This window comes from Cytobacillus sp. Hz8 (assembly GCF_042263505.1).
Lineage (GTDB): Bacteria > Bacillota > Bacilli > Bacillales > Cytobacillaceae > Bacillus_BE.
The window spans coordinates 1-57,671 of sequence record NZ_JBHKFI010000020.1; the positions used below are offsets into that span (position 1 = coordinate 1).

Annotated in this window: 55 protein-coding genes, 4 pseudogenes and 1 CRISPR repeat array; of the genes and pseudogenes, 49 read left to right on the top strand and 10 right to left on the bottom strand. The window is 35.6% G+C overall.

From position 1 onward, the window contains the following. Window positions 1-134: 134 nt before the first annotated feature. Window positions 135-828: direct repeats of the CRISPR family, unit length 32 nt; unit sequence GTCGCACTCTTTATGAGTGCGTGGATTGAAAT. 365 nt (window positions 829-1,193) lie between these two features. The 6 genes from ACE38V_RS18990 to ACE38V_RS19015 all read left to right on the top strand — a co-directional run bounded on the left by ACE38V_RS18990 (window position 1,194) and on the right by ACE38V_RS19015 (window position 5,635). Further along, the gene (locus tag ACE38V_RS18990) at window positions 1,194-1,526 is read left to right on the top strand and encodes a nucleotide pyrophosphohydrolase (RefSeq protein ID WP_375843861.1); all 333 of its coding nucleotides are present in this window, start codon (window positions 1,194-1,196) and stop codon (window positions 1,524-1,526) included. A 127-nt stretch (window positions 1,527-1,653) separates the two neighbouring features. Next, entirely contained in the window at window positions 1,654-3,600 is a 1,947-nt protein-coding gene (locus tag ACE38V_RS18995) for a DNA/RNA helicase domain-containing protein (protein ID WP_375843725.1), read from the top strand. Between the two features lie 270 nt (window positions 3,601-3,870). Further along, the gene (locus tag ACE38V_RS19000; RefSeq protein ID WP_375843863.1) at window positions 3,871-4,101 is read left to right on the top strand and encodes a DUF6946 family protein; all 231 of its coding nucleotides are present in this window, start codon (window positions 3,871-3,873) and stop codon (window positions 4,099-4,101) included. 393 nt (window positions 4,102-4,494) lie between these two features. Continuing rightward, on the top strand, window positions 4,495-4,734 hold the full coding sequence (locus ACE38V_RS19005; protein ID WP_375843727.1) for a hypothetical protein: 240 nt from the start codon (window positions 4,495-4,497) through the stop codon (window positions 4,732-4,734). Window positions 4,735-4,752: 18 nt separating this feature from the next. Beyond that, window positions 4,753-5,067 carry a hypothetical protein gene (locus tag ACE38V_RS19010; protein WP_375843730.1) on the top strand — a complete coding sequence of 105 codons (315 nt, stop codon included), beginning with the start codon at window positions 4,753-4,755 and terminating at the stop codon, window positions 5,065-5,067. Between the two features lie 19 nt (window positions 5,068-5,086). Further along, entirely contained in the window at window positions 5,087-5,635 is a 549-nt protein-coding gene (locus tag ACE38V_RS19015; protein ID WP_375843732.1) for a hypothetical protein, read from the top strand. Between the two features lie 1,278 nt (window positions 5,636-6,913). Here ACE38V_RS19015 and ACE38V_RS19020 read toward each other — a convergent pair. Beyond that, window positions 6,914-7,600: a Dph6-related ATP pyrophosphatase gene (locus ACE38V_RS19020; RefSeq protein WP_375843734.1), complete on the bottom strand. Its 687-nt coding sequence runs from the start codon at window positions 7,598-7,600 to the stop codon at window positions 6,914-6,916. A 1,071-nt stretch (window positions 7,601-8,671) separates the two neighbouring features. Between ACE38V_RS19020 and ACE38V_RS19025 the strand changes: the two are divergent. Beyond that, window positions 8,672-9,529 (top strand): annotated as a pseudogene (locus ACE38V_RS19025) (Rossmann-fold NAD(P)-binding domain-containing protein); the annotation flags it as partial. A gap of 276 nt (window positions 9,530-9,805) precedes the next feature. Here the strand turns inward: ACE38V_RS19025 and dapB are convergent. After that, window positions 9,806-10,564 carry a 4-hydroxy-tetrahydrodipicolinate reductase gene (gene dapB, locus ACE38V_RS19030; protein WP_483863919.1) on the bottom strand — a complete coding sequence of 253 codons (759 nt, stop codon included), beginning with the start codon at window positions 10,562-10,564 and terminating at the stop codon, window positions 9,806-9,808. Window positions 10,565-11,290: 726 nt separating this feature from the next. Here dapB and ACE38V_RS19035 point away from each other — a divergent pair. Beyond that, entirely contained in the window at window positions 11,291-11,830 is a 540-nt protein-coding gene (locus tag ACE38V_RS19035; RefSeq protein WP_375843738.1) for an RNA polymerase sigma factor, read from the top strand. After that, a complete protein-coding gene (gene spoIIP / locus ACE38V_RS19040) occupies window positions 11,820-12,746 on the top strand; it encodes a stage II sporulation protein P (RefSeq protein WP_375843740.1) in 927 nt (308 codons plus the stop codon). The genes ACE38V_RS19035 and spoIIP overlap by 11 nt, the downstream gene beginning before the upstream one ends. Window positions 12,747-13,216: 470 nt before the next feature. Here spoIIP and ACE38V_RS19045 read toward each other — a convergent pair whose 3' ends face one another. Beyond that, complete coding sequence (locus ACE38V_RS19045; protein ID WP_375843865.1) at window positions 13,217-13,300, bottom strand: restriction endonuclease; 84 nt, start codon at window positions 13,298-13,300, stop codon at window positions 13,217-13,219. Window positions 13,301-13,634: 334 nt separating this feature from the next. Here ACE38V_RS19045 and ACE38V_RS19050 point away from each other — a divergent pair, with 334 nt between their 5' ends. The 3 genes from ACE38V_RS19050 to ACE38V_RS19060 are packed head-to-tail and all read left to right on the top strand — an operon-like array spanning window position 13,635 to window position 15,449. Beyond that, complete coding sequence (locus ACE38V_RS19050) at window positions 13,635-14,129, top strand: sigma-70 family RNA polymerase sigma factor (RefSeq protein ID WP_375843742.1); 495 nt, start codon at window positions 13,635-13,637, stop codon at window positions 14,127-14,129. After that, the gene (locus ACE38V_RS19055) at window positions 14,122-15,147 is read left to right on the top strand and encodes an anti-sigma factor (RefSeq protein WP_375843744.1); all 1,026 of its coding nucleotides are present in this window, start codon (window positions 14,122-14,124) and stop codon (window positions 15,145-15,147) included. The genes ACE38V_RS19050 and ACE38V_RS19055 overlap by 8 nt, the downstream gene beginning before the upstream one ends. Next, the gene (locus ACE38V_RS19060; protein WP_375843745.1) at window positions 15,132-15,449 is read left to right on the top strand and encodes a hypothetical protein; all 318 of its coding nucleotides are present in this window, start codon (window positions 15,132-15,134) and stop codon (window positions 15,447-15,449) included. The genes ACE38V_RS19055 and ACE38V_RS19060 overlap by 16 nt, the downstream gene beginning before the upstream one ends. A 261-nt stretch (window positions 15,450-15,710) precedes the next feature. Here the strand turns inward: ACE38V_RS19060 and ACE38V_RS19065 are convergent, their stop codons facing one another. Beyond that, window positions 15,711-15,920: a helix-turn-helix transcriptional regulator gene (locus ACE38V_RS19065; RefSeq protein WP_375843866.1), complete on the bottom strand. Its 210-nt coding sequence runs from the start codon at window positions 15,918-15,920 to the stop codon at window positions 15,711-15,713. Between the two features lie 189 nt (window positions 15,921-16,109). On the opposite strand from ACE38V_RS19065, the gene ACE38V_RS19070 reads away from it, so the two are divergent. The 15 genes and pseudogenes from ACE38V_RS19070 (at window position 16,110) to ACE38V_RS19140 (ending at window position 27,837) form a co-directional block, all read left to right on the top strand. Further along, on the top strand, window positions 16,110-16,286 hold the full coding sequence (locus tag ACE38V_RS19070; protein WP_375843748.1) for a hypothetical protein: 177 nt from the start codon (window positions 16,110-16,112) through the stop codon (window positions 16,284-16,286). Then, window positions 16,277-16,813 carry a hypothetical protein gene (locus tag ACE38V_RS19075; RefSeq protein ID WP_375843750.1) on the top strand — a complete coding sequence of 179 codons (537 nt, stop codon included), beginning with the start codon at window positions 16,277-16,279 and terminating at the stop codon, window positions 16,811-16,813. The genes ACE38V_RS19070 and ACE38V_RS19075 overlap by 10 nt, the downstream gene beginning before the upstream one ends. Window positions 16,814-17,455: 642 nt before the next feature. After that, window positions 17,456-19,150, top strand: coding sequence for a hypothetical protein (locus ACE38V_RS19080; RefSeq protein ID WP_375843752.1), 1,695 nt, complete (start codon window positions 17,456-17,458; stop codon window positions 19,148-19,150). Window positions 19,151-19,158: 8 nt separating this feature from the next. Further along, a complete protein-coding gene (locus ACE38V_RS19085; RefSeq protein WP_375843754.1) occupies window positions 19,159-19,593 on the top strand; it encodes an SMI1/KNR4 family protein in 435 nt (144 codons plus the stop codon). A gap of 369 nt (window positions 19,594-19,962) precedes the next feature. Then, complete coding sequence (locus ACE38V_RS19090) at window positions 19,963-20,316, top strand: hypothetical protein (protein WP_375843756.1); 354 nt, start codon at window positions 19,963-19,965, stop codon at window positions 20,314-20,316. 326 nt (window positions 20,317-20,642) lie between these two features. Further along, a complete protein-coding gene (locus ACE38V_RS19095) occupies window positions 20,643-21,047 on the top strand; it encodes a hypothetical protein (RefSeq protein WP_375843758.1) in 405 nt (134 codons plus the stop codon). Between the two features lie 2 nt (window positions 21,048-21,049). Beyond that, on the top strand, window positions 21,050-21,448 hold the full coding sequence (locus ACE38V_RS19100; protein WP_375843760.1) for a hypothetical protein: 399 nt from the start codon (window positions 21,050-21,052) through the stop codon (window positions 21,446-21,448). Window positions 21,449-21,751: 303 nt separating this feature from the next. After that, window positions 21,752-22,243 carry a hypothetical protein gene (locus ACE38V_RS19105; protein WP_375843763.1) on the top strand — a complete coding sequence of 164 codons (492 nt, stop codon included), beginning with the start codon at window positions 21,752-21,754 and terminating at the stop codon, window positions 22,241-22,243. A 481-nt stretch (window positions 22,244-22,724) separates the two neighbouring features. Next, on the top strand, window positions 22,725-24,395 hold the full coding sequence (locus tag ACE38V_RS19110; RefSeq protein ID WP_375843765.1) for an HNH/ENDO VII family nuclease: 1,671 nt from the start codon (window positions 22,725-22,727) through the stop codon (window positions 24,393-24,395). A 15-nt stretch (window positions 24,396-24,410) separates the two neighbouring features. Then, complete coding sequence (locus ACE38V_RS19115) at window positions 24,411-24,860, top strand: SMI1/KNR4 family protein (protein WP_375843767.1); 450 nt, start codon at window positions 24,411-24,413, stop codon at window positions 24,858-24,860. 285 nt (window positions 24,861-25,145) lie between these two features. After that, window positions 25,146-25,709 (top strand): DNA/RNA non-specific endonuclease, encoded by a 564-nt coding sequence (locus ACE38V_RS19120; RefSeq protein ID WP_375843769.1) that lies wholly within the window; start codon window positions 25,146-25,148, stop codon window positions 25,707-25,709. Then, window positions 25,702-26,172, top strand: a complete 471-nt coding sequence (locus tag ACE38V_RS19125) for an antitoxin YezG family protein (RefSeq protein ID WP_375843771.1) — start codon at window positions 25,702-25,704, stop codon at window positions 26,170-26,172. Before ACE38V_RS19120 ends, ACE38V_RS19125 begins: the two co-directional genes overlap by 8 nt. A gap of 185 nt (window positions 26,173-26,357) precedes the next feature. Continuing rightward, a pseudogene (locus ACE38V_RS19130) lies at window positions 26,358-26,626 on the top strand (hypothetical protein). 237 nt (window positions 26,627-26,863) lie between these two features. Continuing rightward, the gene (locus ACE38V_RS19135) at window positions 26,864-27,652 is read left to right on the top strand and encodes an SDR family oxidoreductase (RefSeq protein ID WP_375843773.1); all 789 of its coding nucleotides are present in this window, start codon (window positions 26,864-26,866) and stop codon (window positions 27,650-27,652) included. Window positions 27,653-27,672: 20 nt separating this feature from the next. Beyond that, window positions 27,673-27,837: a hypothetical protein gene (locus tag ACE38V_RS19140; protein WP_375843775.1), complete on the top strand. Its 165-nt coding sequence runs from the start codon at window positions 27,673-27,675 to the stop codon at window positions 27,835-27,837. A gap of 261 nt (window positions 27,838-28,098) precedes the next feature. On the opposite strand, the pseudogene ACE38V_RS19145 reads toward ACE38V_RS19140, so the two are convergent. Then, window positions 28,099-28,377, bottom strand: a pseudogene (locus ACE38V_RS19145) (IS5/IS1182 family transposase); the annotation flags it as partial. 120 nt (window positions 28,378-28,497) lie between these two features. On the opposite strand from ACE38V_RS19145, the gene ACE38V_RS19150 reads away from it, so the two are divergent. The 5 genes from ACE38V_RS19150 to ACE38V_RS19170 all read left to right on the top strand — a co-directional run bounded on the left by ACE38V_RS19150 (window position 28,498) and on the right by ACE38V_RS19170 (window position 30,557). Continuing rightward, window positions 28,498-28,698 carry a hypothetical protein gene (locus tag ACE38V_RS19150; protein WP_375843777.1) on the top strand — a complete coding sequence of 67 codons (201 nt, stop codon included), beginning with the start codon at window positions 28,498-28,500 and terminating at the stop codon, window positions 28,696-28,698. A gap of 2 nt (window positions 28,699-28,700) precedes the next feature. Further along, the gene (locus tag ACE38V_RS19155; RefSeq protein ID WP_375843779.1) at window positions 28,701-28,874 is read left to right on the top strand and encodes a hypothetical protein; all 174 of its coding nucleotides are present in this window, start codon (window positions 28,701-28,703) and stop codon (window positions 28,872-28,874) included. 627 nt (window positions 28,875-29,501) lie between these two features. After that, the gene (locus ACE38V_RS19160; protein WP_375843781.1) at window positions 29,502-29,633 is read left to right on the top strand and encodes a hypothetical protein; all 132 of its coding nucleotides are present in this window, start codon (window positions 29,502-29,504) and stop codon (window positions 29,631-29,633) included. A gap of 414 nt (window positions 29,634-30,047) precedes the next feature. Continuing rightward, window positions 30,048-30,326, top strand: a complete 279-nt coding sequence (locus ACE38V_RS19165; protein WP_375843783.1) for a 2TM domain-containing protein — start codon at window positions 30,048-30,050, stop codon at window positions 30,324-30,326. 39 nt (window positions 30,327-30,365) lie between these two features. Next, window positions 30,366-30,557, top strand: coding sequence for a hypothetical protein (locus ACE38V_RS19170; protein WP_375843785.1), 192 nt, complete (start codon window positions 30,366-30,368; stop codon window positions 30,555-30,557). 561 nt (window positions 30,558-31,118) lie between these two features. Here ACE38V_RS19170 and ACE38V_RS19175 read toward each other — a convergent pair. Together ACE38V_RS19175 and ACE38V_RS19180 are read right to left on the bottom strand one after the other, a co-directional pair. Continuing rightward, window positions 31,119-31,541 carry an SRPBCC family protein gene (locus ACE38V_RS19175; protein WP_375843787.1) on the bottom strand — a complete coding sequence of 141 codons (423 nt, stop codon included), beginning with the start codon at window positions 31,539-31,541 and terminating at the stop codon, window positions 31,119-31,121. A 113-nt stretch (window positions 31,542-31,654) separates the two neighbouring features. After that, a complete protein-coding gene (locus ACE38V_RS19180) occupies window positions 31,655-32,242 on the bottom strand; it encodes a TetR/AcrR family transcriptional regulator (protein ID WP_375843789.1) in 588 nt (195 codons plus the stop codon). A gap of 1,062 nt (window positions 32,243-33,304) precedes the next feature. On the opposite strand from ACE38V_RS19180, the gene ACE38V_RS19185 reads away from it, so the two are divergent. The 3 genes from ACE38V_RS19185 (at window position 33,305) to ACE38V_RS19195 (ending at window position 37,458) form a co-directional block, all read left to right on the top strand. Next, window positions 33,305-34,132, top strand: coding sequence for a glycerophosphodiester phosphodiesterase (locus ACE38V_RS19185; protein ID WP_375843791.1), 828 nt, complete (start codon window positions 33,305-33,307; stop codon window positions 34,130-34,132). A gap of 217 nt (window positions 34,133-34,349) precedes the next feature. Further along, window positions 34,350-35,942 (top strand): acyl-CoA dehydrogenase family protein, encoded by a 1,593-nt coding sequence (locus ACE38V_RS19190; protein ID WP_375843793.1) that lies wholly within the window; start codon window positions 34,350-34,352, stop codon window positions 35,940-35,942. 16 nt (window positions 35,943-35,958) lie between these two features. Next, window positions 35,959-37,458: a class I adenylate-forming enzyme family protein gene (locus tag ACE38V_RS19195; RefSeq protein WP_375843795.1), complete on the top strand. Its 1,500-nt coding sequence runs from the start codon at window positions 35,959-35,961 to the stop codon at window positions 37,456-37,458. A gap of 153 nt (window positions 37,459-37,611) precedes the next feature. Here the strand turns inward: ACE38V_RS19195 and ACE38V_RS19200 are convergent, their stop codons facing one another. Then, window positions 37,612-38,166 carry a TetR/AcrR family transcriptional regulator gene (locus ACE38V_RS19200; RefSeq protein ID WP_375843797.1) on the bottom strand — a complete coding sequence of 185 codons (555 nt, stop codon included), beginning with the start codon at window positions 38,164-38,166 and terminating at the stop codon, window positions 37,612-37,614. A 400-nt stretch (window positions 38,167-38,566) separates the two neighbouring features. On the opposite strand from ACE38V_RS19200, the gene ACE38V_RS19205 reads away from it, so the two are divergent. From ACE38V_RS19205 to ACE38V_RS19225, 5 genes are all read left to right on the top strand, one after another. Then, window positions 38,567-39,082, top strand: coding sequence for an undecaprenyl-diphosphatase (locus ACE38V_RS19205; RefSeq protein WP_375843799.1), 516 nt, complete (start codon window positions 38,567-38,569; stop codon window positions 39,080-39,082). A 372-nt stretch (window positions 39,083-39,454) separates the two neighbouring features. After that, window positions 39,455-39,721, top strand: coding sequence for a YesK family protein (locus tag ACE38V_RS19210; RefSeq protein WP_375843801.1), 267 nt, complete (start codon window positions 39,455-39,457; stop codon window positions 39,719-39,721). Between the two features lie 384 nt (window positions 39,722-40,105). Then, a complete protein-coding gene (locus ACE38V_RS19215) occupies window positions 40,106-40,675 on the top strand; it encodes a dihydrofolate reductase family protein (protein WP_375843803.1) in 570 nt (189 codons plus the stop codon). A gap of 260 nt (window positions 40,676-40,935) precedes the next feature. Next, window positions 40,936-41,484, top strand: a complete 549-nt coding sequence (locus ACE38V_RS19220; RefSeq protein WP_375843804.1) for a helix-turn-helix domain-containing protein — start codon at window positions 40,936-40,938, stop codon at window positions 41,482-41,484. Continuing rightward, the gene (locus ACE38V_RS19225) at window positions 41,477-42,145 is read left to right on the top strand and encodes a YczE/YyaS/YitT family protein (protein ID WP_483863920.1); all 669 of its coding nucleotides are present in this window, start codon (window positions 41,477-41,479) and stop codon (window positions 42,143-42,145) included. The genes ACE38V_RS19220 and ACE38V_RS19225 overlap by 8 nt, the downstream gene beginning before the upstream one ends. A gap of 96 nt (window positions 42,146-42,241) precedes the next feature. On the opposite strand, the pseudogene ACE38V_RS19230 reads toward ACE38V_RS19225, so the two are convergent. Further along, window positions 42,242-42,357, bottom strand: a pseudogene (locus ACE38V_RS19230) (IS1595 family transposase); the annotation flags it as partial. 75 nt (window positions 42,358-42,432) lie between these two features. Then, window positions 42,433-45,477, bottom strand: a complete 3,045-nt coding sequence (locus tag ACE38V_RS19235; protein ID WP_375843808.1) for an efflux RND transporter permease subunit — start codon at window positions 45,475-45,477, stop codon at window positions 42,433-42,435. A gap of 1,055 nt (window positions 45,478-46,532) precedes the next feature. On the opposite strand from ACE38V_RS19235, the gene ACE38V_RS19240 reads away from it, so the two are divergent. The 9 genes from ACE38V_RS19240 to pflB all read left to right on the top strand — a co-directional run bounded on the left by ACE38V_RS19240 (window position 46,533) and on the right by pflB (window position 57,529). Continuing rightward, window positions 46,533-46,946, top strand: a complete 414-nt coding sequence (locus ACE38V_RS19240; protein ID WP_375843810.1) for a DUF6892 domain-containing protein — start codon at window positions 46,533-46,535, stop codon at window positions 46,944-46,946. A 71-nt stretch (window positions 46,947-47,017) separates the two neighbouring features. Continuing rightward, window positions 47,018-47,329 carry a hypothetical protein gene (locus ACE38V_RS19245; protein ID WP_375843812.1) on the top strand — a complete coding sequence of 104 codons (312 nt, stop codon included), beginning with the start codon at window positions 47,018-47,020 and terminating at the stop codon, window positions 47,327-47,329. 208 nt (window positions 47,330-47,537) lie between these two features. Further along, a complete protein-coding gene (locus tag ACE38V_RS19250; protein ID WP_375843813.1) occupies window positions 47,538-48,065 on the top strand; it encodes a GNAT family N-acetyltransferase in 528 nt (175 codons plus the stop codon). 566 nt (window positions 48,066-48,631) lie between these two features. Next, a complete protein-coding gene (locus ACE38V_RS19255; RefSeq protein ID WP_375843814.1) occupies window positions 48,632-49,462 on the top strand; it encodes a hypothetical protein in 831 nt (276 codons plus the stop codon). Between the two features lie 315 nt (window positions 49,463-49,777). Next, on the top strand, window positions 49,778-50,692 hold the full coding sequence (locus ACE38V_RS19260; protein WP_375843816.1) for a VOC family protein: 915 nt from the start codon (window positions 49,778-49,780) through the stop codon (window positions 50,690-50,692). Window positions 50,693-50,907: 215 nt separating this feature from the next. After that, window positions 50,908-51,183, top strand: a complete 276-nt coding sequence (locus ACE38V_RS19265; protein ID WP_375843818.1) for a hypothetical protein — start codon at window positions 50,908-50,910, stop codon at window positions 51,181-51,183. A 641-nt stretch (window positions 51,184-51,824) separates the two neighbouring features. Further along, a complete protein-coding gene (locus tag ACE38V_RS19270) occupies window positions 51,825-52,052 on the top strand; it encodes a hypothetical protein (protein ID WP_375843819.1) in 228 nt (75 codons plus the stop codon). A gap of 581 nt (window positions 52,053-52,633) precedes the next feature. Continuing rightward, a complete protein-coding gene (gene adhE, locus ACE38V_RS19275; protein ID WP_375843821.1) occupies window positions 52,634-55,228 on the top strand; it encodes a bifunctional acetaldehyde-CoA/alcohol dehydrogenase in 2,595 nt (864 codons plus the stop codon). A 75-nt stretch (window positions 55,229-55,303) separates the two neighbouring features. Next, window positions 55,304-57,529 (top strand): formate C-acetyltransferase, encoded by a 2,226-nt coding sequence (gene pflB, locus ACE38V_RS19280; RefSeq protein WP_375843823.1) that lies wholly within the window; start codon window positions 55,304-55,306, stop codon window positions 57,527-57,529. The last annotated feature ends 142 nt before the right edge of the window (window positions 57,530-57,671 follow it).

The window sequence follows — 57,671 nt, forward strand, 5'->3', positions numbered from 1 at the left end:
AAATTCTGTAGCCTGATTTTACCTTCATAAAAAAGTTTAAATCGCTCTTCATTTAAACTTTTTTATGAAGGCCACCAAGCGCAAGCGCGGTAGAAAAATCTGTGTCTATTTTCTTGACGTAGTATCAGAATGATGTCGCACTCTTTATGAGTGCGTGGATTGAAATACAAGAGAAATATTTTTTGAATGTGTTTCCGTTTGTCGCACTCTTTATGAGTGCGTGGATTGAAATCCACTTGTTTCCGTTAGGTCTGGTCAAGGTGTAGTCGCACTCTTTATGAGTGCGTGGATTGAAATTCTATTTTTATTGAAACGGAGTGATTTTGAATGGGTCGCACTCTTTATGAGTGCGTGGATTGAAATATAGCGAAGTAAGCGAGGCGTTAGAAGCCGATCGTAGTCGCACTCTTTATGAGTGCGTGGATTGAAATTCCGTTCCAAATTCAACTGTCCCTTTTTTATAGGGTCGCACTCTTTATGAGTGCGTGGATTGAAATCTCGGGATCCGGACGAGGCAAAAGATATTCTCGTCGCACTCTTTATGAGTGCGTGGATTGAAATGTCAAGTACATTTGCAAAACGGATTGTTGCCCCGATGTCGCACTCTTTATGAGTGCGTGGATTGAAATCATTGCACAATATCTTCCTTTGTGATGTATAAAGTGTCGCACTCTTTATGAGTGCGTGGATTGAAATAGGATGCATGGTACGACGATTGTGCTTGATATTGTCACACTCTTTATAAGTGTGTGGATTGAAATTTCTCCAAATATCTCATTCTTAATGCGTTGCTTTTGTCGCACTCTTCATGAGTGCACGCATTTAAATACAAGCTCTACACTAAATCGTACTAGAGTTTGTGGAAATAAGAAGGTTACAGAAAAAAATGATTATCATTAAATTAATACTATTATTTTTAAGATTAAACCAATACATGTTTGAGCAAGTAAAAAGGGGAGTTGACAATGGAATATTTGGATTCATTTAAAGACAGTAAAAGAATGGATAAAATAATAGTAGAACTAAAAGAAAAATATCCTGAAATTGATTGGCAAGCACGGAGGAATGACAATGAGGATAAAAAGGGCAATCCAATAAGTTATATTTCCTTGATTGTCCCATCTTCCCAATATGAAGAGGCAAAACAAATTTACCAAAAATTAAGGGATGAAGGATTTGATTTTGAATCATCAATCTTTGATCTATTAATAAAGGAAATTGTAGACTTCCGAGACGAAAGAGATTGGAAGCAATTTCATAATCCAAAGGATTTAGCTATATCTCTTTCTTTGGAAGCAAGTGAGTTATTGGAAAACTTTCAGTGGAAAACGAGTGAAGAAGCTATAGACAAAAATATTGATAATATTAAGGATGAAATAGCAGATGTGGTTATTTATGCATTATTAATGTCTAATGAGTTAGAAATTAATTTAGAACAGGTTATTAAAGAAAAAATTCAAAAAAATAGACAAAAGTACCCGGTTAATAAGTCTTTTGGATTAAGTAAAAAATATACAGAATTATAAGATTGAGTTAATAAAGATATATTCTTAAAATTTTGAAGTGCTGTTTTTATTATTTGAAGGAACTTTATGCAAAGAAATTTTCCTGACTATTCAAAGAAACGTCTAATCATAAAAATGAGGGTTATTTATGATCGTATACGAAGCAACAAAAGATGAATTTATTAATCATGTTTTTATGGATAAGTTGGTAGATAAATTACATGATAATTTCAATGAAAAAATTGGCAGAGTTAACAAAAACGAGCTTAGATCATGGGAAAATTCATTACAGTATATGTCCAGAGTGTTAAGTGATAAAGAAATACCTGCAAATGCTGGGGTTGCAATTGAATTTAGAATTCCTTACACATCCAAGAGAGTGGATTTTTTAGTTTCCGGCCGGGGAGAAAAGAAAAACTCTGTTATTATTGTTGAACTAAAACAGTGGGATTTTGTTGAAAAGGTTGAAGGAAAAGAAGCAATTGTTAAAACATTCTTTAATAAAGGAATACATGAGCATATACATCCTTCCTATCAGGCTTGGTCATACGCCATGTTAATTGAGGATTATAACGAAACAGTTCAAAATGAACAAATTGGATTGTTCCCTTGTACATATTTACACAACTATAAGAAATTAAAAAATAATGATCCATTAATAGATCCTATTTATTATTACTATGTAGATAAGGCACCCGTATTTGTGAAAGGAGAAGCCCGAAAGCTACAAAACTTTATCAAAAGGCATATTAAATACGGAGATAATAAAGAAAATCTCTATAAAATTGAATACGGACGAATTCGCCCATCCAAATCCTTACAAGATACTTTAAGTAGTATGCTTAAAGGAAATACAGAATACATAATGATAGACGAGCAAAAAATAGTGTATGAAAAAGCATTAGAATTGGCGGAAAAGGCTCAAAAGACGGATCAAAAGGAGGTATTAGTAGTAGAAGGTGGGCCAGGAACTGGAAAATCAGTCATTGCCATTAATTTGCTAGTTAAATTAACGAAACAAGGTCTAGTAGCTCAATATGTCACAAAAAATTCTGCACCGAGAAATGTGTATTCAACCAAATTAAAAGGAGATTTCCGTAAAAGTAGAATTGACAATCTTTTTAAGGGTTCTGGGAGCTATACAGAAACACCAGAAGATGAATTTGATGCTTTAATTGTCGACGAAGCACATAGGTTAAACGAAAAATCTGGGATGTTTCAAAACCTTGGTGAAAATCAGGTAAAAGAAATCATGTATTCATCTAAACTCGCTATTTTCTTTATAGATGAGAATCAACGCGTAACGTTAAAGGATATCGGCAGTGTAGACATGATTGAAAAGTATGCAAATGAACTCCATGCAAATATCACAAAATTGGAATTAAGATCTCAGTTTCGCTGTGATGGTTCAGATGGCTATATTGCATGGTTGGACGATGTCTTACAAATTAGAGATACAGCTAATACTAATGATTTAGGACTTAATTATGACGTCCGTATCTATTCAGATCCCAATGATTTATTAAATGAAATCGTTAAATTTAATAAGCTTAATAACAAATCAAGATTGGTTGCAGGCTATTGCTGGAATTGGATTAAAGAAGGAAAAAATAATTGTGATATTCATGATATTGTAATACCCGAATATAATTTTGAAGCAAGTTGGAATTTAGGAAATACGAGCACTTGGGCAATTGATGCAGAATCAGTATTTGAAGCTGGTTGCATACATACCTGCCAAGGACTTGAATTTGATTACGTGGGTGTAATTATAGGAGATGATTTGATTTATCGTGATGGAGAAGTTGTTACAGATTATACAAAAAGGGCAAAAACTGACCAATCATTAAAAGGAATTAAAACTTTGATGAAAAACGACCCAGAGCGTGCCACAAAATTAGCTGATCAAATTATTCGGAATACCTATAGAACATTAATGACACGTGGACAAAAAGGATGTTTTGTATTTTGTACAGATAAATTATTGGAAACATACTTACGCGATAGAATACAAAGGATTTCTAATGAGTATGTAATTAAAGATAATTTATTATTCGAGGTCGCAGAAGATAAAGGGAAGTATTTGAATGATTGAAAAAAATGAACTCGGATCCGATTGATTAAATTCAATCTCAAATTGTTCCTCTAAGAATTAACCCATTTCGCAGTACTAACAAAGTGTGATATTTAAGGATATAACAAAAGTATTAATCTTGGAGTGAGAAAAATGGGTAAATACTTTGTTCCATCAAAGGCATCAATATCATGGAAAGAATTCCTTGCAGGCTGAGAAACAGTGGAAAGAATGGTATTCAGCTTAAGCACTGGCTAATTGATGCTAAGACGCTAACATTTTTCACCTTATATTGAAAAGGCTTTCGAACAGAGTCAAATACCTCTATTTAAAGACGTAGAGTTATTATATGGATTTCATGAGTACAAGGTTTCTTTACCTAGAGAAAGCTCATGCTCACAAAATGATTTTTATATAATTGCAAAGGCAAATAATAAGCTTTTATCAATAATATATAGAAGGAAAAGTTTCGGAGCCATTAGGGACATTAAACATGTCACTCTGTCCCTCCGAAAATTATAAAAGGTTTATATACAACAAAAGAAGAAGCTCAAAATAAGCACCAAAAAGATGCTATTATTTTAATAACAACGAAGTAGTGCATTGTGTTATTTAATACAATAATTATGTAAAGGAAGCGGTTAGAACAAGAGGGTATTTCCAATCAATCTGCTATAATGCGGGAAATCGACGTTTAAGAGATATTGGACAAGGCAATGATGATTTTATAAAAAGGATAAAGAACAAATCTTCGATTATTGAGAAGTATCAAATCAATGTGGCTTAGTATTTTGAAAAATGAACAGATGACAGATATCTGATCTAATTGATATATATTTTTTATAAACAAGAGAGCTGTCTCCATATTTTTTTGTAACTAATTCATTCGTGAAAAATGAAAAAGGAGTGTATTTCATGGGACTCTATGATGAATTAACGAAGAGGAAAACAGTTGGTGAAATATTTGATGTTAATGATTTGACCCCTGAAAAATTAAAGATAATGTTTATTGATGAACAAAAAACGGATAATATGATTGCTACGCTTTTTAATGTTAAGAAGTCAAAAATAACTTATCTAAGAAGAAAAAATGGTATCTCACTGCGAAATTCCATAATTGATAATTTCTTGGAGGATATCCCTTCAGATATGTAAATAGAAATCAAGAAAGAGATGCTAACAGATGATAATATAACAAAAATTGCAAAAGCAATTACACATTTTATATTTCGTAATGGGCCGATTGAAGATATGCATGCTGATGTAAATAAAAATATAACAGATAAAGATATGAAAATTCTAAACAAGTATATGGTAAACAGGTTGGCATATATAATTATTTTAATTAAAGAAAATAGATGGTTCGAATTAAATTTTTTAGTCAATCAATTTGATTTTTTGTTTGGTCAAAATTGGGATAATGCTAAACCTGATGATGGTGGAATGGGAAAGTTATTAGAAGAAAAATTGGACCGTTATAGAAATTAATTTTTTTAGGGGTGGTTGCATGTTTATTAATAAGGAGCAGAAAGAAAAAATAGTGTTATTAAATAAAGTTTTAGGAACAAGATATCTAACGACACCTTATAATTTATTAAATCCGAAAGATTTAATTGAAGCCGCAACTTTTATTACTTCTGAGTATGTTGATATGGAATATTATTGGAGATCATTGAGTGATATTAATTCAAGATTTGATGAAAGTTTAGAGGTATTTTATCCTGCAAAATGGATGAATCTTTCATTGAAGAATTCAACTAACGATGAAGAAATTGACGATGCCATTGATGCGTTAAATAGTGCAGAAGAAGCTATGAGTATTTTAATGGATAAAGCAGAAGAAAAGTGCAAGTGGGTATGGGAATTAATTCTTTTTTTAAATTTTAGTGAAGTTAAAAAATATTTTTTTGGCGAAAATGTACAATTTGATGATCAAAAAGTAAACGATGTGTTAGAAGAAAATCTCTCTGAGATATACGATGGCTCAAATTACAAATATACAGTGGAGGATTCAGCCAAAGAATTTGCAAAACATCTTTTAAATAGATGTAAGTAAAAAATACTTCTAGTTCACACAAGGTATTTTGGACTGGCTAGTTTTTTGCTATTCTATAAGAGATAAAAACGGTGATGTTACTGTATTTACCTAGTTTTCTAAATCACAAAAACTATGTCTTGAAATTTTGGGTTCTGTTAAAAGGGCTTGGACATTTCAACATTATTATTGGAGCAAATGGTCTTTAATAATGGTCAAATACAAACGATGCCATTGATAACCCTCTTTTTTAATAATGAGGGTTTTAGAGGTTTTATGGGCAGATCATTGATAAGTTTTTAGCGACTGATAGGTTGATATGACACAACATGCCAATACCGTGGATCAGAAGAGAATATTGCTCTGTTTTGTAACTAAAAATAGTCGGTAAATATTGAGAAGAATTTCTTGTTAATTCTTTGGTTAGTAAACGCATTTTTTATGAAAGTGATAGTAATGTCAATAGAATACAAGTTCATATAAGATATCTTGCAGTAGAATGTAAATGAACGAATTATAAGTTTTAAGTGAACTGCATAAATTTTTGAATAGCTTAGGTGTCAGGGAAAATAGCCTTGCTTCCAAGAGTTTTACGCTGGGATATAAACCCATTCAATTTGGCAGAAGAATGCCTAAGTTCGCCACTTTATATGGAGAAAAGCGTTACAATTGTTTAATCATTCATGTTGATTCGGGTAATCCGGAATCTCACAAAGGAAAATTGATCCAAAAGGAATTACACTAACTCTTTCATTATAATATTAAAAAGATGAGGAGTTTTGAATTAAAGAAACATGAAGTCTTTATTCCATTTTGAAGTAATTAATTCAAAAGAAAAGCTAGAATTATTAAAAGGTTTTATTCGAAAACATATAAAATTTTTTTGAGAAGATTATTGTATTGGATCATTCAAATTGAGTCACTTCGTGCGTAATAACGTGAGCCGCTCCATTTCCGAATAAAACTGGTCCTTGTTAAGACATCTTGAAGAAAATAGAGTGAAGAGCTGTGAACTTTTCTCATTTTTTAGCCCGAACGATATTTCTTGTGCAAGGTTCATCCCTTTATTATCATCTGTGTTTTTATTGTACAAGTTTGGAAGGAAGATAGTTTAGATTAGGGGAATGACCAAATTAAAGAAGCGTCAACTCAAAATCGTGTTCCATCTGGAGTGTCGATTTGACCCCGACCATTGGTATCTATCAAAAAACCCTCGCAGATGTTGATATATTAGCGTTGTGAGGATTTTCTGAGCTTGTTATTTAATTAATTACCTAATAAAGTGTCCATTTTTGTCGTTTATTTTAGCTCCAAAGGCAAAAACGCATATTCTCCATCCCTTATAATCCCACATTTCCGAATGGGGATACGATGTTTAAAAATCGGTCCATCTAAGACTGTCGTATGGAATTCTCCGCCTTCTCCACAAGGATCGATACCTCGAGCTTCAAGTTCTTTTATGTATTCATGGGTTAGTGTTCTCCCTAAATCTTCTTCACGCATACCTAATGATAAATTGACAGTAACAATGATCGTAATAAATCCCAGATTGATAAACTCTTCAACTGCCTTCCGATGGTTCATTTCCCATAATGGCATCCCAAGCTTTAATCCAACCTGATTGGTTACCTTTTCATGCCAGCACCCATCAGTAGGCATATCCAAGTCACCTGTTACTAACATATCAGCTCCTTGATTTTTCGCCGTTTCTAAAAGTTGGATAAAAATCTTTTCATAATCAGCCCAGCTTGCATCTGCTGTATATACCGGTAACCCGATTGCTTCAGCCTGTGCATGTATGATATCAGGTGGCATCCCATGCGATCTGGAACGTTTTCCTTCTTCCTCCATCATCACAATTAATCCAACTGCTTTTCCTACCTTCGACGCTTTATACAGAGCAAGGACACTATCTTTTCCTCCGCTAAAAGAAGCGATAAATTTATGCCCATTTACTGCATTTCTCCATCCTTTTATGTCTTCCATTCAAATCTACCCCTTTTATTTTGCCTATGAAGTTTGATAGTTTTACTTATTTCATTCTATCACTAGTGAAACAGAGGGAGGGTTCGTCTGTTTCATAAAAAATGAAATGTTGAAATACGATAAAAATACAAGATAAAAAACAAGGGCACTGTCCTTGTTGTTTCTGGTATTTAAATGATGTAGGTTTTGGCAGTATGTTAATTAATCATTTTGAATCACTACTCAAAGCAAAACTGCATAAATACATATTGATAAGTGATTGCAGAAATAAATTTGTTATGGGGATTTAGATTTTTAGGGGCAGAAAAGAGGGAAGAGAAGTTGAAAAATTAGATGCAAAAATAGAAGATGCTCGTGAAATGTTAAAAGAAAGTATATCCGTGGATTTTATTGCAAAAATAACAAAACTCGATTTATGAGAAATTGGGGAATCAAAGAAAACAATATAAGAATTAGGGGATATGAAAATAATTTTAGTTTATATATAAATAACCGAATAATATGTCATGAAGCTTTCAAAGTAAAAATATTTTGCCATTTACTTGCATGTAAATAATTACATGTATAATATTATATGTATAAGATAATCATAAAATGAAGCCGTCGGGACGGCTATCCCAAACGGCTTGTACAATTCAACATTGCAAGAGCAAAACAGCTCAATAGATATTTAGTCAAGAAATAGACCAGCACCTTTGGTGAGGCGGTCTATTTCTTTTTGTTTAGTGTCAGTAATGCAATTATTACACCAATAAGTGTTAGTGTGAATAATTCAAAGTTCAATGCAAAGTTTGCTGCATCGTATGACACCATAGTCTCACCCCCTTTCTTACTGGGGATGAGCCGACCGCCCCTGCGAGCTGTATGGAATTGTACTTGGACAAATTATAGCATACAAATAGCCTAACCAACGGAAAAATATGTAAGCTTATTAAACTGATTTTTATGTAAGGTTTATCCTTTATTCTAAAAGGAAATTGATAAGAGATTGCAGAAATATATTAGTTATGAGGATTTAGATCTTTAGGTTCAGAAGAGGAAGGAGAATACTATGAAAAAGGTGGGACACGTTTTTTTGGTCGGAGGTTAGTCGAGCTATTACTAGAGGATGGACATAATGTTTCGATTATCACTCGAGGAATGTCAGGTAATCCATTCGGTGATCAAGTTGAGCATATTGTTGTAGATCGTGAAGATAAGGAGGAACTTGCGAAAAGAGTAGAAGGTCGTACCTTTGACCTTGTTTTTGATAATATTTGTTATTCTCCAAATGCTGCCTATGCATTCTGTGAAGTGTTTAATGGGAAAATTGGTAAACTTGTATTTACCTCTAGTCTTTCCACTTACACGGTGGATGGGAGGGAAAAAAGTGAGAGTGATTTTGATCCGTATACATATGACATGATGATGGGGGACAAAACAGATTTCACATACGCAGAAGGAAAACGTCAAGCAGAGGCAGTTTTCTTTAAATACGCAACATTCCCTGTTGTTGCAGTACGTTTCCCAATCGTAATGGGAGAGGATGATTATACTCACCGTTTACATTTCCATGTTGAACGAGTATCAAAAGGGGAACCAATTGGTTTTGTCAATATGAATGCAGAAATGTCATTCATTCAAGCAACAGAAGCAGCTCAATTTTTAAAGTGGGTAGGCATGAATGAGGAAGTGGAAGGTCCGTATAATGCAACTGCAAACGGTAAAATTTCATTATCTGATTTAATCCATCTGGTGGAAGAAGCTACGGGCAAAAAAGCGAAAATTTCTTTATCGGGAAATGAAGATTGTCTTTCTCCTTATGCAGTGGAAGAAACTTGGTATATGACAAATGAAAAAGCAACAAAAAAAGGCTACCAATTTACTAATCTACATGATTGGTTAAAACCGTTAATTGAAGCCATCGTAAAATCGGGACAGATTGACTGAGGTGACTTCTGAAACACAGGGACGGTTCCAACCCATGTTATCAAAAAATACCTACTCACAACCAATTGTAATTAGAAATAAAATTAAAGAGCCTAAAATATGCAAGGTTGTGTGGATTGCTTGCGTATTTTGACCATTTTACATTTTGTGCCAAATATATTCTTTCTATGAATATACTAAATTTGACACCTTCCATTTTTACGGGAAGGTGTCTTTTGGATTTAAAAACAATTAATGTTTAGTTTAGAAAATCAACCCGGTACATAGGTTTTAAAATTATATTAAATTTTTCATATTATAAAATCCTGGTTCTTTTCCTTTTAAGAAAATGGCTGCGTTAACTGCTCCAACAGCAAAAACTTCTTTAGAAGCTGCATGATGGGAAAGAGTTATCAATTCATCCCGACCTGCAAAAATAATATCATGTTCTCCAACGATTGTGCCCCCGCGAATAGCATGAAGTCCGATTTCTTTCTTGGTTCTTTTTTCACGAACACTATGTCGGTCGTATGTATAAGAATATTGATGATCTAATTCTTCGTTTATCGCATCAGCAAGCATAAGTGCGGTGCCTGAGGGTGCATCGATCTTTTGATTATGGTGTTTTTCGATGATTTCAATATCAAACTGATCACCTAGAACAGAAACCGCTTTTTTAGCTAGTTCTGCAATCAAATTTACACCAATAGACATATTTGCAGTGAAGAAAAGGGGAATTTCTTTTGCAGCCTTATGGATCTTATCAACCTCTTCTTGGCTATAACCTGTTGTCGCAATAACGAGTCCCACTCTGTTGGTGAGACAATAATCAAGTAATTCATCAAGAACAGATGGGTGAGAAAAATCAATAATCACATCCGGTTCAATGGAAAGAGAAGAGAGCTGTTTAGGAGTCGACATCACTGGAAAATCAGTAGAATCTTCTTTATTCTTGTCAATTCCCGCCACAACTTTACAATCATCTCTAGTAGAAATGATATTATGAATCACCTTTCCCATTTTACCTGAGCTGCCACAAATTACGATATTAGTCAAAATCATTCATTCCTTTCATGAGTAGATAGGTTGTTTTTATTTTACCAAGAATTTTCTTTTGCCAACACCTAATTATTCAATCATTTTAAAACAAAATAGATTTGGTCCAAAAAAATCTTGCTTTAGATCAAATTTTTTATATAAAAATCCAGATTAAAGTTGAATAGGTTTCTGCATTCGACATATGTGGAATGCGTATCGTAACTCATTTTAAAGAAAGGCAACTAACCCTTTGGGTGTTGCCTTCTTATGTTTCTTGTAGCGGATTAACAAAGCTGTATTGAATGTGGACGGTGCCATCATCTTTACAAGTAATCTTCTCAACCAGCGAGTGAAGAACCTGCGGCGATAATTCCTTTAAGATTAGAACATCTTTTAGCTTTTTACTGATATTAATGGCGTAATCCTCATTGTTGCATTCCTGTAGCTTCTTATTAAGTTCGGTCTTTTTGATTTAGGTGTTTATTTTAGTTCAACAAACTGAATATTATGGAGTAACACAGTTGTGGTATTATGCAGTAATTAGGATGTTATTGTGAAGCGAGAAGAGGAAAAAATAGAGGTAAAATGCCTTCTTTTCGAGAAATTGTAAAATGATTCCTTTTTACATATTACATAAAGAGCGTTTATATGACGGCCTATTTATATAGGTGTGAATAAATATTTGTAACCTTTTTTTGGACTCAAACGATTAATATATGTAAACCAAAATGAGGGGGGAAAGATTTGTTTGATAATGAAAATTTAGAGGCACAGATTGATATTATCTATCATCGATATTATTTAGAAGTGTATCGGTTCCTTATGTGTTTTTCTGGTAATCAAAACGATGCTGAGGATTTAACCCAAGAAGTGTTTATACGAGTCTTAAATAACTTGTCTAATATTAACAGTATTGTTAACTTTAAAACTTGGATATTGTCAATTGCGAAACATGTTGCAATTGACCATTATCGTAAAAGAAGATTTTCTTCCATCTTCACAGATGGATTTTTTAAACATATGGTATCAACTGAAAAGGAACCAAATGAAGTATATGAACAAAACGAAATGAAAAGGCTTGTTCACGGAGCAATTTCAAAGTTAAAACCAAACTATAGAGCGGTAGTAATATTAAGAGGTATAAATGAATTATCAATTAAAGAGGCATCCGAGATCCTACAATGTAGCGAGTCAAAGGTCAAGGTAGATTATCACAGAGCCTTAAAAGAACTTAAAAGAAAATTGAAATTGGATGTAGAGGAGGTTATTGGAAATGCAAACTGATAAAGACTTATTTGATTTAATTAAAGAAGCATATTCACTCAATCCTAGAGAGGAGTTTGTCTCAACTACAGCTACTAAACTTAAACAAACTGCCAGGAAAATAATTAGAAAAAAAAGGATTAAACTATTCTCATTCACTTCAACTATTATTGCAATATGTGCCATAGCCATTTCGTGGTTTTTCTTTTATGGCGGAAAAGATGTAATTTCCAATAATAATAACACCCTTCAGGAAAGAAATTCCTCATCCACAGCAACTGTAAACCACCAAGACCCTTTAGTTTTTATTTATCAATCACACAATTTAGAATCTTTTTTCACAGAATCTAAAATAAATGACCCTAATGAAGCGTTTCACGATACGAAAAATATTACATTAGTTGGTGAGAGATTAAGCCAATCATTAAGAAATAGAGGTATAAACTCCATCTATGATAATACCAATATAATGGAAATTCTAAAAGAAAAAAACTTACCATTCAGTGATTCATATAAAGTTTCTAGAGAGCCATTGGAAGAAGTTTTAAATAATAATAAGACGATTCAAATGGTTTTTGATATACACAGGGATTCACGAAAGAGAAATGAGACTACGATTAATTTGAATGGAAAAGATTATCCTAGGATTGCATTTATAGTATCCAAAGCAAGTGTCAATTATGAAGTAAATTTAAAGTTCGCTGAGCTGCTTCATAAATATGTTGAAGAAAGATATCCTCACTTATCAAGAGGCGTTTTTGTTAAAGACAATCCACCAAATCAAAATACTTATAATCAAGACCTATTTGGTAACTCTGTTTTATTAGAAATTGGTGGACATGAAAACACATTGGATGAGGAATATAGAACTGTGGATGTCTTTTCAGAAATTATTAAAGAAATCCTTTCAGATTGGACTGAACAAAAAAAGCAATAGTGTTTTCATAAGTGGTTTCTGAGGTAGCTTCTTTAAGAGAACTAATTATTAAGAATTACTTATAAAGGAATGATTGCGTTAGCGGAAGAACAATTAATTGATTTTCAAGGTGGTAGATCAACTCATAGTTATTCCATTAAAGGGCGCGATTCAGAAGCAAGAATTGTGCGCTTTCTTTGGGTTATGGGCCAGATTCAATTCGGTCTCTTACCGTTTTAATCACAAAATGATAACTGAATTGCCGCTCCATTTTGGTAAAGATAAGTTTTTGTGACGGTAAGCATCCAAATCTTAACACAAAAAAAGAACTGTCTTTAACCATTGTTTGGTTAGGGACAGTTCTTAAATTGACGCCCCAAGTTTACTTGAGGTTTGGTTATTGACTGGATTTATTATAATATCTTCGGAAACTGGATTAGTATAATTCATCCACATTTCTACTAAATCAGTTCCAGTTATCAAATCAATTTTTAACCTTGAGCATATGAACGAGCATTCTCAGTAAAGTTAGAAGTTGTTACAACATATCCCTTTGAAGCATTCTGTTTTACCATATTTGAATGTAATAAAGCTATGGGTTTATATCCAACATCATCTTTGTAACATTAAAGAGCTTGTCACTACATTTTATAATATTTTTTCTGATATTTGAAATAGATCATTATATTTTGAGATGAAAGTAAAACGAGTAGAGCTTTATTTATTAAATCATTCAAAAAAATAAATGATCAGGAGAAACACTGGTGTAGGTTCAAAACCAAAAGGCAGAAAAATAGAACTTGTCTCTCTGTCCCTTGGTCTATTTCTTATTAAAAAAAATTGAAAATGATTTTTCCAATTTTGCAACTTTTTACAAGGCGGTATCGTAGATAGGTTGAAGGGGGGAAAGTGTTGGATTTAGATGGGATATTTGAAGCATATGTAGATGATTTATATCGATATTTACTTTCCCTTTCCAATAATCACCATACGGCGGAGGATTTAGTCCAGGAGGCGTTTTACCGGGCATATCTTCAGCTGTTGGAAGATAACATTAGTAATATTAAACCTTGGCTGTTTAAAGTGGCCTATCATGCTTTTATCGATTTTACCAAAAAACATAATCGGCTGATCATTACCAATGAAGTACATAATCGAATAATCGTGAAAACTACGGAAATTGATCTTATAGAGAAGGAAGGGTTTGCTGCACTCATGAACGATATTCATTCATTGAAGGAAACCGAAATGCATGTACTGGTTCTTTGTGACTTACATCAGTTGAGTTTAAAAGATGCAGCCGAAATTCTTCAATTAAATTTGAATACGCTGAAGAGCCATTTATCAAGGGGAAGGAAAAAGGTGGTTGAAAGGGTCAAGGAAAGGAGGATGCAGGATGGATAAAGAACAAATCCATAACGATGAGGAACTTTATCAATCTTTTTTAAATGAATCGATGGAGGACTATGAAAAAAGCCAAAAGATGTCAGAAGAGAATCAAAAACGGCTGATTAAGGCGGGCAGAAACCATGCGCTGCAGACAACCATTTTGATCAGCCTAGCCATCTTACTATTAATTGTGCCGGTGCTCACCTTAAGCAGTTATTTGTATTACGCGATTGGCGGAAAAGCGAATCACCTAATAGAGATCGCCACAAAAACAATTTATGTAACGGAGTCAAACATGAGTTTAGAAGAGATGGAGTTAGAAGAGGATATCGGATTTTTTACGATGAATATTTATTTTGATGTTTTTAAGCGGATTGGGAAAGAGGATTTTAAAGCGGGGGAATACTCGGTTCGTTATGTGATGGATAAGCCAAATTTGCCTAAACGTGATATGAAGCTTGAGAGGCCGCTTCTAATTACGGGAAGCATGGAGACAGACATGCTTTATCATCCAGACGGGCCATTTGGCAATAATGTCAATTCGGACTGGGAGATTCTTGAGCAACTTCCAGATGGAACGGTGGGAGAGATTTATCTTTCATTGAATCATTTAATGAAGCCGGAGGAGCTTGAAAAGCAGCTTGGAAAAAATGTCGAGGTAAGATGGGTAGCCGTAGATACAGGACTTGAGGATAAGAACTTATATGAAGCTGGATATTCGGTTGCGCCAATCGGCTATCCGTTGCAGGTCGATACCACCACATGGTCACCTTTTAATGGTAGGGAAAAGTCAAATGAGGAGGAATTTTTAGATATTTTAAAATTCCTGGCAAAGGATGAAAAAACAGCCGAGAAAATTTCGCGGGCAGGATCTTTAGTATTAAAAGATAGAATCCAGTACATTGAGAAAAACGGGATACATGTCTATGGAGCAGTTGTCACCGGACCAACACCGGAATTAAGAAAACTGAAGGATAATCCTCTTATTAGAGTCATGAAGGTGGGGGAAGTGAAGCTATGGAATTGGAAATGAACCATAAGAACAAAGGAAAACAAAGAAAACTTCCGACCATTTCGGGATTCTTATCCTTCCTGATCGCTCTTATTGCGCTAGCGGGGGTTAATATTACATTATTAATAGATATCGATGATTTTCCGGAAATGTTTCTTGTCAACCTACCGATTGTTGGATTCCTCCTAGGGCTACTTGGGTTGATTACATCCAAAAGATCGAGATTATATGCATTTTGGGGGATAGGGGTTAGTTTGTTTATTTTAGTTTTTACATTTTTAATGATTGGGTTATCCTGGGCGGGGATTAATCCGAAGCCTTGATATGTTAGTGTCGGGAAAAACGATTGGCTATTGGGATAGGATGTTAGAGCCTAAAAGTTGCAAAGTGTTAGTAAAATGATTTTTATAAATTCCATACTACGAATAGGTGATTTAATCGAAGAGAAGGGAATCCGCTGTTGTTATTTCGGGATAAGCTTTATAACACAAAAGTGTAAACTCACAGCACCCTAAGTGTTGCCACATACACTCTACACACGCGGAATAAGTTGTTAAATTAGATAAATAATAGCAGCAGGAACCTCAATTGGTTACATCTCCTTTCACTTCAAATAAAAATAGAGGGTCAACAGTCTCACTTAAACTATGTGCTAATTGAAATGCAAGAGTTAAACTTGGGTCATATTTATTATTTTCAATAGCATTGATAGTTTGCCTACTTACATTACAGTCGGTTTTTTGTTTTTCTAATGTCACCGGACTTTGAATCCTTAAGAAAATAACAGGTTTAATACGCAGGATACATACTATGTGTTGTTAAATGTTTAGAGTTTCTCCTATAGATATTTTTCTAAACCTAACCAATGAATATTTTTTCTTCTAATAGCGTTAATCTGGTATAATTTTATTAAGAATAGCATATACTGGTGATTACTTTGAAAAAGGTGGTGACTGGGGATGTGCGAGAAGGAGGACTTAGAAATGGCAACCGAAACCATTTTTCAACGATTTACTTTAGATGAAGAAACTTCTAAAAAAATCATTTCAACTCCACATACTAAGATTAAACAGACCAATGTGTTTAATGATATAAAGCTCAATAAATCTGAAAGGCTTGCTAATGCTGCAAGAATCTTAAATTCTCGTAAATGCAAGTAATTAGTTTATCTAGTCTGATTGAGGTTGCTACAGATAAGTCTGAGGTTTTTCAATACCTATCTACCTTTCGAAGTGAAAAAAATGAAGATGTTGAAACATTTTTACATTCTAAAGCCATATTAAACGAAAAGAGAGCTTTAACTCGAACAAGTCTAGTAGTGGATGATGAAAACAATAATGAAATAGTTGGATATTTTACCGTTTTAATAAAACCGTTTGATCTTACTGAAAAAGTTTCAAAAGAGTCTAGAAAGAAGCTAACTGGAAATAAAAATGCAGAGATATTTAATAGTATTTTAATTGCACAATTAGGAAGATCAGATCTATATAAAGGAAAAATCAGTGGTGAAGTTATCCTTCAATATGCATTAGAAAACTGTGAATTGATTTTTGACTTGGTAGGACTTCGCATCGTCTGTGTTGAATATGATGATATCCCTTATCTAAATGATTTTTACCTAAAAAATGATTTCAAAATTCTTCAAGTAAATCGGAATAATAAAATATTGGCTTATCTAAGATTCTAACAAGGTAAACTTGAATAAAATAATTTTGTACGTACACCTCAAAAATAGATTAGAGGTGTTTTTTTGCTTGGAATTGTTAAACTGGCGCAATTATATCAACACAAATAATCCAGTGGCAGCTGCAAAATGGGTTATACGGAAAAAGAACGTATTCAAGTAAAAAAGGGTTTTTTACGAACGATGGTAAGAATAAAATTAGACCCTGTAAGAGCCAAACTTATTTAACGGTTTTTTGAAGAGTATTTGTCCTTAATTGAGCAGCTGTATATAGGTATGCGAAGAGGAGCGTGAAATTTTAAATTTTTATTAAATAATAGAAAATGCTCTTTTAGGGCCTAGACAGTAACATGGACTTTTAGCTGCAGAACAAACCGGGTGGTTTTGATCTTATTCAAGACTTCTTGACCATGCTTTGCATCATTCGGAAGCAGAGAACCGTCACTGTGCCTCCTTCTTTTTCCTTATTGATGCCTATTTTCATTCGGTTACTCCTAAATCCCGAAATTAGCCCTTATTAGGCAAAAGGACCCGAGAACTTTCCCAAATCCAACGAGAAGACAGTGCGAATTCCTTATATTCCCATGAAATAAATAAATTTATAATTCATAATAGATACAATTTTGTGAGGATAGTGGTGATTCGTTGGACGTCAAATACATTCCCTCTGATTGGGAAAAAATGCGAAAAGGGATCGACGACCATATACTTGGAATTGGTTTTGGCAAAGGGATGATTGATCATCTTAAGGATCTCAATGAAATTCTGGAGGATGCTGAAGCCGATATTGCCAAATATGACAGTGATGGAGTGATTTCTTTTCAACACACAAGTCAAAAGGGTAAATATGAGGAGCTTGAAAAGGATTTTGATATTCTACATAGTTTTTCTGGAATAGTTGGAGAAATTGTTGACCGCACCATTGACGAACCATTCTACCAAGATATGGATGCCTTTGTAGAGGCAATCCGGAACATTGATCCAATGAAATATAAAACGAAAAATCGCATCGGCGCAACAGAAATCAAAACGATTTATGAAGGCTACGGAACAACACGAACTATAGAGGTCCCCAAAACAAAGGTGAGCCTCGAGGATTTATTCAGTGGCGACAACTTTTACGGTGAAAAGATGAAGCTGGAATACGAAGAGTGGAAACAAATAAATCCAGATCAGGACTTTTCCCAAAAAGAATATCAACGAGCCGTCTTAAATTCAAGAGCATTTGAATACGAATCCATTCGAGATACACAGGAAAGCAAAGAGATTTTAAGGGATATTGTTACTTTAGGGCTGGTTATTGTAGCTGCTGGAGTTACTTTTGTGGCTCCACCTGCAGGAATAGCTTTAGGACTTGCTGTAGGAACCGTTTCTGGAGCTCTCGAATTAAAATCCGCCGTGACCGGGAAAGATTGGGTGTCGGGGCGCGAACTTGGTACAGGCGAGCGATTGGTACGAGGAACTTTAGCTCCGTTAGATATTGTACCTGGTGTAAGTGGACTCACGAAATTTACCCGTATGGCTGGCGTCGTTAAAGTCTCAGAAAAGCTAGTAAAAATGACCACCAAGGCAACAGTTCCTATTAAACAAGGTGTCAATCAAGTTGGAAATTTGGTAGAAACCGCAAGAAAGATGGGTACAGCACGATTGAAAAATGCAGGAGAAGTGATCAAAAATGCTGGGGCCAAGATGAAAAACAAAGTCATCGACGATATAATAGAGACAGGGAAAATTCCAGATTACTTGGCTACGCAAGCGAAGAAATTAAACGCCATGTTAAATCCAGGGTTGGTGACAAACACTGGTCATAGAGTGAAAGAATCGGTTGAAAATACTCGTACAGTAGAGAAGAAGCTGGATGCTGCTTTGAGTAAGTATAAGGTTGATATTGGTGGTACTAAGGGTACGGGTGAACTTAATAAGGACTTAGCAAAAGATTATCTAAGGGATATAGAGGCTAAAACTGGACGAAAGGTTAATAAAGAGCAGATTCATCTTATCAAAGAAGCTTTGAGAAACAATAACTATGAAAAATTAACACCAAAAGAGACAGCTATGCATAGGAGCAAATTTACATCGAGCTTGAAAGATAAATTGATTGCAAAATGGGAAGAAAAAACCAACCAAAAGTGGCCTAGATATACAGAAGAAGTGTTTGATAAGAACGGAGAAGTTGCCCGAAGTATTGGTCAACCGTATGATGCTCATCATATCATAGAGAACAACTTTGGTGGTCCTCATGAGTGGTGGAATATTCATCCGGCAAAATATCCTAATGAACACCAAGCGGGAATACATGGAAAAGGAGCACCATCAGGAAAACTATTTCCAAGGAGGTAAAATAGTATATGGCAGATTTTGAATTTATTAATGAACTAGAAAATAAAACTTATATGGTACCTGAAGATGATATTTTAAAAGCTGAGCAAAGAATGAATATCAGTTTTCCAAATGATTTAAAACAATTATATTTGGAAGTAGGTTATGGTTTTATTAAAGGTCAAAGTGCTAATGCGATAAATAGGATATTGGGACCAGGGGCTGTAGCAGACATTAGATTAAGAGAAGGTATTTTTGAATTTGACCCAGATTTGGATGAACTTTATGATGAAGATAAACTTATTTTTTTTGAAGTAAACGAAGGTGTTTATATTTCATTAGATTTACAATTAGTTAATAATCCAATATTTTATTTCGATATTCAAATAGCTGAATCGTTAGAGGATTTTTTTAAAAAGTTTCTCAATAATAATGAATATTATTTAGATTTAATAGAGGATTAGGCTTATTTAGTAGGAGTAGTTAGTAGATTTAATCGACCTTGATTGGCTAAATGCCTTTCAAGGTTTTTTACTTGATAGGGATGAGGGGACAGGTGCGAGTCCACTGAAAAGTCCAACTAAATTAAAAGTTAAGACGAAACAATACAATATATTGAAAATCAATATTCTTTAAATACTAGTTATAGATATTTTTATAAGCTGTTTTTGATGGCTAGGTACTTTTTCAGCAATCTCGGACAGGTACCTTGTTCCACAAAAATAATTCAAATGAATCTTATTAATAGACAAAAGAAAGCCATGTGGAGAGAAGAAATTCCGCAAGGCTTATTTTTTTGACAAACGATTTTGTACAGTAAGAATTGAAAAGACATGGATGCCTTTGTAGAGGCGATCCAGAGTATCAACATTACCAACTACAAGACCACCAACCGGATTGAGGCCAAGGTAATTCAAACCATCTATGACGGAGGTACCCAACAAAAATTAGAAATCCCTAAAACAAAAATAAGCCTAGAGGATTTGTTCAGCGGCGATAATTACTACAGCAAACAAATGAAGCTGGAATACGAAGCGGTGAAGAAATTACACCCAGATCAGGACTTTTCCCAAAAGGAATACCAACTAGCCGTCCTGAATTCCAGAGCCTTTGAATATGAATCCATCAAAGATTCCCAGGAAAATAAAGAATTCTGGGGTCAAATCGCGGCTTTAGTGGTGATTTAACATTCAGTAGGACCCCCAATGATGGAAGGTTCACTCTATACGATAGATTGTTTATATTATTTCAATTCTTTGTTAAGTAAGTTTTTTTGCTAGATACTTGACAAAGAATTCTTTTAATTCTAATATTAAACATGTTTAATACACGTTTAATATTAGGGGGTCTTACTATAGCTAGTCAAGATACAAGAAATAAACTAATAGAAACTACCAAAAGGTTGCTGACAAATGGAATGCCGCTTAAAGCTTTGACCGCACGGAAAATTTCAACCGAGACAGGAACAAATCTTGCGATGATAAATTATTGTTTCAAATCAAAGGATGAACTTTTGAAAATAGCAGTTGACGAAATTATTGCCGAAGAATTTAATCAATATTCTCAACTGAACTCACACAATATATCTGCAAAGGAACAACTGAGAGAAATACTGCTTCATGTATGCAATGCTATGATAAAATACCGTGAGCTTACTAGATTGTCCATCCCCTATTTAATAATGAATGATGAAATCTCTCTTCCACTTGATATTTTACCCTTTATTAAAGAGCACTTTGGAGTAAATAAAAGTGAAGCGGAGTGTCGAGTGATTGCTTTTCAAATTGTTTACACCATGCAGGTGATTTTTTATCGTAATGAAGATTTTCGCAAATACTCTGGGATTGATATTACAAATAAGGTGCATTTAAATAATTTTATCAATATGCAGTTAAATTTGTTTTTGGAAGGCGATTGACGATGAAAAACATGTTGAAAATATTTTCACTTACTGCTTTTATACTCGCTATACCTTCACTAATTGTAGTTGACTGGTTTTATAAGGGATATGGTATCTTAATGATGTTTGCTCTAATAACAATTGGTCTTGTTTTTGACCAAATAATACGCATGAAATATCCCAGATATAGAGTTACATCACTCCAAAATTATCATATGAATAAACTACTTAACCTATTTGCTCTCACGTTATTTGTTCAAGCTCCTATGGCTTTGATTTTTGGAAATATTTATATGTATAGATTAGGATTTTGGTTAATGGCGACTATGATTTGTTCTGGAATTGTTCTTAATCAGATAGCAAGGATTAGATTTGGTTATCAAATAGAGATAGGGGAGAAAGAGAAATGTCAGTCTTGACAAAAACTTAGCCGGAATACCTATCTTTCTATTGATTTGCACTATTATTTGTGGATTGTGGGTTAAACTCCCCCCCAATAAGATATGCAATTTCACTTTGTGCTCCAATATGTGGAATCTTTCTTCAGCGGTGCCTTGTCTAGTTAAAAAATCATTAATCATTGTGGCACTTCCGTTAAGTGCCTATTACCGATTAGAAAATGGTTCGGAAAATAGGTAAATGCACATTTTGAAAGTACAAGTTGATAGTTTATGACTAATGAATAGGATGTGAGGAGAATCGAAAGTAAAGGAGAGTATCTTATGTATCCTAATCATTATCAAATGTATGATTATAACCCGTATAGCCAGGAATTGTATTGGCCTTCTTATGAGTGGGAGGATGATCTTGAAACTTATGATGATCGACTATTTGGTGGGTTTCTACCCCCATTCTCACCGCCTGGTCAAGGACCAACAGGAGGGCCACCCCCATTTGCACCGCCTGGCCAAGGACCAATAGGAGGAGCACCGCCGTTTGCACCACCTGGTCAAGGGCCAACAGTTGGACCACCAACTTCTGCACCACCGTCTTTTGTTCCTCAACAACAAGTACAAACATTTGCAGTTGATCCTGGAGGTATTAGAGGTTGCTTATTTAGGTTCACTTATATATGGCTAAGAGGTTTTCAACAGTTCTGGTTTTATCCAACCTTTGTAGGCCGTAACTCTGTTGCAGGGTACCGTTGGACGGGATTTAGATGGATTTATACAGGAATTAGTTTACGCCAGATTCAATCGTTTACTTGCTTCTAATAAGGGGGGAGCAAGAGTCAAACGACTATTCATATTATGAGGGTAAAAGGTAGAATTGCTTTTTCAAAAAAGTGATTGTACCTTTTTTATATTTTTTTATTTTACAAATGCGTGCTAACTCCACCGTCTTTAGACGCTATCTGTTTTTAGCCTTATCTTTATGTGTCTATACTAAAATTGAGGTGAAAGTATGGACGGATATCAATAAAGTAGTCATGCCAATTGAAAGTTAATCGACCGCGAGGAGGAAGATTTAATGGATGAGATTAAGCAGATAAATCCTAAAAAAATAGTACAGATTATTATGGACAAATTCCTAGCGAGAAAAGGAAGATAAGAAAGTATCCAGCCATTATTAGGCAATAGGGCCCAAAACTTTCCCACTCCAACGAGAAGACAGTGCAAATTCCTTATATTCCCATGAAATAAATAAATTTATTATTCATAATAGATACAATTTTGTGAGGATAGTGGTGATTCGTTGGACGTCAAATACATTCCCTCTGATTGGGAAAAAATGCGAAAAGGGATCAGCGACCATATACTTGGAATTGGTTTTGGCAAAGGGATGATTGATCATCTTAAGGATCTCAATGAAATTCTGGAGGATGCTGAAGCCGATATTGCCAAATATGACAGTGATGGAGTGATTTCTTTTCAACACACAAGTCAAAAGGGTAAATATGAGGAGCTTGAAAAGGATTTTGATATTCTACATAGTTTTTCTGGAATAGTTGGAGAAATTGTTGACCGCACCATTGACGAACCATTCTACCAAGATATGGATGCCTTTGTAGAGGCAATCCGGAACATTGATCCAATGAAATATAAAACGAAAAATCGCATCGGCGCAACAGAAATCAAAACGATTTATGAAGGCTACGGAACAACACGAACTATAGAGGTCCCCAAAACAAAGGTGAGCCTCGAGGATTTATTCAGTGGCGACAACTTTTACGGTGAAAAGATGAAGCTGGAATACGAAGAGTGGAAACAAATAAATCCAGATCAGGACTTTTCCCAAAAAGAATATCAACGAGCCGTCTTAAATTCAAGAGCATTTGAATACGAATCCATTAGAGATACACAGGAAAGCAAAGAGATTTTAAGGGATATTGTTACTTTAGGGCTGGTTATTGTAGCTGCTGGAGTTACTTTTGTAGCTCCTCCTGCAGGAATAACTTTAGGACTTGCCGTAGGAACCATTTCTGGAGTTCTCGAATTAAAATCCGCAGTGACCGGGAAAGATTGGGTGTCGGGGCGCGAACTTGGTACAGGCGAGCGATTGGTTAGAGGAGCATTAGCACCGTTAGATATAGTACCCGGTGTAAGTGGGGTAACGAAATTTACACGTATAACTGGCATTGTTAAATATTCTGAAAAGCTAGCAAAAATGACCACCAAGGTAACAGCCCCTATTAAACAAGATGTCAATCAAGTTAGAAATTTGGTAGAAACCGCAAGAAAGATGGGTACAGCACGATTGAAAAATGCAGGAGAAGTGATCAAAAATGCTGGGGCCAAGATGAAAAACAAAGTCATCGACGATATAATAGAGACAGGGAAAATTCCAGATTATTTGGCTACGCAAGCGAAGAAATTAAACGCCGTGTTAAATCCAGGCTTGGTGACAAACACTGGTCATAGAGTGAAGGAAACGGTTGAAAATGATCGAACGGTAGAGAAGAAGCTGGATGCTGCTTTGAGTAAGTATAAGGTTGATATTGGTAGTAGTACTAAGGGGACGGGTAAAGACTATAAAAACTATAAAGCTGTGGAATATACTGGAACAACGAAGATTAATGGAGAAGAAAGAGATATTAGCAGACGGGTTTTTCAAAGGATTGATATCGATTATAAGAGAATCGATCCTGATACTGGCATGACAAACTTTCAATTAATGAAAAAAGGAAGAGCACCAATTTGGAAAGATGGAACAGTTATAGAGCTTCATCATTTAATCCAAAGAGAGCCAGGATCAATGGTGGAAATTCCTGCAAGTATGCATGATGAATATAATAAAATTTTGCATGGTTTGGTGGAGAATGGTGGGAGCTTTAGAAATGACCCTGTATTAAAAAAGCAATACGACAACTTTAGAAGTAAATATTGGAGATGGAGAGCTAAGCAAATAGATAAAAGTGAATTGTAAAAGGAGGAGCCTTGAATGGATAAAGAGGAATTAACAAACTTTATTAATGAACATAAGGAATCAGATGACTTTACAGGTGGAGTAGATGAAAGTCAAATCAATTCTATCCAAAATCAGCTAGGGGTGGAATTACCAGAAAGTTTTAAGTGGTTTTTAACTACCTATGGTTCCGGTGGGTTATTTGGAGTTGATATTTTAGGCGTGGCTAAGTCAAATAGAGCTCCTGTTGTTTTTAATACAAAGAGATATAGAGATTTAGGAATGGAAAAGGATTTAGTAGTTATTGAAGATGCTGGAGAATATGTTTATTGTCTATATACCAGCGAAATGGAGAATAATGAGTGCCCAGTAATAGCGTGGAATCGACCAGGGGGACTTGATGACTACAATACAGCAAAGAATTTTTATGAGTTTTTATCACAAAGGTTGTTGGATGCAAAAGAAGCTTGGGAAGAAGATTTTTAAGATAGATAAGTAGAGAGAAATTATAAATGAGATTTAGGAAAATCAAAAACTCTTGGTGGTTGTACCATCAAGGATTTGTATAATGATATTTTGTTTATAAAAAATGTACGATAATTAGGCGAGATGACATTTTAATCTAATGAAGTATTGTTACAGGGAACAAGCCAAAAAATTACGAAATTAAACTGGCTCGTTTGTTTAAAGCTAGAAATAGAAATGAAATATTTTATATAGCTAACTATAAAGCACTTGATTGCCAATTGATATGCTACCCCCATATAGGACTTGTTATATTTCAATGTCCTATACAGGGGTAGCACACCAGGTGGTAGTAAAGGTGCGGGTAAAGACATTACAAAAGTTAAATACGGGGGTCAATATACTAGGATTGGTCGTAAGAAAGTATTAAAACCGAATGTTGAGTATACAAGTAAAGAAGGATACAATTATAAAACAGATAATCATGGTCGGATAAAAAGTGCTGAAGGAACTCTCAAATTAGGAGATGGCAAAAGAAATAACTATGCCCAACAGGTAGTAGGAAGAGAATATCGAAAACCTGATGATGAAGGTGGCCATTTTATTGCAAGTATTTTCAAAGGTTCAGGAGATCTTGATAATCTTGTTCCAATGGATGGAAATTTAAATAAAGGCGAATGGAAAAAACTTGAAAATACCTGGGTGGATGCGCTTAAACATGGTGATGAAGTAAAGGTGAAGATAACCCCAAACTATAAGGCTAATTCACAACGTCCAGAAAGTTTTAATATTAAGTACAAAATTGGTGATGATGAATGGGAAATTAGACGATTTGATAATGTACCGGGAGGGAGAAAGTTAGATGAATGAGGAACAATTAGATAGATTATATCAACAGATAGCAGAAGTTGTTGTAGAAACTATTCCAGAAGAATGGTCTAAGGTTTATTTATACGGTGAGGTTGTTGAAGGTTCTCAGACTGCTTACTTTTATTATTATCCTGAAGGTAGTGATAAACCAATATACAGTCATGATATAACTGAACTATTTACTGTTAGTGAGCTTGAATACACAGAAAAATGGCATCGATTAGTTGATTTTATTCAAGATCTTTGGAGAACATTTAAAGATAATAGTCAAGAGTCTTGGATAAATTTCACTATGGTTTTTGATAAGATAGGAAAGTTTCATATTGATTTTAATTATGATGATCTTTCAAAGATAGACTCTCATGAAAGGAAAACTATTTGGAAGTATGAACATCTTGGCATAATACCTAAAAGTAATTCTGGGAAAAAGCATTTAGAAAAATATCTTTCTAGACTGGAATAATTTTTAACTCAAGTTAAGGACGAAAAGAGCGAGAAGAAGCAGAGGGACGTTTCTCAGCTTCCTTTTTATTTTACGACTTTAGTCAGCTTTTATTTTCTTGATTCCTAAGAATAAAGATTCCTCAAGGGTGGCTATCAGAGTGGATAAAAGAGATAATAGAAGTTCCGAGTAAATAGGAGGTTATTATGGATAGTAGGAAAGAGCAGTTAACTAGGCAAGTAAAAACGGTAATAAATATTCTTGAGATTATTCTAACGAAATAAAAAAAGATATATTTCAATTAATATATAGAAGATATAAGAATGCATTGGAAATTCTAGAAAATAATAAAGATATTAATGGAATAAATATTGTTGGTGGTGTAAGAGCCTATATGGATAGTTATAACGACTATCAAAATCCATTTTTAGGAGAATTACATAAGGCGGAAAACCTCCTAAAAGAGTTATTATAATTTAATTTTTGTAACATTGGTGTTTGTCAAGAAAGTTGCCACATGTTATTTCCAAAAAAAATCCTAATATTTTGAGTATTTGAAATTACGTGTCTTTCGCAACTTGAAAGACCGAGCAAGGTGGGTTCGATGTCATGGAAGCGATGTTAAATCAGCCATTAGCGCTGCACGAATGGCTGCATCTAAATTTGAATTTATTATAGCGGTACGTTGAGACTTTTTGAGGGGGTGCTAAATTTGAACTTGAAGCTTGAAGGACGTGTAGTATATGTCACAGGCGGCAGCCGCGGTATTGGCAAAGCTATTGTTACTACTTTGCTCAGTGAGGGGGCTTTCGTGGGAACGTGTGCTCGTAACCGGGAGGAGTTAGAACAGTTGCGTAACTCGTTACCAGAAACAGCGCGTTCTAGACTCACCATCCAGGAATGCGACGTTCGTAACCTTGAAGCTGTTCGCGCAGCCGTTACTTACACAACCGAACAGTTTGGTCATCTTGATGGCATAGTGGCAAATGCAGGATTTGGGACTTCCGGGCGAGTGCTGGAAACACCAATCACTGAGTGGATGACACAGTATGAGATAAAACTGCTGGGCGTCCTTAATCTGGTGCAAGCAGCTGCTCCTGCCTTGCGTCAATCCGATGCTGGCCGTGTGGTGATAATGAATGGTGTCACGGCACGCGTACCGGATCGCGAGATGGCTGCAGTAAGTGCAGCGCGAACCGCCATAAGCAACGTTGCGTATTTACTGGCAACTGAACTCGCTTCTGACGGGATTTGTGTTAATGTAGTAAATATCGGAGCAATCGAGACAAACCGTCAGCGTGCTCGATTCGAGAGTTCCGGTTCCTCAATGACTTATTCTGCTTGGGCCAAACAGGAGGCGGAACGTCGAGGAATTATTCTTGGCAGATTTGGACGAACAGATGAAGTCGCACCGTTAGTTATGCTGCTCCTTTCTCCACTTTCGTCATACATCACTGGAAGCTCGATTGACATAGCTGGAGGTCTAAATGCAAGGCCTTGATTGTGCTAGTGGTTAAAGACATGGGAGAAGCGAGTGGCACTGTCAGGATCGATTTGTTGGGAAAGTGGTTGTTCCTCAGTGTGGAAGGAAAAGCCGATGCTGAGCATGTCACTGCGGAAGTTGCGAAATTTATGAGTTGCATAACAATTGCCAATCTTGTTTACTTCTTCAACATTGAAGCTTAATAAGGTTTGAACTAGTAGATAGCGTAACAAACAAAAAGCCAATTCTTCCATGGCGTAGGAAAAATTGGCTTTTTGAATTAAAAACTCTTAGGTAAAGGGCAACACGAAAATAAGCCTTCCATATTAAAAATTTTGGTAAAAAATTTTTTTATAATTAGAGCTTTTAAGAAACAAAGACCTACAGAATTAAATTCATCTGAATTTTTTTGATTAAGCAACTTGTTGTTGATTTAACATAAGATTCATACGGTCAGATCTTAATTATGAAGCATTATAAACTAACGTAACAAGATCAAGATGGACTTTAGCTATTTTTCCGGTACGATAACAAACGTTGTTTAGTTGAAAATATCCCTTGAGATAAGCATTCACTCGTTCTACTGCAGTATAATGTTTAAAGATTGTTTTCCTAGCTTTTGATCCTCGTGCTGGAGCCGTGTATTTTCTAAGATCAGTTAATTTTTTAACTTTGTAGACCTTTTGACAGAGATCATCATTCGATAACGGGCAGTTAACACATTCTCTAGGCCTTGAATATTTTTCATCAATGAACGATGATTTAAAACAAACATTCTAAACCAGTCTTCATATTTATTTTCTAATTATACCTTGAATTAACTTTGTTGCAATCATCAGTCTTTCCCTAAAATTTGGTGGAAAATGGTATTAGAATCTGTATTAAGAAAAAGTGATATTCATTTTGATAAAAGATACGGGCTGTGTTATCCTATTGGGAATCAATTAGTTTTGCAAGTTGCATTAATTGGACGAAGAGAATTAAGTGAAGAAGAAATTGACGATATTTTTGAACGTAACTACAATCTGATGAGTACAATTAATTATCTTTTTGGAGGTGTTTGAACATGAACAGAGCTCGGAAAGTAACTGGTAAAAATGCTTTTAAAATAGGTGAAGCAGTTTCAGGAGTACGAGCTGTTATTCCTTCCAAAAATGGAAAAGAAGAAACAGGGGTAGTTGTGTATAAACGAAAAGCAGTATATAATGATGACCCTTATAAAAAACGAGCTAGAGCATGAATATTGAGAAGGGAGGAAATCTCTCTTCTCTTTTTTATGTAATAAACGTCGCGTTAAATCCATTACCAGTTTTCTAGAAGAATTAGTGAATGAGGACTATAACTCCAGTCAATTAAGTCATTGGGTATGCACATATTGGATTTACAACCTCAATCAAAAAGATGGCGAAAATCACTTAAATGTCGCCATTACAAGAGCGAGTAGGAAACCATTGTCATTACAAGCATCGAGCCGGATGAACTGAACGTTGGGAACACATCACAATTTGTGCCAAAATATAAAATCGTATCTAAAATACGCTAAGGCCGTCGCCAAAATCTGTGTCTATTTTCTTGACGTAGTATCAAAAGTTTTAGTGATAAAAAAGAGTCCTTACTCTGTAAAATTAAAGACAAGTGATGGTACATGAGGTTTTTAATAACAATAGCTTGTCTATAATGTTGCACATTAAATGAATAAAGGTACATCACAAATTTAAAGTGGTGTACCTTTTTGTTTTTATTAGCCTCTAAATGACCTCATTTACTACCACATAAAACACAAAAAAGTTAAATATTCACAGCGACTTTATTACTATGCTAAAATAAGAACAAATATTCTGAAAACAAATATTTAGGTGGTGAATAAATGAAAGAATATACGGTTAAAGAGGTAGCTGACCTTGTAGGAAAACATGAAGAAACAGTCAAGCGATGTTTCGCTCAGGTAAGTTGCCCAATTTTTATTGAAACAGCGAAAAAGAAGGATGGAGATTTCTGAATCTGATTTAATAAACATGAATCGTATTTTGCCCCTTAAAGAAGCAGAACAACCATTTTTATTCTTTTTTATTTTGTATTTGTGTTTATCAAGCTTTGTTTTAAATATTGGAGTAGTAGGACTAACGATCAATTTTTTTTGATATTTTGGCTACGTTTGAGTATGTTACTGTTTTTCCATTCTTATTCAATAAATCAATCGCTTGTTTACCTATCTCAACCGGAACGATTACTTCGTTTTTGATGACTTTCATAAGTTCTGACTTACGTATTTATAAGAACTTTTATAAACCTTATTGCGGTCTATGACAGCTACGATTTATAGATTGACTTATTGTTCTTGAGGATGGACAAATTATTAATTTTAAAGATATATGTGGAATATCCTTTAAAATCTTAACATGAGGTGTTGAAATTGGAAAAAGATGAAAAATATTTAAGAGCTAAAAAAAAGGTGCAAAATCTTAAAGCGTTTTATATTCATTTAACGGTCTACATTCTGGTAAACATCATGCTTTTTTTCATAAATTTATTATCTGATGCGGGTAATTGGTGGTTTTTATATCCACTTGGAGGCTGGGGAATTGGTGTTCTAGTCCATGGATTATCGACAATTGCATTTTTTAATTTTGGTTCAGATTGGGAAGAGAGAAAGATAAAAGAATACATTGAAAAAGATAAGATAGAACGTTAGATTTATAGCTTTATTGTAATAATTAATAGGAAGTGGAAGTTGCTTTATTATTTGCTATATAGGGGTACAGACAGCAAAACGGAAATATTGCACGTTAAGGCTCAATCCGTTGATATTAAAGCCAAGTTTCAAAAACGTCTTATCCAAATCATCCTTAAAAGTGCTGAAATTAGCACATTTACAGCATCAAAACTCATTACCAAAATCAAAGTACCGTTTGCTGAAGAGTGAATACCTTTTTGGTAAGTTCTTAGCGTAAACATAACAAGTATTTGTTATAAGTTAACTTGCTTACCGTACAAAATTTCCGAAATGTTGGCGAGACCCCAAGTAGAGTCATTATTAACCACTTTATTTGATGAAGTAGAAAGTGGTTATACAAATCCAGAGCAATGTTTGGGAAAAATTATAATTTGTGCAAAGAAAGACAATGGTGAAATCGTATTTTTAGGTTAGAAGTTTTTAGGGTGTTAGGACTTCTTGAAGTAACGGGGGCTTTAGTTTAAGGAGCGTACGGAAACATTGTTGTGGTAAAAATTTTGTTGTTGTAGTAGTAAATGAGGTCATATGTCGTACAAAAGGATAGATGTAAACAGGTATACTCTTCTGTTCATCTATCCTTTCTTTTTAACCCTATTGATGTGTGACATTATAACAAATCGTTTAATTATAGGTTTTCATAATTATTTTCTTGACTTTTAATAAAATGAATTGGACTCCTTATCTAGTACACCGTGCACTTAATACCCATATACATATTTTTTGACAAGAACGATTATGACGCCAAAGTCATTATGATTTTTCTGCAAGTGTAATAAGCTTTTCTACAGTTTTAGGTATTTCTTCCTTTAATATGAGTTTCATGATAGACAAAAGTAAGAACGAAGTTGGTCCGGATACTTCAATTCGAAAGGTTACTTCATTTTCTCCATTACTCATTTCTTTTATTGAATGATGCCAGTCCATTTTTCCACCCATTGGTAAAAAGAAACGATCTGTGTAGCGAGTATTTGGTTCGCACTCAATTATTTTATATTTTCTTGCCGGTTGGTCCTTGAGTTTTAATTCCCCAGTTGCTCCAAGCTGAAAAGGACCATTAATCTTTGCCCACTCCAAGCCCGCATCCCAACTAGTCCGATTTGGTACATCTGCCCATAACTGCCAAATTGCATCTTTATTCGCTGTTGTCTTTTTTGTCACTTCCAGAACCTGCATTGTTGTTACCTCCCCGATTATCCCTATAATGATGACTAATCCAATAATCACACAAACAACAGTTAGTAATGCTTTCTTTTTTTTCTCATTTCATCACTTGTCTTTTATTTTTGTTAAAAACCTCTGGTTATAATTCGCATTAAAATATCTACTTGCGGGACATGATAATCCTCACCCAATACCATTACACCTGAAAGAACCGTCAGGTAGCTAGATATAAGTTCTACTAGGTTTCCATCTGCAATTTCTCCTGCATTTTGTCCTTCCCTAAATAATGGCAATAGACGATTGACATAGGCTTCCATTGGATATTGCCGAATAATTTGTTTCGCTTTCTCAGGTACACCATCCGAGTTGCGTGCCTGAAGAATCAGCTTGAAATAAGGGGCCTTGCTCTCATCAATAATTGACTCGGTAAGTTTCTTTATTTTGTCTAGTGGGGAACCATCAGCATGATAAAGATCATCAATTGAAGATAGAGACGCTTCAATGGCAACCTGAATAAGTGTGGTAAAGATATCATCTTTCGATTTAAAGTAACGGTAAAAGAGACCTTGACTTATGCCAGCTTCATCAGCGATCATGCTCATTTTTGTTCCGATAATTCCACGCCGGGAAAAAACTATAAGGGCTGAATTCATGATTTGTTCTCTGCGCTCATCGCGTATTTGGTTCAGTTGTTCTTGGTTAAATGGTGCCATGAATCTTCTCTCCTTTATTTATTATGATATCTACCAATATTATTCAAATTGATGAATGAATGAGTCATTCATTATAAATTATAAATGTACATCTATGTCTTGCCAAGTGACAAATTTATTTAATTTGTATCGAATTTTTTATCAACAAACATCAGATTTTGAAGGTGCTAAGACTAACATAAAAAATCGTTTAGAAAGCAAGGATTCTATTATATTCCTTGTTAAAGATAAACAAGAGTATGTGGGATTTACTCAACTTTATCCCACATTTTCATCAATATCTATGAAAAGAGCATGGATATTAAATGACTTGTATCTGGTTCAATGCGTTTACTGGTTTTATCTAGTTGAGCCTGGCTATCTTGGTCTATCAAATAGGGGATACCTCTTCTGTGTGGTAGTGATTTCTCGTCAATCTCACTATACCAAAGAACGAGGTGTTTTTTCATTTATTAACATGAGCGTCAAGCAAACTATTAGATAAAGTGAAACTTCCATCAGTGGGGGTTTTCTTCATCCCCCACTGATGGTTAGTTGAACCAATCACGCTCATAGCGCCACGTCCTGTGGCTTCGCCTGACTAGGACCTCCTGTCCGTCGTCGGACCTTTACGGGCAGTTGATCCCCCACCTATCTTCTTTGCATACGCAAAATTTTGAGGTGGGGGTCTTACTGCCCGTTAAGGCGGGATAAATATCAAACACATCGTGAAAAGTTTGTTTTAATTTTTCAATAACCGCATCTAGTTCTGCTTGCGTTTCAAAATAAAGACCTCGCCGCTTCTTGGGCGAAGCGCCCTTGATGGTATTCCTAACTTAAGAGGTTGGGGAGATTGATGGGGAACTGTTTAAGAATGCCGCCAGAAAAATGCAGCCGATGCGATTGATAAAACCGAGAAGTCACCTGTTAATAACGGGCGGCCTTTTTTATTTGCTGATAACAACCAAACTTCATATAATATGTGCAAAAATTCAAACTATTTTTACATTTTCGTAACTAAAGATAAACAATCAATCTATACGATTAATCTTGTAATAAAAATATCGTATAGGGGATGAGAACATGAAGAAGAAAGCATTTCTAGGAATGGGCTTTGCGCTATCCTTGTTATTTAGCCCGTTTCACCAAGCTTTTGCTGCCGAAACAACAGGAGAACAAAGACAAGTGGATAATGTAGCCCATCGCGGGGCATCCGGATATGCGCCGGAAAACACCATCGCTGCTTTTGACAAAGCAGTTGAAATGAAAGCGGACTATATTGAAATTGATGTTCAAAGAAGCAAGGATGGGAAGCTGGTCATTATCCATGATACGACCGTGGATAGAACTACTGACGGGACAGGCAAAGTGAAGGATTTAACTTTTGAACAATTGAGGGCTCTTGACGCCGGCAGTTTTAAGGGGGAGCAATTTAAAGGAGAAAAAATCCCGACTTTTGATGAAATACTTGATCGTTATCACGGAAAAACTGGCATTTTAATAGAGTTAAAGACACCGGAGCTTTACCCTGGCATAGAAGAAAGTGTTGCCCAGGAGTTAAAAGAGCGTAATCTTGACCATCCGCAAAATGAAAAAATTATTATCCAATCGTTTAACTTTGAATCAATGGAAAAAATGAATGAACTTCTTCCAAAGGTGCCAATTGGAGTTCTTACTTCTTCTCAAGCTGATGCATCAGAACAGGCATTAAAAGAATTTTCCGCTTACGCTGATTACTTTAACCCGAGCTACGGAATTGTTTCGGAAGATTTAGTTGAACAAGTTCATTCACTTGGATTGAAAATTTCTTCATGGACAGTAAGCAACCAGGAAACAGCCAATTTTCTTTTAAGTATGGATGTTGATGCCATTATTACTAATTACCCGGATTATGTAGATCCTCGAAACTAATATTAAAGAGACGAAGGTACTATGTACCACAAAAATATTTAAAAGGACTAATTCCCTCAAACAATGGTTTGAGGTTTTTTGTATCCCGAGGCAACCCGATTTATAACAGGAATAAATCCTTAATACAGAACAAAAAATTTAACCGTCAAAAAGTGAACAGTGTTTACTTTTGTGATTAATGATGTTAGAATTTTCTGTAAAAGAGGTGGCGATTTGGATGGTGAAAGTTCAAAAATCTGAAGGTTATTCTTTTCAACCATATTTAGATGTGAGAGACACGTTGAATGATTTAGACAATCCATTTTTACGAAAGGTTTTAGAAAAAACGGTTGGGAGCGATTGGCAGGGGCTAGAACAAAGGCTCCAACCTTTTGTAGAAAAACTCTCTACTAAATGGCGTAGGGCAACAAACGAGATTGCTAGACCCAAAAATCATCCGAGACTACGCCATTACGATGCCTACAACAATCGGATTGATCGTCTTGTACGTCCATTAGAAGCAATCCAACTTACAGAAGAAGTATTTGGTGAGGGGTTATTTTCTTCAAAGCAGCTTGCTTATGAGGGGATTATTAAGCGCTATTTTTTACATGGGAATGGAGAGGCTGGGATCACCTGTCCGCTGGCTTGTACAGATGGACTCATTGCGTTAATTGAAGCATTTTATGATGAACAACCAGAGGAAGTCAGGAAAATTCACACTCATGCAAAGGAAGGAATCAACGGAGATTTTGCCATTGGAGCACAATTTATGTCGGAAATACAAGGGGGTTCAAATATTCCAGCGAATATCCTACGAGCAGTACCTGAGGGCGATTATTATAAATTATATGGCAATAAATTTTTCTGCTCGGCTGTTCATGCTGATTACTCTGTTGTAACGGCTCGTGTAGATGGAACAGAGGATGTGGCTGTATTTATTGTACCTTCCTGGCTTTCGGGTAATAAGGAAAAAGAGATTCGTAATAACTTCCGCATTAATAGCTTGAAATGGAAGCTTGGTACTACTGAATTACCATCAGGAGAGATTGATTATGACGGAGCAATTGCCTATCGCATTGGTCCGCAAAATCGTGGGGTAGCATTAGCTGTGAGCATTGTCTTAACACGTTCACGATTAGATATAGGCTTGGCTAGTGCAGCTTTTGTGATGCGAGCAGCACGTGAAGCAAAGCTATATGCCCATTTTCGTCATGTATTTGATCGAAAAATTAATGATTTTCCAATGGCAGCTGCACAGTTGGATGATTTAGAGGATGCGGCAAAACGAATGGTTGCTACCGCTTTTTCTATTTATAAAATGTTTCATGAAGAGGACACACTTAATGAACTAGAAGCCTTTGCATTACGCGAATTGATCTTATTGCAGAAAATTTTTGCCTCTAAAGAAGCGGTTGAAAAATTGCGCTTAGCTATTTCTATTTTGGGTGGACATGGGGCGATTGAGGAGTTTTCTTCGATTCCAAGATTATTCCGTGATAGCATGGTCAACGAACTTTGGGAAGGTCCAAGGAATGTCCTATTAACCCAAATCTATCGTGATCTTTATAAAATGCAAAGACATGTTCCGTTAAATGAAATATTAAAGACATTATTTCCACATTTAGCAGATGCTGAAATCTTTGTTTACAGTAAGCGTATTCACACAATTTTGGCACAAAACCTTGTGGCAGCACCAACAAACGAAAATAAACAGGCTGCAAGAAACTGGGAGCTACTTTGGGAAGAGTTATTCTTATCCTATCAATATGCGGTAATAGCTCCATTTAAAGAGATACCGATTTTGCAAAAAGAAACTCTTAACAAATGATAAGGGGGAATGGGCGATGGGAAACAATATAGGAAGTATGTTACGTAGTCGAGCAGTTATGATGGGGGAGAAAATTGGATTTATTCATGGAGACTTGAACATTTCATTTAAAGAAATGAATACAAGGGCGAATGCATTTGCCTCATATCTGCAACAACAAGGGATTACAATGGGAGACAAAATTGCTATTCTTTGCAAAAACAATGAAAACGTAGTGGCAACATTTTTTGGAGCTGCCAAGATAGGTGTTATAACCGTAATGGCAAATTGGCGCCTGCAACCAGCAGAGTTACAATATATATTGACGCATAGTGATGCAAAACTTGTCGTATATGATGAAATCTTTCAAACAGTTATTGATGAATTAAAAAGACAAATTCCTGCAACATTGTTTATTTCAAAGAATACATCACCTTCGTTTGAAGCTATTTGGGGAAATAAGGTTGAAGAGCCAGTATATACTTCAGGGGGAGATGAACCAATTTTAATCATGTATACATCCGGTACAACGGGTAAGCCTAACGGTGCGTTGTTATCGCACAACAATTTGCTAGCAGCATCGATAGGTTTATCTCATACAATCGATTGGTGGGAACAAGATCGATTTTTAATGGTGGCTCCGTTCTTCCATATAGGCGGATTTGCACCGCTGATTACAAATGTTCATACAGGAGCTACCATGATTTTGCTGGAAGATTTTGAACCGGTTGCAACTTGGAGATTAATTGAAAAAGAATGTATCACAACGATGATGACGGTTCCTGCTATGCTAGCATTTTTGTTAAAAACGTATCCGATGGTAAAGCCCGACATATCTTCTCTTCGTAACATTTCATGTGGAGCATCTGCCGTCCCAACACCACTCATTTTAGGATTTAGACAGCTTGGTATACCGATTCAGCAAGTGTGTGGCATTACGGAATATACAGGTGCTGTAACATTTTGGAAAGAATCGCAACACCCTGAAAAGTATGATTCTATGGGCAAGCCAGTCATGCAGGGGACATTGCGTATTGCACATATTGATACAAAGGAACCGTTACCGCCGGGTGAGGTCGGCGAAATTGTCATTGGTGGTCCGCAAGTTTTCGTCGGCTACTATAAAAATGAAGAAGCCTATTATGCGGCTGTTCAAAATGGCAAGTTTTACACAGGGGATTTAGGCTATTTGGACGAAGATGGATTTTTATATGTAGTAGATCGTTTAAAAGATATGATCATTAGTGGTGGGGAAAATATTTATTCTGCTGAACTGGAGTTAGCTCTTAGTTTGCATCCTGCGATTGCAGATGTAGCAGTAGTTGGTATCCCGAATGAGCAATGGGGTGAGGTGCCACATGCATATATCGTCAAAGCAGCTGATGCCAGTCTTTCTGAAGAGGAAGTAATTTCCTTTTGTAAGGAAAAACTTGCCTCTTATAAGGCGATAAAAGAGGTAAGTTTCATCGACCAATTACCGCGTAATGCCGTGGGGAAAATTTTGAAGAGCAAGCTAAAGGAGGCTGCAACCATTTAGTAAATGGTTTACTTCCGTAGTTAAAGATAAAGTGATCTTTTAGTTGGAACTCATTACTACGTAATCTAATAAAAACAAGTATCTTCCATTTAAGGGAAAGATGCTTGTTTTTAGTATAATAGACTCTATCATCGTTATTATTTTCGGTTAATGCTAGGAAGGTAAGTGTCCGATGTAGCGTTTTACAAGAAATGTGATGTGTTCGAGTGCTTGTTCAGATGTAAAACCAGGATAGTTTTTGTAAGTGATTAGTAAACCATTTAATGTAGAAAAAAGTAATTGTGCTTCACTTTTTGCTTCCTCTTGAAAAATTGGTTTTAATGATTGCTCAAATATTCCAATCAGCTCTGAAATTTCCGCAAAAATTGGTATCGATGTATGCGGGCGATTGGCTTCCAACATAAAGTAAGCCATCATTTGATATAAAACATTTTCCTTGAACATATAGTTGACGTAATTTAAGGTTAGTTCCTCAAGACGCGAAAATGCCTTTAGCCGGGAAATTAATTTTATCCCCTCAAGCTTCATTGTCTCTATGTAAAGTTGCTGCTGATCCTTAAAGTATTTGTAAATGAGCGCAGGTGAAACGTTTGCCTGTTTGGCAATGTCACGTATGCTGATATTTGTAAATGATTTTGTACTAAATAAATACAAAGCAGCTTCGATAATTTTTTGCTTACTTTCCTGTTTTTTTATATCACGTTTCATCAGTGGTCTCCTTCTGAGTGAATTCCTTGCTGTGTTATCTTTCAAATAATGAATGAAATGCTTTTCCCTTTCTATCATATTATTTTTTGACTGGCAAAACTATTACTTGCATGAATTTGTTGTGGAAAGTAGGGATATAACCCTTTATTCCGCAAATTCTTGGCAGTATTTAAGAATGAGAAGAATTTAGAGGTATTGGAATTTCTAAATAGCTATCGACCATCTAAGAAAAGATGGAAACTCAGAAGTCCGTCTAAGTGCATCTGCAGGGAATCAAGGTATTAGACTTTACGAACATAAATATGGATTAATTACCAAGGCTCCCTTTTTTTCGATTTATACATATTTCTATCAAGGTTGGAGAACTTATTTGTATCAATAAAATTAGGAGAAATTTTTTATGAACAATAACGTATTTAGGTTGATCAATCAGTTTTCTGGACGTTGTTCTCCCATGGATTTTTTAATGATCTTGATTTCAAATAGGATTCGTTATGTGTATATTTTTGTGTTGATTTTCTTGTGGTTTAGAAATGATTCATATAAAAAAGTGTTTAGTATTGCGGTGAAATCTATGGGGATTGTATTGATCATTAATACTCTAATTAAATTGTTTCATTTTAAACCACGTCCATTTTTGAATCATCGTGTTGGCATACTTATTCCTTCAAAAATGGACTCTTCATTTCCAAGTAAACATACTTTGCTAGCATTTGCTATATCTACGTCTATTTTTCTTTATGATCGTGTCCTTGGTTCAATCATGTGGATATTATCTATATTGACGGGTTTCTCACGTATTTGGGTTGGACATCATTATCCATCTGATATTATCGGAAGTGCCTTTATCGCCACTATGACTAGCATCATTTTAGATAAAATCTCTCAGAATGTTCAAAAAGCACCTATCATTTAAATACATCGTGTAGGGTACTATTTGAATTAATAAAGTACAAATGAAAATTTGTTTGGGACTTTACTGATTTTAATTTTTTTACAAGAATGCCCATCAAGAGTGGGCATTTTCAGTTGAAGGTAGAAGCAGGGGACGTTTCTCTGCTTCCTTTTTTATTTAGAAAGAGGCAAGGAACCTTCCCTTGCTTCGTCTTACAATTTCTGTTTACCTTACAAATCATATGATAAGCAAAAATTGACTCCTGCACAGCGTTTAGGGATTACAAATAAGAAATTTAAAATAGAATACATTTTGTATTTAAGGTAATTATTCCAATTAATGGTATTTATGGTAAAGTGAAATTACAAAAGTAAATAAGGGGGAGTAGTTATTTTGCTTATAGGACCTTTGGTATATTCTTTTATACCAGGAGTAATTATTTTGATGCTTACTTGGTGGCTTACTAAGAAGAAATTACCTTTATTTGTAAAGCTATTACCAAGTATTATAACATTTATCGCTGTGGTAGTTCTTTTTTATATTGGTTATGTAAAAGTTAGAGGGTGGGAAGGTGCCGCTTATTTATTTCTTGCCTTTTTCCTAACCATATTTGCAATTATATCTTTTATGATTGGAAAAAAGTTAAAACCAAGTTCGTAAAAACGATATTTTTCAAAGTACTCTTTCGATTAAAGATGCTAAAAGGAGCACCAATTAGTGCTCCTTTTTTGTTGTAATTGTCTCATAAATCGCCACCTGAAACAAATGCTAATCCTGTGTTGATAAAGGTGGGATTTTGAATGTTTTTAATTATTTTGTCCCCCTAAAGAGAACCCATTAGACGTAGCTCTGCTTCCTTTTTTATTTAGAAAGAAGCAAGGAACCTTCCCTTGCTTCGTCTTAGTCTTGAATCATTACTTAATGCAAGACTGTATAGACGCAGATAATTATATATAATTATCAAAAGGTGCTTATTGCATAAACAGCAGGTAAGTGCAACAAGGTAACTTTTTCGTTGGGATCTGACTTAAAGGAGGATAAATTATGGTCAAGTACGAAAGACCAAGAAGAATACTTTTAGATTTAGCAGTTTCTTTAGATGGATTTATCGAAGGTCCAAAAGGGGAAATAGACTGGTGCATTATGGATCCAGATATGAACTTCAAGAATTTCTTAAATAAAATAGATACTATCTTATATGGAAGAAAAAGTTATGATTTATGGGGGCAATATGAGCCTAATATTGAAGTTTCTGATGCAGAAAAAGAAATTTGGGGATTGGTCTATAGTAAAGAGAAATATGTGTTTTCAAAAACACAAAAAAGGTCAGAAAATAACGTTACTTTTATTAATGAAAATATTGAGAATGAAATAATCAAATTAAAGAATAAGCCTGGTAAAGATATATGGCTTTATGGTGGGGCAAGTCTAATTACAACCTTTGTAAACTTAGGGCTTGTCGATGAATTTAGATTATCTGTTCACCCTATTGTTTTGGGAGAAGGAAAACCCCTATTTATTGACATTAAGCAAAGGGTGAATCTAAAACTCGTTGAAACAAAAAGGTTTTCCTCTGGTGTCGTTCAACTATGCTATCATCTTAATGGGAAATGATATGAATCTTGAAATGATGTACTTAATCAAACGGGAAGTAAAGTTGAAAAAGGAACTTATATTTAAATCCTGTATATCTAATGTAATCAGTTAGCTAAGAAAGAAGCAGGGGACGTTTCTCTGCTTCCTTTTTTTATTTAGAAAGAAGCAAGGAACCGTCCCTTGCTTCGTTTTGAAAGAAACACTTGACAAACAACTCAAAGCACAGTAATCTTTCCACTATAGCGAATATAATTTACTATAGTATTTCGGAGGTGCGTATGATTTCAGCTAGCGAAACTATTAGTAGAAATATAAAAAGAATTCGGCAAGAAAGAAATCTTACATTAGATGATTTAGCTATATTAACTGGTGTTAGCAAGAGTATGTTGAGTGAAATTGAACGTTGCACAAAAAGTCCCACAATATCTGTGCTTGAAAAAGTATGTGATGGGATTAATGTTCCACTTGCTCAACTTACGCATACCGAAACGCCTCAAGTATCTATTTCTACAAATGATACCATTAAACATTATTCTGCATGGGATGGATTTGAATTATTTGTTTTATTTGAATTTGACCCAAATAAAAAGTTTGAAATATTTCGTCATGTAATTGCCCCTCATTCTGAACGTGTATCCGAGCGCCATGAATCAGGTATCAGGGAATATATTATCTGTACAAAGGGCGTTTTTAGTGTACAGGTTGAAGACAAAACGTTCCATTTGCAAGAAGGTGAAGCAATACAGTTTCTTGCTAATTGCAAACATAAATATTTGAACTTAACAAATCAAGATGTAAATATTGTTATGCTTCTATATCATGAATAGAGAGGTGTATTCTACTATAAATAACTATGTGAAAAGAACAATTAGGTTGATATTTGGACTTTTTTTATATGCACTCGGCTCTTTTTTAAGCATACAGGCTAACATAGGCTTAGCCCCTTGGGAAGCATTCAGTATGGGGGGGTCTTATCTGACCCATATATCGTATGGCAATATCGTTGTCATTTCTGGCTTTGTTATCATTGCAATTGATTTTGCGTTTAAAGAAAAAATTGGATTTGGTACAATTCTTAATGCTATACTGATAGGAAAGTTTGTGGATTTGATTCAATTTGCCAATATCGTTCCCTTGATGTCCAATTTTTGGCTTGGCATACTAATGCTCCTGTTAGGGCAAGTTGTTATCTGCGCTGGAAGCTATTTATATATTGGTGCATCCCTCGGTTGTGGACCCCGTGATGCACTCATGGTTGCACTTGGAAAGCGTATGCCAAAAGTACCCATAGGAGCAATACGAGGTTTAATAGAAGGTACCGTTCTTATTATTGGATGGCTGTTAGGTGCAAAGGTTGGCATGGGCACAGTAATATCTGTATTTGGTATTGGACTTATTTTGCAATTCACTTTTAAATTTCTACGCTTTGATGTAAAAAATATTAAGCATGAGAGTGTAGCTGATACAGTAAAAGTAATGAAATCGTAGCGAAAATAGTTGTTTCGCATTATATTAAAAGTGCGTTCTAAATTATAGTTTGTTTATATGCTAATTATTGCGGTAATCCCAATATAATGTATTTAATTAAACAAATATCGGCTCTCTATCTCTAAAATCTGCTGTTATTGTAAAAGGATAGGCTATATTGCATTGAACCATAAAGTTTTTGATCTTAAAACTTATTTATCGGTTTCAAATAATGGAAAGAAATACTCAGCTATCAGCAAAAACAAGGCTATTGGAAAAATCCAATAGCCTTGTTTTTTTTAAGTATGTCAGCCGCCAAATGATTCTGATGTTTCATTAGCAGCTTTATTCTTCTCTCTACGTCTCTGTTTTTTTGATTTCCTGAAATAAAGGAGCTCATAGAAGACCGGTACAATGACCAGAGTCAGCACGGTTGCCACTGCCAGACCGCCTATGACCACAACCGCAAGGCCTTTTGAAACAAGCGATCCGGTTTCTGGATCTCCAAATAGAATCGGGATCATTGCACAGATCGTAGCAACAGCTGTCATTAAAATTGGCCGAATCCTTGTAGCTGCCCCTTCAACAATGGCTTCTCTAATAATCATATGCTCTTCGTTTTGTTTTACCCTGTCTATCAAGACAATGGCGTTGGTCACGACAATTCCGATGAGCATCAACGCTCCAAACAGTGAAGTAGGGTCAATCGGCACTCGTGTGATTAGCAGTCCTAAAATCGCCCCAATGGATGCAAGTGGCAATGTCATTAAAATTGCTATCGGTGTACGCAAGTTTTTAAAGGTAATGACCATAATTAAGTAGACAAGACCAATTGATGCCAGCATGGTTAAACCTAGGTCAGCAAAGTCGCTTGCCTGTTGAGTTGTCGCTCCACCTGTGACTAGCTTAACCCCTTTTGGCAGCTTGAGATTTTTGGTTGCCTTATTAATTTTATCTGATACGACCGAAAGTTTTTCAGAATCAACAAGGATGCTGACCCTCAAGTACTGATCGCCGTCCTTATGAAGAACCGTGCTTGATTGTTCGCTTTTTTGAATGGAAGCAACATTACTAAGTGAGACAACACCTGTTTCCGTCATAATTTTGCTGTTTTGTAAATCTGCCTTTGATGTTGGGTTAAAGCCTGCATCCAGATAGACGTTGTTGTCTTGATTATTAAAATTAATTGTTCCAATTGGTGTTGGATTCATTAATGCACGAAGCTGCGTTGCGACCTGCTCCGTATTTGCCGCGTTGGAATTCACTTTTATGCTATAGACAGGCTTTGTTTCTTCTTGATTGCTTGAAACCTTGTTTACTCCTTTAATTCCCTTGATATGATCCATTACTTTTGTTGAAGCAGTAATTAAATCTTGATTATTTTTGCCCACAAGGTCAAGAGTGATTTCTGAACCGGAAGAAGTTCCCATCATCGAACCTGCTGAAACGGAAAGATCCCCATTTGGAAAATCACTTTTCAGTTTTTTAACATCTTTTATAAACTTATCTGCGTCCGCACCAGTTTTCATGATGACCGTATAGCTTGCTGCAGTTGGATTGCTGACCGAACCCCATTGTGCTTGTTCAGGATTATTGCCAGCTTGGGTAATCACATATTTGTACCCATCAAGGTCGCGAAGCTTCTTTTCAAAATCAAGCGCTTTTTGATTGAAGGTGTCAATTGGCGTTTGGCTAGGATATGTTAACGTTACACCAACATTTTCTGCATTTTTGGCATCGATTGCTCCCTTTGGCATTGCAAAGTAGAGGGCAATTGATCCGGCAAAAAAGATGATTGCTAGTAAAATCGGAACAAATTTATGGTTGAGTGACCATCTAAGTACCTTCTTATAACGCAACGGCTGCTTATATGCTGGGAGTTTTGCCTTTTTCAGCATTCCAAAGCTCATCAATGGAACAACTGTAAGTGCCACAACGAGTGATGTCAGCAATGAATACGTAATGGTTAACGCGAATGGATATATAAAACTCCTTAAAGAGCCTTGAATCAATCCCATCGGCAAGAAAACCGCCACCGTTGTGAGAGTTGAAGAAGTAATCGCAGATGCAACCTCTTTAACTGCCTCTAAAATTGTGGTTTTATTAAACTCATTTTCTTGTGTTTTTCGAAAAATATTCTCAATGACTACGATACTATCATCCACTAAACGACCGACTGCGACCGCAACCCCGCCAAGTGTTAAAATATTTAAGGTAATACCGGACTTCCACAATAGAAATAAGGTGATCCCTAATGAAAGCGGAATCGAGACAATTGTAATAACGGTTGAACGAATATTTCTTAAGAATAAAACAATGACAATAGTGGCAAAAAGTGCACCCATTAAAACTTCTCTCATCATGGTATTAACGGAATGCTGAATCATATCGGATGTCGAGAAAATAACTTCTGCTTTTGTACCCGAAACCTCTTTTGAGATTTTTTTGGCCTCATTATTTACCACTTTACCAACTGTAACGGCACTGGCATTATCTGCTTTTGTGATATCAATAGCTAAAGCATCTTTCCCATTGATCCGGGTAATGCTGTTCTGAATCGTTTCAGATTTTATTGTAGCTATGTCTCCAAGTTTTACTTTTGGTGCATTTGGTACGGGTGAAGGGATGGTTGCGTTTTTTAATGCATCCAAACTATCCATATTACCCAAAACCTTCAAGTTAGACATTTTCCCATCAATTGTTTTTTCACCAATCGATACGGCCATGTTCTGCCCTTGAAGAATACCCATCACAGATTGAAGCGGGATATAAGCCGCCATTTTCGCATTGTCCAGCTGAATAACGACTCTAGGATCGGACTTGCCATATAAAGATACATTCCCAACGCCATCCAAGGCTTTGAATTTAGGTACAATTTCCTTTTCGGCCTTATCCATGTTAGCCTTTGTTAATCCATCGCTAAATGTTAATGAAACTTCGGCAATCGGGATTTGATTTGTATTTAGCTGAACAACATTGGGCTTCTGCACTCCATTAGGCAGAGTTATCTTACTTAAATCAGATTCAACCTCAGCTTTCGCTTCTTTCATATCTGTCTTTGAATCAAAGGAAATGTTGACTTGTGAGTAGCCATCACCAGTTGTTGAGAAGACATCTGTTTTTCCTTTGACAGATGCCACTGCATTTTCAATTGGCGTTGTAACCTCATCAACCATTGTCTTAGAATCAAATCCCTGCCCCAGTGTTGCCACCGTAATAGCAGGATTATCTGCTTCCGGCAGAAATTCCATTGGCAGAGTGAAGTAGCTTACAATCCCTAATACGAGCGATATAGTAACAACTACTGTCACAGCCGCTTTGTTTTTAAACGCCCATTTTGAAAGTAAAGACATTAAATATAGCCTCCTATTTATCTTTGTTTCTCATCTATTTATGGTTAACCTGAGTTTGTCTTCTGGGAAACAAAAGAGTGTTTTTTATAACGATTAAAAAAATATAAATGGCTGACTTAAAGCATTATTCATTCTCTATTTTTAAACAAGTTTTGTACTCAATGTTCACCTCCATTACCGCATTGGATTTTATCCCACTCTTAACGGACAGTAAGACTCCCACTTCAAGATTCTGAGAATACGAAGAAGATAAGTGGGAGATCAACTGTCCGTAAAGGTCCGACGAGGGATTAAGGTCCTAGTCAGGCGAAAGCCACAGGACGTGGCGTTATTGAGCGTGATTAGTGAAATAAGATTTTCCTTTGGGCTTCAGCCCTTAGAAAAATCAATCAGGCTTTGCGTGACTAACCATCAGTGGGGGATGAATGGCAGACTAAAAGCGCGACGTCCTGTCGCAACGTCTGCACTAGCACGTCCTGTGCGTCGAAAACCCCCACTGATGGAAGTTTCACTTTATGTATTTTTCACTATTCAGTCGTTTCTGCGCGGCTTTACTTTTAAAATTTATAATTTCTTAGACTATTATGTAACAGCCTCTGGCATGAACCTTTTCTAAGTATTAAGTCTTAGATTCATACGAAACGAAGCTTGAAAAGGATATCTCGGAACTTGCAAATGAAAGGACGGTTCATTCAATCACCGTTGTCGGCGTTCTTTTTTCCTAAAATATCCAACCTAATACTACCAACATATTATTCCAATTGTCCAGTTTCTTTTGAAATTTCTGTCAATTTAGACATCTTAATATATTCGCTTATCCGATCCATACGTTTCCCATGTCCTTGATAATAACAAAATACATCTTTCTCTTTAACCTCGCTTTTTTAAAGAAATTATTGACCTGCTCAACGAAATTGAAACAGAACAGACTATTCAACTATTGAAACAGAATAATTCAACACGATTATTGTTAATGATGCCAATATTTGTAATAATCAAAAATAGAAAGGGTTAGGTTGAAAGTATAGGACAAAAATAAAATTGGAGGAAGGGTAATGGACAAAAGTGGGATGTTTAAAGATTTTAATTTTAAATTAGTGGTAATTGAAGCTTTATTGGATAAAGAACCATTATTTTTGGAGGAATTAACAGACTTAAAAGATAAGTATATAAATAGTTTTGAATGGTATTCTGGAGATGGACCAATTGTTGAAATCAGGGAATATTTAGAACAGTTAACTTTGGAGATAAGTGATTTGGAAAAGATTGAGTACCTTTGCTTTGATGGGGGTAATGAAATTTATCATTTCTTAAAGCCAGATTGGGATGGTGAGGATAGTTTATTTGATGTAACTTCTGTTGAAGGTTTTCAGAATCTAAAAAATTTAAAAACAGTGGATTATATTTCAATGTGTTATCCAAAAGTGTTAGAACCATTTAAACAAGCTGGAATTGCAATTCAGTATTAATGAGAGTTGAGATATTGAACTAATGGGCAGATTCATTTGATAAATTCTAGGGGAAAAAGGATAATTTTTTAATGGAGAGCAGATTAATAAAAGCAGGGATCTATGGTTTATTGTTTGGATTGGCTATCTCTATCCTGTTTGTCGATTATAAAGAAGTTACACAGGTAAGTAATAGTGAGTATGTAACTACTTATAAACCTATAATTGAATACATAGTATCAATCTTACGTTTCGGTATTATTGGAATGTTTTTTGGTATATTTATTGGCTGGAAGGGTTATGAAAAAAAACATAAATCACAACAAGAAAAATCATATTACTTTCCATTCTTTTTTGCTGTTTTTCTCGTTTCAATGATTTTAATGGTTGTTTTTAATTGGTAACAATATTTCCCAAACGGTGGATTTCCTTTAATAATGATCTTCAACAATCGGGTAGCTTTTGTTTTAATGTCCAAAATTATAAAAAGTTGAAAATATGCAAGCTTTTACTCATTTGAATATTTCAGTATTTTTATATTCAAAAAACATACTGCCATAAACGACATCTTTTGAATAGAAATATTAGAGTTATTATATGGAGGTTTTAAGAATGACTCATCTTCTTTTACAGAAGTTTGGATCAAGTGATTTTAATGATTATTTTAATCTGGTATCCAATGAATCAGTAATGGCGATGATAACAGAACGGTCAATTCCATTGGATGAAGCAGAAGTGAATTTTCAAAAATTATTAGAACGAAATAAAAAGTATGAAGAGTTCGGGTCATATAAAGTTTATAACAACACAACCAATCAATTTGTAGGTCTTGGAAGTTTGATTTTAAATGAAGTGATGACCAATGAAGCCGAATTAGGTTATATGCTTCTTCCAGAGCATTGGGGTAAAGGTTATGGCAGTGAGATTGCTGATATATTAATACGGAAAGCCGAAAAAACGAAGTTAAATCGGGTAACTGCGGTTATTGACCCTAACAATATTCCTTCAAGAAAAATATTAATTAAAAAAGGATTTATATCAGAGAAGTTGTGTGAGATTGAGGGACTACCTGGAGAAATTTTGATAAAAGGATTTATAAAAAAGGACTCTCTCGATAAACAAAAAGGGTCCATTCTTTAATAGGGAAGAATAGCTGTTTGTTTTTCAAGTTTCGTTCACCATTTGAAGAAATTAACTTAAAAGAAAAGATGAAATTATTAAAAAGTTTTTTCGAAAGCAATAAAACTTTTTTGAGAAAATAACCGTATTTGACCATTCAAAATATTCTTGGGGTATTGCTTTTCAAATAAATACATGCCTTGGAGGCCCCGTGTTAAGACATTCTGAAGCGAATAGAGTGAAAAAGAACTGAGAACTTTTATTATTTCTTAGCTTGACTGATATTTCTTGCACGAGGATCTCCCATTTATTATTATTCGCGTTTTCATTGTGCAGGTTTGGGAGGAAGAAAGTTAATATTTGGGGGATGCCCTAATTAATGATGCGAGTACTTTAAAATCGTGTTTCATCTTAAGAGTCGATTCGAAAACGACGATTGCTTGCCTTTTTTCTGCATTTATCAGGTATTTCATTTTATTGGGTCCATTTAGATTGACATTCTCAACTAATGGGAGCGACCCTCGCAGAAGAAATACTTTTTTTCACATCTCCATTATTCACCCATAAACTAAACTGGGGTGATGAATGTGTTTCAACGGAATCTAATAGACAAAACAACATATCATCAAAAATATTTTCGTCCATCATGTTTGCCAGCTTTAAATTTAAGATTTAAAACTTCAGCGTTCTTCCAACCTTATTATGAAAAGAAACATGACCAAATCCACTTACCAATTGAATGGACCAAAACCCCAGAAGACACTGTTCTCAATTACTTTAGCATTCTGCGAGAAGCAGAAAATATGGCAGGGAGAAGTTGCGGTACGGTGGGTCATGCACGTATCCCTTTTCCACTTGCCTATAATTTCTTGTCCGAGGAGTATCAAAGAAAACTCAGTTATGAAGCCTTTTTTCATTCGTTTGCTGGTGTAGGTCATACGAGTTTGATAAAGCTTTGTAGAGTACCAGATATAAAGCATGGAATAAGGTTCTTTTATGAAATTGAAACGATTGAGGGATTTGAGGGTAAACGAGCAGAGTATTTTGGGTATTATTATGGATATATTCAGCTTGTTCATGAAAAGGAAGGGTATCGAATTTCAGATATGAGTAAGATTGAGGAGGACTTTTTGTGTGCTCCTTATCACGGATGGAGTCATGACGCGGACTCAGCTGTGGAGGTGAAATATGGGAATTGGTGCAAGTTGATTCAGAAAAGATACCCAACGGTAACAAATGGATATGTTAAAAATATATATTTTAGGGGCACGGATGGAGCAGATTATTGTTTGATTTTTTTCACATTAACGAATGGAACGGACGTAGAAATTGCTCAATTTCGTAAAGTAGGCAATGAACGTTGGAAACAAATTAACATCAAGCCCGAAGAAGACTGTTTAAAAGAAACAGGTAATTGATATAACTAATAATTGCATATGGCACATTATGCCAATATTTCTTCACCCAACCAAAGAATGTGCTAAAGCTACCGACCCAACTCCACTCAATGTATTAATATGGCCGACCCTCGAAAATGTACTTAATATAAAGATATAGGTTAAATGAGAGGATGCTTAGGGAATCCTATTTAAAATAAAACCTAAAACTTCATGCGATTCTAATTTCATTGTAAACTTGAAATGTAATGCTAACTTGAGCCGTATAAATTTGAATGAAGTGGCTTGGTGCGTTCTGTTAAACCATCGAATCCACAATTCCAAGGAGGAATACCCATGTCAAATCAAAAGCAAAAAATCGTCCCGCATTTATGGTATGACAAGGAAGCAAAAGAAGCAGCCGAGTTTTATGCTTCCATATTCCCAGAATCAAAAATCACAAATTTTACAACGATCCGTGACACTCCCTCCGGCGACTCTGATATGGTGTCTTTCGAGCTATGGGGACAGAAATTTATGGCGATTAGTGCAGGTCCTTTTTTCAAGATTAATCCGTCAATATCTTTCATCGTTAATTTTGACCCATCGCGGGAAAAAGACGCAAGAGAAAAAATCAATGAGGTTTGGGACAAATTGTCCGAAGGTGGCACCGTGTTAATGCCGTTGGATCAATATCCATTTAGTGAGAGGTATGGCTGGATTCAGGATCAGTATGGTTTGTCTTGGCAGTTAATTCTATCCAATCCAGAAGGGGAAGAGCGACCTGCAATTGTCCCATCCCTTTTGTTTGTTGGTGATCAATGCGGCAAAGCGGAAGAGGCGATGCACTTCTATTTATCGTTCTATAAGAACGCAATGGAAGGACATATCGCTCGCTACCCCAAAGGCATGGAACCTGACAAAGAGGGAACGATCATGTTCTCGGATTTTAGCTTAGAAAATCAGTGGTTTTCCGCAATGGATAGCGCGCACGAGCATCCATTCAAGTTTAACGAGGCCGTCTCATTTATGGTTTACTGCGATACACAAGAAGAGATTGACTATTACTGGGAAAAGCTCTCTGCTGTTCCTGAAGCCGAGCAATGCGGTTGGCTAAAAGATCAGTTTGGTGTATCCTGGCAAATTGTTCCAAGCAAGATGGGCGAGATGATGAATAATGCCACACCCGAACAACTTGCGCGCATTACGAAAGCTTTTCTTAAAATGAAGAAGTTTAATCTTGAAGAACTACAGAGAGCATACAAGGAATAGCGAGAATACAGCTTATGGAAAATCTGAGTATGTTAAACAAATGATAGAAGAGTTTAGAGAATTACATAAATGAAACTTCATTTTCCTTTGATGATGATATCTTTATGTCTGGTGAAATTGTATTTCACTGGGCTTTTTTTTCGGATTAAGGATTACTTTTCTTTTTAAACTATTTTATAATGAACATATAATTTAAGATTGAAGGTGCCAGAAAGATGAAATTTCCCAAAAATATTTTATTAGATTCTATTGCTGAACGTAAAAACGATCCCATTTATGGTTTAGAGTTTGTTCAGGAACTCGGAAACGATGATGCTGGGTATTCCGAAATGATAGTCGTTATTTTTAAATACAAGGATAAATACTATAGTGTTGAAATCCAACATGTAAACGGGGAAAATAATTACGATCATTGGGACGATGAAGTAGAATGTTCAGAGGTATTAAGAAAAGAAGAAATTCATTATTATTGGGAAGAAGTTAAAAAATAAATTTCGTTTGTGTAGAATAAATTAAGCTGTAACTTGTTAGATTCTAATGATGATCTAAGCTAGTTTTGGTGGGTTGATTTTCATGCGCAAAATTGGAGAAGCAACCGCAAGGGCTTATTTTTCAGTTGTTTAATGACTAATCATTTTAATGGAGCTACCACAACATTTTTTTCTTGAAATGAGAAAATATAGCCGTTTGGCAATTGGAGTAATTAGTTTTTTGCATATGCATTGTTAGCCTTCTATTTACGTTATATACATAAAACGTAAATAGAAGGCTTTTATTTATGGAAATGTAGAAATTCAGGAGAGGAGGAATCCAATAAATCTTGAAAAAAGGGAACAACAAGAAAGTGTACAATTAAAGTAATTGGACTTCAAATAACGAAAATGAACGAACCCTGAGATGATTCAATTGCAAGAAGGAATTACTATTGTAAAAAAAGGAATATTATTAAATGATTATTAAAATCACATAGGATATACTAGCAAGGTTCAAGTTAGAGCATTTTAAACAAATGAATAAAGGAAAAAGGTTCTGGAATGAGCTCTTTTGCTTCTATTTTTAGAAGAAGTTCAGATAACGGATAAGAGCAATTGAATCTATTTTTCCAAATCTAAACGACAAGGAGTGACAATTAATGATCCTTTGTGAATGGAGAGATTTTTCAACAGATACAGAAACTTATACGTTGGAACGTTTTGAAGAAATCATGAACGACGAATTTGAGGCTATGCTGGTACAAGAAAATGAAAATATTCCATCATACATTTGGACGTCCAACTATGTAGTGATTGTAAAAAAATATCAAAAGTTAATTATGGATGTTTCATTTGAAAAAATACCAAGAAATCCTGTTTGTGAGTAAAAGATTGTAATGGTTTTAAGATATGGATTCATTTCAAACCTCATGATCATCCAATTTGATCAAGTTATTAAAATGGATATCAGTTGGGATTAAGGAACAAATAGTCAAATTTACCTCTAAAATAATGCTAGAAAACTTCTGCCCCCTTTTTTCATATTCACTAATTTATTTTTTTAAAATAAATATTAGCTATAAGTTTGTATTACATTTTCTGCGATTTGAGGATCAAGGAATCCTTTTTGACCCAATACGATTTGTTAAGGGTCTTTTTTTATGGAGTTAGGCAACAAACATTCATCAAAAGGGTGGGAGTTTTGATTGCACTCATTTTGAAGAAGGGTGTTTTCACTATAATGGCAAATAGTCAAAAAATCTGTTTCTAAATTACCCAGTATTTTAAAAAGCAATTTGCTAATAAAAAATTTAAATCCAAGTAATATAAAAAGGAAGTAGCCTTACTTAATAAAGTCTACTTTCATTAAGTTACTCTAAACAGTTCCATCGGACTCATCAGAGTTCAAGGAAACTTTTCAATATTAAACAATTAGGTGTTGGAACAGACAACTTAGGAGGGGGTTTAGATGGCAGTGGCAAAAAATTCAACTATTTCACAGACTCCTTCTGAAATAATCAATGACTTAGTTGAAAAAGGTCAAAAAGCATTAAACCAATTAGAGAGTTTTAATCAGGAACAAATAGATAAAATTGTCCATGCAATGGTCTTAGCCGGTCTAGATGCACATATGCTCCTTGCCAAAATGGCGGTAGAAGAAACTGGCAGAGGTGTTTATGAAGACAAGGCGATTAAAAATATTTTTGCAACAGAATACATTTGGAATTCCATCAGGGATAATAAAACTGTCGGTGTCATTAGTGAAGATAAACAAACAGGGATTATTGAAATAGCTGAGCCAGTCGGTGTCATTGCAGGGGTAACGCCAACGACGAATCCAACATCAACCACGATGTTTAAATCCATTATCTCAATTAAAACGAGAAATCCGATTATCTTTGCCTTCCATCCCTCTGCACAAAATTGTAGCAGAGAAGCAGCTAGGCTTCTTTTAGAGGCTGCAGTCAAAGCGGGTGCTCCAGAAAATTGTATACAATGGATAGAAGTCCCTTCCATTGAGGCTACCAAAAGTCTCATGCATCATGAAGGAGTGGCCCTTGTATTAGCGACAGGTGGTGCAGGCATGGTTAAATCTGCTTATAGTACTGGAAAACCTGCTTTAGGGGTTGGTCCAGGGAATGTTCCTTGCTATATTGAAAAAACGGCAAAAATTAAAAGAGCAGTCAATGATTTACTCATATCCAAAACCTTTGACAACGGTATGATTTGTGCCTCCGAGCAAACGATAGTGGTTGATGAAGAAATATACGATGAAGTGAAAAAGGAACTGATTGAAAATAATTGTTATTTCGCTACATCAGAGGATAAAAAGAAATTAGAAGGGCTGGTCATCAATGAGCACACTTGTGCTGTAAATGCTGACATTGTTGGGAAATCCGCGTTTGAAATTGCCACTTTTGCAGGTGTAGGTGTACCAAAAGATACCAAAATTTTGATTGTGGAATGTGAAAAGGTTGGAGAACCTTTAACAAGGGAGAAATTAAGTCCAGTATTAGCTTCGATCATCGTAAAAGGAAAAGAGGAAGGGTTCGAAGCCTGTCAGAAAATCCTTGAATTAGGGGGACTAGGACATTCAGCCGTCATCCATAGTACTGATGATGAGATACAAAAAGAATTTGGACTCCGGGTAAGAGCCTACCGTGTAATTTTGAATTCACCTTCTACCCATGGAGGAATTGGTGATTTATACAACGCCTACATTCCTTCATTGACATTAGGCTGTGGTTCATATGGGAAAAACTCAGTATCTGCGAACGTCACTTCTGTTCATTTATTAAATTTCAAAAAATTAGGAAGAAGAACCAACAACATGCAATGGGTTAAACTACCTCCTAAAATTTATTTTGAACGATATTCCATTCAGTATTTAGAAGTAATGGAAGATATAGAAAAAGTGTTTATCGTTACGGATCCTGCGATGGTGAAACTTGGATATACAGATATTATTAAGTATCATTTGGAAAAACGAAGTAAAAGGGTTCAGATTGAAATCTTCTCAGATGTTGAACCAGATCCGTCAGACTTAACCGTCTTAAAAGGAGCCGAGCGTATGAGGGCATATGAGCCAGATACCATTATTGCCTTTGGAGGAGGCTCCGCAATGGACGCAGCTAAAGGAATGTGGCTGTTCTATGAATATCCTGATACATCGCTAGAGGGTCCGAAACTAAAATTCCTTGATATTCGGAAACGTGCCTATAAATATCCAAAATTAGGCCGTAAAGCGCAATTTGTAGCCATCCCTACAACTTCAGGAACGGGTTCAGAGGTAACTCCATTTACGGTTATTACAGACAAATCTAATAATATTAAATATCCGTTGGCGGATTATGAGTTAACTCCTGATGTAGCCATTATTGACCCTCAGTTTGTTACAACTGTTCCGAAAAGTATTACAGCGGATACAGGCATGGACGTTTTAACCCATGCAATTGAAGCCTTTGTCAGTGTTTTAGCTAACGATTATACGGATGGGCTTGCTCTGCAGGCTATTAAAATGGTATTTGATTATTTACCAAGAGCGTATAAGGAAGGCAATGATTTGGTGGCTCGTGAAAAAATGCATAATGCATCCGCAATTGCCGGAATGGCATTTGCGAATGCTTTCCTAGGAATTAATCATAGCTTGGCACATAAAATCGGTGCCGAGTTTCATATCCCACATGGTCGCGCGAACGCAATATTAATGCCACATGTTATCCGGTTTAATGCAAAAAAGCCAACGAAATTTACACCATTTCCTAGGTATGAACATTTTATTGCCGATCAACGATATGCCCAAATCGCCCGCATGTTAGGATTAAACGCTTCAACCACTGAAGAAGGGGTTGAAAGTCTGGTTACAGCGATTATCAACTTAGCGAAAGAATTAAATATCGAAATGAGCATTGCTGCTCAAGGAGTTAATGAACATGAATTTAAAGAAAAAGTTTCATATTTAGCTGACAAAGCGTTCGAAGATCAATGTACAACAGCTAACCCAAAAATGCCTCTTATAAAAGAACTAGAGGAAGTTTATTTGAATGCTTTTATAGGTGTTTAAATAGGTGCTTTTGACAATTAAAACGGAGTTAAAAGCAGCACCGTTTTTCTCAAATCTCCATTAGAGGTGATGATAATGGAACAATGGGACGGGTTTCATAAAGGTCCATGGATCAAAAAGGTAAATGTTCGTGATTTCATTATTAAGAATTATTCTCCATATGAAGGGGATGATTCCTTCTTATCTCCAGCTACAGAAGCAACTAATGCATTATGGGCGAGAGTGATGGAATTAACCAAACAGGAACGAGAAAAAGGTGGAATCCTTGATATGGACACTGAAGTTGTTTCCACCATTACCTCACACGGTCCTGGATATTTGGATAAGGAACTCGAAAAAATAGTGGGAGTTCAAACGAATCAACCATTTAAACGTTCGATGCAGCCTTTTGGTGGAATACGGATGGCGAAAGCTGCTTGTGAATCATATGGCTTTCAATTAAGCCCTGAAGTTGAAAAAATCTTTACGGAGTATCGTAAAACACACAATCAAGGTGTTTTTGATGCCTATACAAAAGAAATGCTGCTTGCACGTAAAGCAGGGATCATAACCGGATTACCCGATGCTTATGGCCGCGGACGAATTATCGGCGATTATCGACGGGTTGCTTTATATGGCGTAGATTTACTAATGAAAGAAAAACAAAAAGACTATAATCATACGAGTAAAATTATGACGGAAGATAACATCCGTTTACGAGAGGAACTTTCAGAACAATATCGAGCACTAGCAGAGCTTAAACAACTGGGTACCATTTATGGATTTGACCTGTCGCGGCCTGCTCAAAATGCACGAGAAGCATTCCAATGGTTATACCTTGCTTATCTTGCAGCCATTAAAGAGCAAAACGGTGCAGCAATGAGCCTTGGCCGGGTATCTACCTTCCTTGATATATATATAGAAAGGGACCTTCAAAATGACCATTTGACAGAATCCGAAGTACAAGAAATTGTTGACCATTTTATAATGAAGCTTCGAATAGTAAAATTCGCCCGTACACCTGATTATAATGAATTATTCAGTGGTGACCCTACTTGGGTAACAGAAGCGATTGGAGGTATGGCACAGGATGGACGTTCCTTGGTTACAAAAACCTCTTTCCGTTTTCTTCATACACTTAATAATCTAGGTCCGGCACCAGAACCCAATATAACCGTTTTATGGTCTCAAAGGCTGCCCGAAAACTTTAAACATTATTGTGCCGAAATGTCAATAAAGACCAGCTCCATTCAATATGAGAATGATGATATTATGCGCTCTGAGTATGGGGATGATTATGGAATTGCCTGCTGTGTATCTGCAATGGAAATTGGGAAGCAAATGCAATTCTTTGGGGCGCGGGCAAATTTGGCAAAAGCTCTTCTATATGCGATAAATGGCGGTATAGATGAAAAGCTGGATATTCAAGTGGGCCCTTTGTACAAGCCGATTACTTCAGAAATATTAAATTATGAAGAGGTCATGCAGCGGTTTGACCAAATAATGGAGTGGCTTGCCGGTTTATACATTAACACCTTAAATATCATTCACTTTATGCATGATAAGTACAGCTATGAAAGAATTGAAATGGCTCTGCATGATACGAAAATTCTTCGGACTATGGCTACAGGTATTGCTGGCTTAAGCGTGGTTGCTGACTCCTTAAGTGCAATAAAATATGGTGAGGTTAAGGTTATCCGTGATAAAAAGGGGTTAGCAGTCGATTTTGAAACGACTGGTGATTATCCAAAATACGGCAATAATGATGAACGTGTGGATAGCATCGCTGTTGAAGTGGTGGAGACTTTTATGCAAAAGCTGCGTAATCATTCAACGTATCGTGATTCCGTTCATACCTTGTCGATTTTAACGATTACATCTAATGTAGTTTACGGGAAGAAAACAGGAAACACACCAGATCAGCGCCGAGCAGGTGAACCTTTTGCGCCTGGAGCAAATCCGATGCATGGACGTGATACAAAAGGAACCTTAGCTTCCCTTGCGTCAGTCGCGAAGCTTCCTTATAGCGAAGCAATGGATGGAATTTCTAACACCTTTTCTATCGTTCCAAAAGCATTAGGGAAAGAAGAAGGAGCACAAACACGCAATCTGGTTTCCATTTTGGATGGATATGCTAATTTAACGGGACACCACCTAAATGTAAATGTTTTGAATAGGGAGACCCTAATGGATGCAATGAAACATCCGGAACATTATCCACAATTAACTATTCGCGTTTCTGGTTATGCCGTAAACTTTATTAAGTTAACTAAAGAACAGCAACTTGATGTCATAAGTCGAACATTCCACGAGTCCTTGTAGTGAAAGCATAGGAGCTACTCTTTTTGTGTAGCTCCTTCCTAAAACGAAGAGGGGACATCGCTTTGCTAGGAAATATTCACTCCATTGAACCACTTCAAGAACCCATCATTTTTAAATAATAAACCTTAAAAATTAAATACCA

Coding starts and splice junctions, on each gene's coding strand:
- ACE38V_RS19140 (WP_375843775.1), top strand. CDS start 27,673: ATGGGAGAAGCGAGTGGCACTGTCAGGATCGATTTGTTGGGAAAGTGG.
- ACE38V_RS19155 (WP_375843779.1), top strand. CDS start 28,701: ATGAACAGAGCTCGGAAAGTAACTGGTAAAAATGCTTTTAAAATAGGT.
- ACE38V_RS19015 (WP_375843732.1), top strand. CDS start 5,087: ATGTTTATTAATAAGGAGCAGAAAGAAAAAATAGTGTTATTAAATAAA.
- ACE38V_RS19180 (WP_375843789.1), bottom strand. CDS start 32,242: ATGGCACCATTTAACCAAGAACAACTGAACCAAATACGCGATGAGCGC.
- ACE38V_RS19270 (WP_375843819.1), top strand. CDS start 51,825: ATGATCCTTTGTGAATGGAGAGATTTTTCAACAGATACAGAAACTTAT.
- ACE38V_RS19075 (WP_375843750.1), top strand. CDS start 16,277: ATGCAAGTAATTAGTTTATCTAGTCTGATTGAGGTTGCTACAGATAAG.
- pflB (WP_375843823.1), top strand. CDS start 55,304: ATGGAACAATGGGACGGGTTTCATAAAGGTCCATGGATCAAAAAGGTA.
- ACE38V_RS19175 (WP_375843787.1), bottom strand. CDS start 31,541: ATGCAGGTTCTGGAAGTGACAAAAAAGACAACAGCGAATAAAGATGCA.
- ACE38V_RS19010 (WP_375843730.1), top strand. CDS start 4,753: ATGCTAACAGATGATAATATAACAAAAATTGCAAAAGCAATTACACAT.
- ACE38V_RS19150 (WP_375843777.1), top strand. CDS start 28,498: ATGGTATTAGAATCTGTATTAAGAAAAAGTGATATTCATTTTGATAAA.
- ACE38V_RS19265 (WP_375843818.1), top strand. CDS start 50,908: ATGAAATTTCCCAAAAATATTTTATTAGATTCTATTGCTGAACGTAAA.
- ACE38V_RS19070 (WP_375843748.1), top strand. CDS start 16,110: ATGGCAACCGAAACCATTTTTCAACGATTTACTTTAGATGAAGAAACT.
- ACE38V_RS19100 (WP_375843760.1), top strand. CDS start 21,050: ATGAAAAACATGTTGAAAATATTTTCACTTACTGCTTTTATACTCGCT.
- ACE38V_RS19220 (WP_375843804.1), top strand. CDS start 40,936: ATGATTTCAGCTAGCGAAACTATTAGTAGAAATATAAAAAGAATTCGG.
- ACE38V_RS19005 (WP_375843727.1), top strand. CDS start 4,495: ATGGGACTCTATGATGAATTAACGAAGAGGAAAACAGTTGGTGAAATA.
- ACE38V_RS19125 (WP_375843771.1), top strand. CDS start 25,702: ATGAATGAGGAACAATTAGATAGATTATATCAACAGATAGCAGAAGTT.
- ACE38V_RS19020 (WP_375843734.1), bottom strand. CDS start 7,600: ATGGAAGACATAAAAGGATGGAGAAATGCAGTAAATGGGCATAAATTT.
- ACE38V_RS19215 (WP_375843803.1), top strand. CDS start 40,106: ATGGTCAAGTACGAAAGACCAAGAAGAATACTTTTAGATTTAGCAGTT.
- adhE (WP_375843821.1), top strand. CDS start 52,634: ATGGCAGTGGCAAAAAATTCAACTATTTCACAGACTCCTTCTGAAATA.
- ACE38V_RS19060 (WP_375843745.1), top strand. CDS start 15,132: ATGGAATTGGAAATGAACCATAAGAACAAAGGAAAACAAAGAAAACTT.
- spoIIP (WP_375843740.1), top strand. CDS start 11,820: ATGCAAACTGATAAAGACTTATTTGATTTAATTAAAGAAGCATATTCA.
- ACE38V_RS19085 (WP_375843754.1), top strand. CDS start 19,159: ATGGCAGATTTTGAATTTATTAATGAACTAGAAAATAAAACTTATATG.
- ACE38V_RS19105 (WP_375843763.1), top strand. CDS start 21,752: ATGTATCCTAATCATTATCAAATGTATGATTATAACCCGTATAGCCAG.
- ACE38V_RS19235 (WP_375843808.1), bottom strand. CDS start 45,477: ATGTCTTTACTTTCAAAATGGGCGTTTAAAAACAAAGCGGCTGTGACA.
- ACE38V_RS19160 (WP_375843781.1), top strand. CDS start 29,502: ATGAAAGAATATACGGTTAAAGAGGTAGCTGACCTTGTAGGAAAACAT.
- ACE38V_RS19045 (WP_375843865.1), bottom strand. CDS start 13,300: ATGGTAAAACAGAATGCTTCAAAGGGATATGTTGTAACAACTTCTAAC.
- ACE38V_RS19245 (WP_375843812.1), top strand. CDS start 47,018: ATGGAGAGCAGATTAATAAAAGCAGGGATCTATGGTTTATTGTTTGGA.
- ACE38V_RS19205 (WP_375843799.1), top strand. CDS start 38,567: ATGAACAATAACGTATTTAGGTTGATCAATCAGTTTTCTGGACGTTGT.
- ACE38V_RS19185 (WP_375843791.1), top strand. CDS start 33,305: ATGAAGAAGAAAGCATTTCTAGGAATGGGCTTTGCGCTATCCTTGTTA.
- ACE38V_RS19115 (WP_375843767.1), top strand. CDS start 24,411: ATGGATAAAGAGGAATTAACAAACTTTATTAATGAACATAAGGAATCA.
- ACE38V_RS18995 (WP_375843725.1), top strand. CDS start 1,654: ATGATCGTATACGAAGCAACAAAAGATGAATTTATTAATCATGTTTTT.
- ACE38V_RS19090 (WP_375843756.1), top strand. CDS start 19,963: ATGGATGCCTTTGTAGAGGCGATCCAGAGTATCAACATTACCAACTAC.
- ACE38V_RS19195 (WP_375843795.1), top strand. CDS start 35,959: ATGGGAAACAATATAGGAAGTATGTTACGTAGTCGAGCAGTTATGATG.
- ACE38V_RS19260 (WP_375843816.1), top strand. CDS start 49,778: ATGTCAAATCAAAAGCAAAAAATCGTCCCGCATTTATGGTATGACAAG.
- ACE38V_RS19200 (WP_375843797.1), bottom strand. CDS start 38,166: ATGAAACGTGATATAAAAAAACAGGAAAGTAAGCAAAAAATTATCGAA.
- ACE38V_RS19250 (WP_375843813.1), top strand. CDS start 47,538: ATGACTCATCTTCTTTTACAGAAGTTTGGATCAAGTGATTTTAATGAT.
- ACE38V_RS19225 (WP_483863920.1), top strand. CDS start 41,477: ATGAATAGAGAGGTGTATTCTACTATAAATAACTATGTGAAAAGAACA.
- ACE38V_RS19055 (WP_375843744.1), top strand. CDS start 14,122: ATGGATAAAGAACAAATCCATAACGATGAGGAACTTTATCAATCTTTT.
- ACE38V_RS19240 (WP_375843810.1), top strand. CDS start 46,533: ATGGACAAAAGTGGGATGTTTAAAGATTTTAATTTTAAATTAGTGGTA.
- ACE38V_RS19190 (WP_375843793.1), top strand. CDS start 34,350: ATGGTGAAAGTTCAAAAATCTGAAGGTTATTCTTTTCAACCATATTTA.